The 49,716-nt window shown below is 71.9% G+C and carries 36 protein-coding genes, 2 tRNA genes and 3 pseudogenes; 27 read left to right on the top strand and 14 right to left on the bottom strand.

Features of this window, described 5'->3' with window-relative positions; translation table 11 throughout:
- Positions 1 to 141 precede the first annotated feature (141 nt).
- From ACFWBD_RS27715 to moeZ, 5 genes are all read left to right on the top strand, one after another.
- A complete protein-coding gene (locus ACFWBD_RS27715) occupies positions 142 to 1,914 on the top strand; it encodes a DUF3492 domain-containing protein (RefSeq protein ID WP_385672226.1) in 1,773 nt (590 codons plus the stop codon).
- On the top strand, positions 1,911 to 3,155 hold the full coding sequence (locus ACFWBD_RS27720) for a hypothetical protein (protein ID WP_385672229.1): 1,245 nt from the start codon (positions 1,911 to 1,913) through the stop codon (positions 3,153 to 3,155). Before ACFWBD_RS27715 ends, ACFWBD_RS27720 begins: the two co-directional genes overlap by 4 nt.
- Before the next feature lie 582 nt (positions 3,156 to 3,737).
- The gene (locus tag ACFWBD_RS27725; protein ID WP_385672233.1) at positions 3,738 to 4,700 is read left to right on the top strand and encodes an NAD-dependent epimerase/dehydratase family protein; all 963 of its coding nucleotides are present in this window, start codon (positions 3,738 to 3,740) and stop codon (positions 4,698 to 4,700) included.
- The gene (locus ACFWBD_RS27730) at positions 4,688 to 5,446 is read left to right on the top strand and encodes a spherulation-specific family 4 protein (RefSeq protein WP_385672236.1); all 759 of its coding nucleotides are present in this window, start codon (positions 4,688 to 4,690) and stop codon (positions 5,444 to 5,446) included. Before ACFWBD_RS27725 ends, ACFWBD_RS27730 begins: the two co-directional genes overlap by 13 nt.
- A gap of 63 nt (positions 5,447 to 5,509) precedes the next feature.
- Entirely contained in the window at positions 5,510 to 6,688 is a 1,179-nt protein-coding gene (gene moeZ / locus ACFWBD_RS27735) for an adenylyltransferase/sulfurtransferase MoeZ (RefSeq protein ID WP_385672239.1), read from the top strand.
- Positions 6,689 to 6,774: 86 nt separating this feature from the next.
- Here the strand turns inward: moeZ and ACFWBD_RS27740 are convergent, their stop codons facing one another.
- The 3 genes from ACFWBD_RS27740 to ACFWBD_RS27750 all read right to left on the bottom strand — a co-directional run bounded on the left by ACFWBD_RS27740 (position 6,775) and on the right by ACFWBD_RS27750 (position 12,776).
- Positions 6,775 to 8,331 carry an alpha/beta hydrolase gene (locus tag ACFWBD_RS27740; protein ID WP_385672242.1) on the bottom strand — a complete coding sequence of 519 codons (1,557 nt, stop codon included), beginning with the start codon at positions 8,329 to 8,331 and terminating at the stop codon, positions 6,775 to 6,777.
- Between the two features lie 137 nt (positions 8,332 to 8,468).
- The gene (locus ACFWBD_RS27745; RefSeq protein ID WP_385672245.1) at positions 8,469 to 10,013 is read right to left on the bottom strand and encodes an alpha/beta hydrolase; all 1,545 of its coding nucleotides are present in this window, start codon (positions 10,011 to 10,013) and stop codon (positions 8,469 to 8,471) included.
- A gap of 75 nt (positions 10,014 to 10,088) precedes the next feature.
- Positions 10,089 to 12,776 carry a lysylphosphatidylglycerol synthase domain-containing protein gene (locus ACFWBD_RS27750; RefSeq protein WP_385672248.1) on the bottom strand — a complete coding sequence of 896 codons (2,688 nt, stop codon included), beginning with the start codon at positions 12,774 to 12,776 and terminating at the stop codon, positions 10,089 to 10,091.
- Positions 12,777 to 12,964: 188 nt separating this feature from the next.
- Between ACFWBD_RS27750 and ACFWBD_RS27755 the strand changes: the two genes are divergently transcribed.
- The 5 genes from ACFWBD_RS27755 (at position 12,965) to nudC (ending at position 23,193) form a co-directional block, all read left to right on the top strand.
- Complete coding sequence (locus ACFWBD_RS27755; protein WP_385672251.1) at positions 12,965 to 13,351, top strand: MGMT family protein; 387 nt, start codon at positions 12,965 to 12,967, stop codon at positions 13,349 to 13,351.
- A 293-nt stretch (positions 13,352 to 13,644) separates the two neighbouring features.
- Entirely contained in the window at positions 13,645 to 16,974 is a 3,330-nt protein-coding gene (locus tag ACFWBD_RS27760) for an ATP-dependent helicase (RefSeq protein ID WP_385672254.1), read from the top strand.
- Between the two features lie 117 nt (positions 16,975 to 17,091).
- Entirely contained in the window at positions 17,092 to 20,670 is a 3,579-nt protein-coding gene (locus ACFWBD_RS27765; protein ID WP_385672257.1) for a UvrD-helicase domain-containing protein, read from the top strand.
- Between the two features lie 10 nt (positions 20,671 to 20,680).
- The gene (locus ACFWBD_RS27770; RefSeq protein ID WP_385672260.1) at positions 20,681 to 22,093 is read left to right on the top strand and encodes a dipeptidase; all 1,413 of its coding nucleotides are present in this window, start codon (positions 20,681 to 20,683) and stop codon (positions 22,091 to 22,093) included.
- A 155-nt stretch (positions 22,094 to 22,248) separates the two neighbouring features.
- Positions 22,249 to 23,193, top strand: coding sequence for an NAD(+) diphosphatase (nudC, locus tag ACFWBD_RS27775; protein WP_385672263.1), 945 nt, complete (start codon positions 22,249 to 22,251; stop codon positions 23,191 to 23,193).
- A gap of 76 nt (positions 23,194 to 23,269) precedes the next feature.
- Here the strand turns inward: nudC and ACFWBD_RS27780 are convergent, their stop codons facing one another.
- Complete coding sequence (locus ACFWBD_RS27780; RefSeq protein WP_057603310.1) at positions 23,270 to 23,512, bottom strand: mycoredoxin; 243 nt, start codon at positions 23,510 to 23,512, stop codon at positions 23,270 to 23,272.
- Between the two features lie 245 nt (positions 23,513 to 23,757).
- Here ACFWBD_RS27780 and ACFWBD_RS27785 point away from each other — a divergent pair, with 245 nt between their 5' ends.
- The 5 genes from ACFWBD_RS27785 (at position 23,758) to ACFWBD_RS27805 (ending at position 27,705) form a co-directional block, all read left to right on the top strand.
- Complete coding sequence (locus ACFWBD_RS27785) at positions 23,758 to 25,971, top strand: ATP-dependent DNA helicase UvrD2 (protein ID WP_385672267.1); 2,214 nt, start codon at positions 23,758 to 23,760, stop codon at positions 25,969 to 25,971.
- A gap of 189 nt (positions 25,972 to 26,160) precedes the next feature.
- Positions 26,161 to 26,478 carry a hypothetical protein gene (locus ACFWBD_RS27790; protein ID WP_385672269.1) on the top strand — a complete coding sequence of 106 codons (318 nt, stop codon included), beginning with the start codon at positions 26,161 to 26,163 and terminating at the stop codon, positions 26,476 to 26,478.
- Between the two features lie 177 nt (positions 26,479 to 26,655).
- Positions 26,656 to 27,024: a WhiB family transcriptional regulator gene (locus ACFWBD_RS27795; protein WP_356258167.1), complete on the top strand. Its 369-nt coding sequence runs from the start codon at positions 26,656 to 26,658 to the stop codon at positions 27,022 to 27,024.
- Positions 27,021 to 27,344: a hypothetical protein gene (locus tag ACFWBD_RS27800; protein ID WP_385672272.1), complete on the top strand. Its 324-nt coding sequence runs from the start codon at positions 27,021 to 27,023 to the stop codon at positions 27,342 to 27,344. The genes ACFWBD_RS27795 and ACFWBD_RS27800 overlap by 4 nt, the downstream gene beginning before the upstream one ends.
- A 136-nt stretch (positions 27,345 to 27,480) precedes the next feature.
- Positions 27,481 to 27,705 carry a hypothetical protein gene (locus ACFWBD_RS27805; protein ID WP_385672275.1) on the top strand — a complete coding sequence of 75 codons (225 nt, stop codon included), beginning with the start codon at positions 27,481 to 27,483 and terminating at the stop codon, positions 27,703 to 27,705.
- A gap of 34 nt (positions 27,706 to 27,739) precedes the next feature.
- Here the strand turns inward: ACFWBD_RS27805 and ACFWBD_RS27810 are convergent, their stop codons facing one another.
- Positions 27,740 to 29,119, bottom strand: a complete 1,380-nt coding sequence (locus tag ACFWBD_RS27810; RefSeq protein ID WP_385672278.1) for an ABC1 kinase family protein — start codon at positions 29,117 to 29,119, stop codon at positions 27,740 to 27,742.
- Complete coding sequence (locus ACFWBD_RS27815) at positions 29,112 to 30,323, bottom strand: TOMM precursor leader peptide-binding protein (protein WP_385672281.1); 1,212 nt, start codon at positions 30,321 to 30,323, stop codon at positions 29,112 to 29,114. Before ACFWBD_RS27815 ends, ACFWBD_RS27810 begins: the two co-directional genes overlap by 8 nt.
- 241 nt (positions 30,324 to 30,564) lie before the next feature.
- On the opposite strand from ACFWBD_RS27815, the gene ACFWBD_RS27820 reads away from it, so the two are divergent.
- The 4 genes from ACFWBD_RS27820 to ACFWBD_RS27835 all read left to right on the top strand — a co-directional run bounded on the left by ACFWBD_RS27820 (position 30,565) and on the right by ACFWBD_RS27835 (position 34,498).
- Positions 30,565 to 31,161: a M48 family metallopeptidase gene (locus ACFWBD_RS27820; protein ID WP_385672284.1), complete on the top strand. Its 597-nt coding sequence runs from the start codon at positions 30,565 to 30,567 to the stop codon at positions 31,159 to 31,161.
- 149 nt (positions 31,162 to 31,310) lie between these two features.
- The gene (locus tag ACFWBD_RS27825) at positions 31,311 to 33,032 is read left to right on the top strand and encodes a TerD family protein (RefSeq protein WP_385672287.1); all 1,722 of its coding nucleotides are present in this window, start codon (positions 31,311 to 31,313) and stop codon (positions 33,030 to 33,032) included.
- A gap of 11 nt (positions 33,033 to 33,043) precedes the next feature.
- Entirely contained in the window at positions 33,044 to 33,724 is a 681-nt protein-coding gene (locus ACFWBD_RS27830) for an AIM24 family protein (protein WP_020130800.1), read from the top strand.
- An 18-nt stretch (positions 33,725 to 33,742) separates the two neighbouring features.
- Positions 33,743 to 34,498 (top strand): AIM24 family protein, encoded by a 756-nt coding sequence (locus tag ACFWBD_RS27835; protein ID WP_385672290.1) that lies wholly within the window; start codon positions 33,743 to 33,745, stop codon positions 34,496 to 34,498.
- 93 nt (positions 34,499 to 34,591) lie between these two features.
- Here ACFWBD_RS27835 and ACFWBD_RS27840 read toward each other — a convergent pair whose 3' ends face one another.
- The gene (locus ACFWBD_RS27840; RefSeq protein ID WP_385672293.1) at positions 34,592 to 35,107 is read right to left on the bottom strand and encodes an NUDIX hydrolase; all 516 of its coding nucleotides are present in this window, start codon (positions 35,105 to 35,107) and stop codon (positions 34,592 to 34,594) included.
- On the bottom strand, positions 35,104 to 36,555 hold the full coding sequence (locus tag ACFWBD_RS27845; protein WP_385672296.1) for a zinc-dependent metalloprotease: 1,452 nt from the start codon (positions 36,553 to 36,555) through the stop codon (positions 35,104 to 35,106). The genes ACFWBD_RS27840 and ACFWBD_RS27845 overlap by 4 nt, the downstream gene beginning before the upstream one ends.
- A 192-nt stretch (positions 36,556 to 36,747) precedes the next feature.
- Here ACFWBD_RS27845 and ACFWBD_RS27850 point away from each other — a divergent pair, with 192 nt between their 5' ends.
- The 3 genes from ACFWBD_RS27850 to ACFWBD_RS27860 all read left to right on the top strand — a co-directional run bounded on the left by ACFWBD_RS27850 (position 36,748) and on the right by ACFWBD_RS27860 (position 39,972).
- The gene (locus tag ACFWBD_RS27850; RefSeq protein ID WP_385672299.1) at positions 36,748 to 37,857 is read left to right on the top strand and encodes an SDR family oxidoreductase; all 1,110 of its coding nucleotides are present in this window, start codon (positions 36,748 to 36,750) and stop codon (positions 37,855 to 37,857) included.
- Between the two features lie 235 nt (positions 37,858 to 38,092).
- Complete coding sequence (locus tag ACFWBD_RS27855) at positions 38,093 to 38,554, top strand: molybdenum cofactor biosynthesis protein MoaE (protein ID WP_351761107.1); 462 nt, start codon at positions 38,093 to 38,095, stop codon at positions 38,552 to 38,554.
- Positions 38,555 to 38,880: 326 nt separating this feature from the next.
- Complete coding sequence (locus tag ACFWBD_RS27860) at positions 38,881 to 39,972, top strand: PDZ domain-containing protein (protein WP_385672303.1); 1,092 nt, start codon at positions 38,881 to 38,883, stop codon at positions 39,970 to 39,972.
- A gap of 9 nt (positions 39,973 to 39,981) precedes the next feature.
- Here the strand turns inward: ACFWBD_RS27860 and ACFWBD_RS27865 are convergent, their stop codons facing one another.
- Positions 39,982 to 40,524 carry a PPA1309 family protein gene (locus ACFWBD_RS27865; protein WP_385672306.1) on the bottom strand — a complete coding sequence of 181 codons (543 nt, stop codon included), beginning with the start codon at positions 40,522 to 40,524 and terminating at the stop codon, positions 39,982 to 39,984.
- Positions 40,525 to 40,689: 165 nt separating this feature from the next.
- Here ACFWBD_RS27865 and ACFWBD_RS27870 point away from each other — a divergent pair, with 165 nt between their 5' ends.
- The 4 genes from ACFWBD_RS27870 (at position 40,690) to ACFWBD_RS27885 (ending at position 46,202) form a co-directional block, all read left to right on the top strand.
- A complete protein-coding gene (locus ACFWBD_RS27870) occupies positions 40,690 to 43,665 on the top strand; it encodes a UPF0182 family protein (protein WP_385672387.1) in 2,976 nt (991 codons plus the stop codon).
- 40 nt (positions 43,666 to 43,705) lie between these two features.
- Positions 43,706 to 43,779: transfer RNA gene (locus ACFWBD_RS27875), tRNA-Met, on the top strand.
- A gap of 206 nt (positions 43,780 to 43,985) precedes the next feature.
- Entirely contained in the window at positions 43,986 to 45,848 is a 1,863-nt protein-coding gene (locus ACFWBD_RS27880) for a tetratricopeptide repeat protein (RefSeq protein ID WP_385672309.1), read from the top strand.
- Positions 45,849 to 46,128: 280 nt separating this feature from the next.
- Positions 46,129 to 46,202, top strand: a tRNA-Met gene (locus tag ACFWBD_RS27885).
- 80 nt (positions 46,203 to 46,282) lie between these two features.
- On the opposite strand, the pseudogene ACFWBD_RS27890 reads toward ACFWBD_RS27885, so the two are convergent.
- The 5 genes and pseudogenes from ACFWBD_RS27890 to hisN form a co-directional block, all read right to left on the bottom strand.
- Positions 46,283 to 46,551, bottom strand: a pseudogene (locus ACFWBD_RS27890) (hypothetical protein); the annotation flags it as partial.
- Positions 46,543 to 46,757, bottom strand: a pseudogene (locus ACFWBD_RS27895) (ATP-binding cassette domain-containing protein); the annotation flags it as partial. The pseudogenes ACFWBD_RS27890 and ACFWBD_RS27895, both read right to left, overlap by 9 nt.
- A 102-nt stretch (positions 46,758 to 46,859) precedes the next feature.
- Positions 46,860 to 47,276 carry a Fur family transcriptional regulator gene (locus ACFWBD_RS27900; protein ID WP_385672312.1) on the bottom strand — a complete coding sequence of 139 codons (417 nt, stop codon included), beginning with the start codon at positions 47,274 to 47,276 and terminating at the stop codon, positions 46,860 to 46,862.
- Between the two features lie 216 nt (positions 47,277 to 47,492).
- Positions 47,493 to 47,885 (bottom strand): cyclic nucleotide-binding/CBS domain-containing protein, encoded by a 393-nt coding sequence (locus tag ACFWBD_RS27905; protein ID WP_385672315.1) that lies wholly within the window; start codon positions 47,883 to 47,885, stop codon positions 47,493 to 47,495.
- A 159-nt stretch (positions 47,886 to 48,044) separates the two neighbouring features.
- Complete coding sequence (gene hisN / locus ACFWBD_RS27910; protein ID WP_384118636.1) at positions 48,045 to 48,845, bottom strand: histidinol-phosphatase; 801 nt, start codon at positions 48,843 to 48,845, stop codon at positions 48,045 to 48,047.
- A gap of 165 nt (positions 48,846 to 49,010) precedes the next feature.
- On the opposite strand from hisN, the pseudogene ACFWBD_RS27915 reads away from it, so the two are divergent.
- Positions 49,011 to 49,613, top strand: a pseudogene (locus ACFWBD_RS27915) (TetR/AcrR family transcriptional regulator); the annotation flags it as partial.
- Positions 49,614 to 49,716 lie beyond the last annotated feature (103 nt).

Below are 49,716 nucleotides of genomic sequence, written 5' to 3' on the forward strand. Positions count from 1 at the left end.
GACTCCATCCACCTCCCCCACCCTTCGGTGGGCCCCACCCCAACCCCCCCCCCCCCCGCCACCACCTTGTCCGCATACGTTCGTCCCGCTGCGAGCCGCCGGGTCAACGGCGGCTCCCCAAACGGGAGATCGGGAGTGGGCGTGCGCATCGGACTGCTGACGGAGGGCGGCTATCCGTATCTGAGCGGTGACGCCGGGCTCTGGTGCGACCGGCTCGTGCGCGGGCTCGGGCAGCACGAGTTCGACGTCTACGCGCTCAGTCGTGCCGAACACCAGGAGGAAGCGGGCTGGGTCGAGCTTCCGCCGCAGGTCAGCCGGGTGTGTACGGCGCCGCTGTGGAAGGCCGAGGACGACGGGGTCGCCTACGGCAGGCGCGCGCGCCGGCGCTTCGCGGAGTCCTACGGCGAATTGGTGACCGCGCTGTGCGAGGGGGACCCCCCGGACGCTGCGGGTCCCCCGGGGGCCGCTCCGGCCGTTCAGGCGGACCGTTTCGCCAACGCGCTGTACGGCCTCGCCGAACTCGCCAGGGACGAGGGCGGCCTGGTGGGGGCACTCCGCTCGGAAAGCGCCGTGCGCACCCTGGAACGTGCCTGTCGCGCGCCCGGCGCGCTGCGTACGGCGCGCGAGGCGCGCGTACCCGAGCTGCTCGCCGTCGCCGCGCACCTCGAACGCGCCCTGCGCCCCCTCTCGCTCGACTGGTACGGGGAGGACGGCGGAGGCGACGGGGGTGAGGGCCTCGGCGCGGTCGACCTGTGCCACGCCACGTCCGGCGGCGCGGCGGCCCTGCCCGGGCTGCTCGCACGGCACTTCTTCGACGTGCCGCTGCTGGTGACCGAGTACGGGGTCCGGCTGCGGACGCACTACCTGAGCTCGGGGACGGGTCCCTCGCCCGCAGGCTCCGGGGGCGTGCCGTCCGCCGAGGCGGCTCCCGCCGTACGCGCTCTGGTCGCCGCCTTCCACGGTCGGCTCGCCGCCGAGGTGTACCGGCAGGCGGCATGCGTCACCCCCGGCAACAGACACGCCCGCCGCTGGCAGGAGCGCTGCGGTGCCGACCGCGCCAAACTGCGCACCGTCTACCCGGGCATGGAGGCGTCCCGCTTCGCCGAGGTGGGCGACTCCCGCGACACCGCCGATCCGCACACCCTCGTCTGGGTCGGCCGGGTGGAACCGGCGAAGGACCTGGTCTCCCTGCTGCACGCCTTCGCGGAACTCCGCAAGGAGGAACCGCGCACGCGCCTGCGGATCATCGGCGCTCCGGCCGGGGCGGAGGGGCAGGCCTACCTCGGCCACTGCAAGGTGCTGGCCGCGCAGCTCTTCCCCGACGAGGCGGACGGGCCGCACGCCGTCGGCGACAACCCGGTGTCCTTCGAGGAGATCGGCGGCCCGGAGGCGCCCACCCTCGCCGAGGCGTACGCGGCCGGCGCGGTGGCCGTCCTGTCCAGCGTCGTCGAGGGGTTCCCGGTCGGTCTGGTCGAGGCGATGTTCTGCGGTCGCGCGACCGTGTCGACCGACGTCGGCGCGGTGGTGGAGGTCATCGGCGGCACGGGACTGGTGGTTCCGCCGCGCAATCCACGGGCGCTCGCGGAGGCATGCGTGGCGCTGCTGCGCGACCCCGACCGCCGTGCGCGCCTGGGCGCGGCCGCCCGCGCCCGAGCCCTGGAACTCTTCACGGTCGAGCAGAACATCACGGCATTTCACGGCATTTACCTGGAGCTCGTCGCCCAGGCCCCGGTACGGCGATTCCTCTTCGACGACGGTGATCCCCGTCCGTTCGCCGTCCCGGCCGAGGCGTGTCTGCCGGGCCACTGGACCGGCCCGGACGCGCGCGTCACCGCCCGGCGCGGTCCGGGCTGGGCGGCGGGGCCACCGCCCCGGGGCACCTCGCCGATTTCTGCGACCGAGGGGGCACGATGAGCGGGCTCGACGAGCTGGACCGACCGGGAACGCCGGGAGTACCGGGAGTACCGGGAGCACAGGGAACGCGGGGGGCTGCGGAGGCGCCGGGGAGTTTCGGAGCGCGCGTCGACGCCGCCGCCGACGGGCGCAGCCCGGCCGCTGCCCGCCGTGGCGCCGCGGACCCGGTGAAAGCCCTGATGCACCGTCACCGCGAGCTGTGCGAACGCGCCGTCGACCCGCTGGAGATCGCGGCGGGCCTGGAGGCCCACGGGGTCACCGACCGCACCGCGGCACGCTTCCGGCACCGGGACGTCTTCTCCCTCGCGGAGGAGATGTACGCCCGCGTCCCCCGCGACGGTGACGCGCCCCCGCTCCTCCCGGCCACGGCGACCCCGCGGCCCCGCCTGGACCGGGCACTGCTCACCCTCCTGCCCGGAGTCCTGTGCGCCGCGGGCGTGACCGGTGTGCGCCTCACGCATGGGCGCACATGTCTGCTCGTCGCCGCCGCGGGCGTCCTCGCCGTCGCCCTCGCCGTGCGTGCGGTGCTGCGCCGGGGCCCGTTGAGCCCGCACCGTGGCGTCCACCCGGGCCCGCACCGGACGGGTGCCTGGACCTGCTGGCTCCTCGGCTACGCGGCCCTCGGCGACAGCCTTCTGCGCGCCGCCGTCGCCGGGGGCCCCGACCGCCTGCCCGACGGGACGGCGGGCGGCCCCTGGCCCCTCGCCGCGGCCCCGCTGCTCACCCTCACCCTGGCCTGCGCGCCGGCCGCCTGGAGCGCGCACCTCCTTGCCGTACGCGCCCGGCGCCGACTGGACACCAGCCGTGGCCTGGAGGAGTTCGCCGCCTCCGTACAGCCGCTGCTGCTCGGCACCTTCGCCCTGTTCCTGTGCGCGCTGGCCGCGCTGACCCCGCTGTGCGCCGCGGTCCTGGGCGAGCCGGCCGACTACGGCCACACCCTCACCCTGGGCGCGCTCCTCTTCCTCGCTCGTCTCCTCACCGCGCACGGCTTCACCCACGTCCCGGCGGTCGCCCTCGGAGTCGTCGGCACGGCGGAGGCGCTGGCCCCGGCCACGCTCTTCACGGGCCGGCTCCCGGGCTGCGACTTCCTGGCCACCCCCGTCGAGAGCCTCGTCGCCGCCTGGGGTCCGGCCGGTGTCCCGTCCCTCGTCTGCGGAGCCGCGGCGCTGGCCCTGCTGTTCCACGCGACCCGCACGCTGACCAGGGCCTCGGCCCACGCGCGAACGGACCAGCCGTGCTGAACGGTCCAGCCGTGCTGAGCGGTCCAGTGGTGCTGAGCGGTCCAGTGGTGCCGAGCGGTCCAGTGGTGCCGAGCGGTCCAGCCGTGCTGAACGGTCCAGTGGTGCTGAGCGGTCCAGTGGTGCCGAGCGGTCCAGTGGTGCCGAGCGGTCCAGCCGTGCTGAGCGGTCCAGTGGTGCTGAACGGTCCAGTGGTGCTGAGCGGTCCAGCCGTGCTGAGCGGTCCAGTGGTGCCGAGCGGGCCAGCCGCGCTGACCCGAGCCCGCCGCCGCACCCGCCCCCGCCGGCCCCTCCGACGACCGCCCCTCCGACGCCTGCCGTCGGCGTCTCGGCCGCCGGGCGCGGCGCAGTCCCCACCGCGCCCGGACCATGCGGCGCACACGTTCCTCCACCCAGCCGCAGCCCACCGCAACACGCTTGAAGGAGAGACCAGATGACCACCTCCCGATCCGGAGCGACCGGAGATACCGGGGCCCCCGGGGTCCCAGGCGCCCCCGCGGTCACAGGAGCAGCCGCAGGACACGCGGCGACCGGAGCCCCCGTGGCCCCGTCGACAGCCGCGGCGCACATCCCGGGAGCCGCACGATGAGGGTCCTGCTGATCGGAGCCAACGGCTACCTCGGTCGTTTCGTCGCCGACCGTCTGCTCGCCGACCCGGCCGTCCAGCTCACCGCGCTCGGCCGCGGCGACGATGCCGACGTCCGCTTCGACCTCGCGTCCGGCAGCCCCGGCGCGCTCACCCGCTTCCTCGACGCGGTCCACCCCCAGGTCGTCGTCAACTGCGCGGGCACCACCCGGGGCGGCGCCCGCGAGCTCACCCGGCACAACACCGTCGCCGTCGCCACCGTCTGCGAGGCTCTGCGCCGCAGCGGCTGCGGCGCACGTCTGGTGCAGATCGGCTGCGGCGCCGAGTACGGCCCGAGCCAGCCCGGCTCCTCGACGGCCGAGGACGCCGTGCCCCGCCCCGGCGGCCCGTACGGCGTCAGCAAGCTCGCCGCCACGGAACTCGTCCTCGGCTCCGGTCTGGACGCCGTCGTGCTCCGGGTCTTCTCGCCCGCCGGTCCGGGCACGCCCGCCGGCTCCCCGCTGGGCCGGCTCGCCGAGGCCATGCGCCGCGCCATGCAGTCCGGCGACGGCGAGCTCAAACTCGGCGGCCTCGGCGTGCAACGCGACTTCATCGACGTCCGGGACGTCGCCCGTGCCGTGCACGCGGCCTCGCTCTCCGCCGCGCAGGGCGTCATCAACATCGGCTCGGGCCGCGCCGTCCGCCTGCGCGACGCCGCCGCGACCCTCGCGCGGGTGGCCGGGTACGGCGGCGCTCTGCACGAACTCGACGGGCCGTCCGGCGGCCACCTCAGGGCCGCCATCGGCCACCCCCGCCCCGAGTCGGACCACGCGGGACCCGTCGCGTACCCGTATCCGGACGGCTGCGGCAGCTGGCAGCAGGCCGATGTGCGCACCGCCCGGGACCGGCTCGGGTGGCGGCCCCGCATCAACCTGGAGGAGTCCCTCGCCGACATCTGGATGGAGGCGGCATGTCGTATCTGACCGGAACTCCGGCGGGCACCGCGAGCGCCGGCATCACCGACGTCCGCACCGGCTTCGGCGTCCCCGGCCTCGCGCACCCCCTGCTCGCGTCGACCGAGTGGCGCGGACTCGCCCACCCAGGCAGGCCTCTGCACTGGGTCGTCCTCGACGTCGCCGACGGTCCCGGCGACCGCCCCGACCCGCACTGCCTGGAAGCCGCGGGCCGGCTGCGCAACGCCGGTGTCCGGGTCCTCGGGCACCTCGACACCCGCTACGGCGCCCGTCCCTTCACCGAGGTGATCTCCGACGCACAGCGCCACCTCGACTGGTACCAGGTCGACGGCTTCCTCCTCGACCGGTGCCCGGCCGGGCGCACCGCCCTCCCCGAACTGCGCCGCACGGTCGGGACACTCCGCGCCCTCAACGACGCGCCCCACATCGTCCTCGGCCACGGCACCCACCCTCACCCCGGCTACGCCGAACTCGCCGATCAGGTGGTCACCTTCTCGGGCTCCTGGAGCGACTACCGCTGGTCGCAGGTGGCCGAGTGGACCGCGGAGCACCCGCCCGAGCGCTTCTGCCACCTCGTGCACGGCGTGCCACGTGGTCACCTCGACGAGGCGCTGCGCATCGCGCGCTGGCAGGGCGCCGCGACGATCTGGTTCACCGACGGCACCGGCCGCGGCGGCCTCGCCGGCCCCTGGGAGACCCTGCCCGGCTACTGGGACGAACTCGTCTCGCGGATCGGAACGGGTGTCTCGGAATGAAGAAGGCCATGGCAGTGTTACGGGGAGAACAACTGTAGTGATCGACCGACCAACGGAGTCCCCGTGTCGCTGCCACCCCTGGTCGAGCCAGCCTCTGAGCTCACCGTAGACGAGGTCCGCAGGTACTCCCGCCACCTGATCATCCCCGATGTCGGGATGGACGGGCAGAAGCGGCTGAAGAACGCCAAGGTGCTCTGTGTGGGCGCCGGCGGCCTGGGCTCGCCGGCGCTGATGTACCTGGCCGCGGCGGGCGTGGGCACGCTCGGCATCGTGGAGTTCGACGAGGTCGACGAGTCGAACCTCCAGCGGCAGATCATCCACAGCCAGGCCGACATCGGCCGCTCCAAGGCCGAGTCCGCCCGCGACTCCGTCCTCGGCATCAATCCGTACGTGAATGTGGTCCTGCACGAAGAACGGCTCGAGGCCGAGAACGTGTTGGACATCTTCAGCCAGTACGACCTGATCGTCGACGGCACGGACAACTTCGCGACCCGCTACCTGGTCAACGACGCGTGCGTGCTGCTGAACAAGCCGTACGTGTGGGGCTCGATCTACCGCTTCGACGGCCAGGCGTCCGTCTTCTGGTCCGAGCACGGTCCGTGCTACCGCTGCCTCTACCCGGAGCCCCCGCCGCCGGGCATGGTCCCCTCCTGCGCCGAGGGCGGCGTGCTGGGCGTGCTGTGCGCGTCGATCGGCTCCATCCAGGTCAACGAGGCGATCAAGCTCCTCGCGGGCATCGGCGAGCCGCTGCTCGGTCGCCTGATGATCTACGACGCCCTGGAGATGCAGTACCGCCAGGTCAAGGTCCGCAAGGACCCCGACTGCGCGGTCTGCGGCGAGAACCCGACCGTCACCGAGCTCATCGACTACGAGGCCTTCTGCGGCGTCGTCTCCGAGGAGGCCCAGGCGGCGGCGGCCGGCTCGACGATCACTCCCAAGCAGCTCAAGGAGTGGATCGACGACGGCGAGAACATCGAGATCATCGACGTCCGTGAGCAGAACGAGTACGAGATCGTCTCCATCCCGGGCGCCAGGCTGATCCCGAAGAACGAGTTCCTGCTGGGCACCGCCCTGGAGGGCCTGCCGCAGGACAAGAAGATCGTCCTGCACTGCAAGACGGGTGTCCGCAGTGCGGAAGTCCTCGCGGTCCTGAAGTCCGCGGGCTTCTCGGACGCCGTGCATGTCGGCGGCGGCGTGATCGGCTGGGTCAATCAGATCGAGCCGAGCAAGCCGATCTACTGACCCGGCCGTTCCCCTGGCGCACCGGGGTGACCGGTCCGATCGGCGGGGGCTTGGCGTACCACGAGTGCGCGAAGCCCCCGCCGTCGTCATGAGCAGACCTTGCCGTCCTTCGGCACCGTTCCCTTCAACAGGTACGCGTCCACCGCCGAGTCGACGCAGTCGCTCCCGCTGCCGTACGCACCGTGCCCCTCGCCCTTCCAGGTGAGCAGCACACCTACGCCCTTGCCGAGCTCGTCCGCCATTTTCCGGGCGCCCTCGTACGGCGTCGCCGGGTCCCCGGTGTTGCCGACCAGCAGGATCGGTGCCGCACCCGCCGCGCTCACCTCCGGGGTGTCGTACTGCCCGGCCACCGGCCAGTCGTGGCACCAGCCGGCGGTGTCCCAGCCCAGGAAGTCCCCGAACACGGGCGAGATCTTCTCGAACTCCGGCAGCAGCTTCTTCGTCCCCTCGGCGGTCGCCCGCTGCTTGTCGTCCAGGCACGATATGACCCGTTGCGAGTGGGTCGTCGTGCCGTAGTGCCCCGAGGTGTCCCGCTCGTTGTAGCCGTCGGCGAGCGTCAGCAGTTCGGAGCCGTCCCCGTCCTCGGCCGACTCCAGGGCGCTGGTCAGGCTCGGCCAGCTCTGCTTGCTGTACAGCGGCAGCACGATGCCGGTGACCGCGAGCGTCTGCGTCAGCTTCCGCCCGTCCGACGTGGGCAGCGGGTCGGTGTCGATCCGGTCCAGCAGATCCGCGATCTTCTTGCTGCCCTTCGCGGGGTCCTGGCCCGTCGACTCGAGGTAGTCGTCGAGTGCCCGCTGGAAGCCGCGTGCCTGGTTCTGCGCGTGGCCCACCGAGTCGGCGCTCGGGTCCACGACCGCGTCGAGGATCAGCCGCCCCACGTTCTTGGGGAACAGGTGGGCGTACACGCCGCCCAGTTCGGTGCCGTAGGAGATGCCGAAGTAGTGCATCTTCGAGTCGCCGAGGACCTGGCGCATCAGGTCCATGTCGCGGGCGGTGTCGGTCGTCGACACATGCGCCAGCAGCTCTCCGGCAGCCTTCTCGCAGCCCTTGCCGAAGTCGGTGGCGTCCTCGAAGTACGCCTGTTCCTCGGCGGGGGTGTCCGGGGTGGAGTCGAGGGACTCGGCGGCCTGGATGGCCTTGTCGGCGCGGCAGCGGACGCCCTCGCTGGCGCCGACCCCGCGCGGGTCCCAGCTCACCAGGTCGTAGCGCTCGCGGAGCGAAGAGAAGGCGGAGCCGTAGGCGGGGAGCGTGGACACTCCCGAGCCGCCGGGTCCGCCGAAGTTGAACAACAGCGAGCCGGTCCGCTTGCTCCCCTCGGCGCGGGACTTGGTACGCACCAGGGCGAGGCCGATCGTTTTGCCGTCCGGCTTCGACCAGTCCAGTGGCACCTTCAGCGTCGCGCACTGCCAGTCGCTGCCCGGCGCGGCGGAGTCCGCCGTGGCCCTGCAGCGTCCCCAGTCGAGCTTCTGCCCGGTCAGCGAAGCGGGCAGCGCGGACGTCGTAGCGGTCGCACTGGCCGCCGCGGAGGAGGCGGCCGTACCGCCCTTGCCGTCCCCGCCCCCGTCCGACGCGCCGCTGCTGCAACCCGTCACCAGCAGTGCGGCGGCGGCCCCCAGCGCCGTCCACCGTACGAATCGCGCCATGTGCACTTCCCCCCTCGCAGGCCGTCCGCGCTCGGCGGCGAACGGCTGTCAGGCCATATTAGGCGGCGCACGGCGCACCCGTCCGGGCCTGTGGATAACCTTTTGACCTGCGGCTTTCTCGGGAATTTGCGGCGGCGTCAGGAACAGACGGTCCCTGCGGCCGGCACCTTGCCGTTCAGCAGGTAGCCGTTCACCGCCGTCTGTACGCACTTGTTCTTGCTGTCGTACGCACCGTGCCCCTGCCCCTTGTACGTCAGCTCCACCCCGACCCCGGGGCCCAGCGCGTCCACCATCTTCCGGGCCCCCTCGTACGGGGTCGCCGGGTCGCCGGTGTTGCCCACGACGAGGATCGGCGCCGACCCGGGCGCGCTCACGTCGGGGTGGTCGGCGGCGCCGGCGACGGGCCAGTCGGTGCAACTGACCATGCCCCAGGCCAGGAAGTCCCCGAACACGCTGGAGGCGGCCCGGAACTCCGGCAGCTTCTGCTGCACCTGGGCGGTGGAGTAGCGCGGCTTGTCGTCGGCGCAGTTGATGGAGATGTTGGCGGCCGTGATGTTGCTGTACTCGCCGTTCTCGTTGCGGCCGTTCATCAGGTCGGACAGCAGCATGAGGACCTTGCCGTTCCCGGCGTAGGCCTGCTCCAGGCCCTCGGTGAGGTACTCCCAGAAGTCCTTCGAGTACAGCGCCTGCGCGATGCCGTTGGTCGCGGCGCTCTGGGTCAGTTCGCGCGGGAAGATGCCCGGGATCGGCTTGCCGTCGAGGTTTTTGAGGAGCCCCGCGATCCGGTCCTTCACGTCCTGCGCGGTGTCCCCGACGGGGCAGTCCTCCGTCTTGGACGTGCAGTCCTCGGCGAAGTTGTCGAGTGCGAGCTGGAAGCCCTCGGCCTGCCCGAGTGAGCCCTGTTCGGACGTCTGCGTAGGGTCGACGACCGCGTCGAAGACGGCGCGTCCCACGTGCTTGGGGAACAAGTGGGCGTACACGCCGCCCAGTTCGGTGCCGTAGGAGATGCCGAAGTAGTACAGCCGGTCGTCGCCGAGGACCTGGCGCATCAGGTCCATGTCGCGGGCCGCGTCCGTGGTCCGCACGTTCGGCAGCATCTTCGCGGAGTTCTCCTCGCAGGCCGCGTTGAAGTCCTTGGTGTTCTCCAGCAGCGCGGTGCGCTCGGCGGCGTCGTCGGGCGTGCTGTCCTGCTGGAAGTACGCGTCGAGCTGCTGGTCGTTCTTGCATTGCACCTTGGCGCTGCGGCCGACCCCGCGCGGGTCGAAGCTGACCAGGTCGTAGCGGGTACGCAAGGCCGCGTACTCCTCGCCGAAGGCGGGCAGGGTGGAGACGCCCGAGCCGCCGGGGCCGCCGAAGTTGAAGATCAGGGAGCCGATCCTGCGGCTCTCGTCGCCGCTCGTCGGGGCCCTGATCAGCGCGATGTCGATCGTGGCACCCTTGGGGTCGTCCCAGTCGCGGGGCGCCTTCATGGTGGCGCACTGCCACTGGTCGCCGTCCGGCAGCGGAGTCGGCGCGCTGCCGCCGCCCTCCGCCTGGGAGGGTGCCGGGCAGTCCTTCCAGCTCAGCTTCTGCGCCGTCAGATCCTCGTCCTGCGCATCGTCGCCGCAGCCCGCCACCATGGAGGACAGCAGCAGGGCGGTGGCGGTCACGGCGGCGGCGCGCAGGCGGGAGGGGTTCGGCATGATCCCATCCTGCGGTCGTGCCCGGGCACGCGCGCGGGGCGCCGGGCCGTACGAGGTACGGGCGCCGGAGCGCTCCTACAGGGCGCCCTTGCGGGTGAGGTGGTTGAAGGCCAGCCAGCCGGGCAGTACCGGCAGCCACAGCGTCAGCAGGCGGAAGAGCAGCACCGCGGGAGCGGCGACCTCCTTGGGCAGGCCCACGGCGATCAGACCGACCGTCAGGGTCGCCTCGACGGCGCCGACTCCGCCCGGTGTCGGGGCGGCGGAGCCGAGGGCGTTGCCGGCGAGGAAGACGACGGCGACGCTGGCGATGCTGAGCGAGGTCGACTCGTCGCCGAACGCGCGGATCGACGCGTCCAGGCACATCACGAAGCAGGCGGTGAGGAGGAGCATGCCGCCGATCCCGGTGACCAGCTTCTGCGGCCGCTGCAGTACGTCCAGCATGCGCGGCACGACCCCGGCGAACAGGGACCGCACGCGCGTGCTGACGAACTTGCGCAGGAACGGCACCGAGGTCACCACGAGCACGAGCACCGCCACCGTGAGCAGACCCGCGATGACGGTGCGGGACGGCGACAGCGACGGCGTCTTCTCGGTGCCGGTCAGATAGCCGAACGACAGCAGCATCAGGATGTGGCAGCCCAGGCCGAACAGCTGCGAGGCGCCGACGCTGGCCACCGCGAGGCCGGGCCGCACCCCCGCGCGCTGGAGGAAGCGGGTGTTGAGGGCGACCCCGCCGACCGCGGCCGGGGCCACGATCTTCACGAACGACCCGGCGACCTGCGCGGCCACGGTCCGCGGGAACGGCACCCGCTCCGGTACGAACCCCAGCAGGCTCATCGCCGCGGCGACGTAGCTCACCGCGGAGAACAGCACGGCCGCGGCCACCCAGCCCCATTCGGCGTTGGCGATGAGCGGACCGAACTCGATGTGGGTGAGCTGCGTCAGCAGGAAGTAGGCGCCGATGGCACCGGCGATGAAACTCATCAGGGTGCGCGGCCGCACCCGCTCCAGCCGGGCCGGCTCGACCGGCGCCTGGGGCCGGATCAGCAGCACCTCGTGCCGGATCTGCGTCAGCAGATCCTCCTCGCGGGCCTCCTCGAGCGCGTCGTCGATGGCCCGCTTCTCGGCCCGCGCCTCCGCGCGTACGGCCTTCTTGTCCGGCTTCTCGAGGGCGACGGGTGCGGTGTCGTGCCCTGCCGCCTCCAGGCGGGCCTGCTTGGCCTGCCGCGAGGATTCCAGGACCGCCTCGCGCTCCCGCTGCGCACGCTCGCGTGCCAGTCGGCGCAGCGTCGCGCGCGTGGAGCGGGTCAGCGCGATGGGCTGGAGCATCGGCAGACAGTCCGCGACCGTGTCCGGTCCGAGCACGCCCACCGCGGAGGCCACCGCCCGTTCGGCGCCCACCAGCAGGCCGAGCGTCGTCACCAGCTGGGCGACGTCCATGCGCAGCAGCAGGTCGCCGGCCGCGATCTCGCCGCCGCGCAGATCGGTGAGGATCACCCTGCCGGAACGATCCACCAGAATCGCGTCACCCGCGAGCCGGCGGTGCGCGATGCGCCGCGACTGGAGTGCCTGCACCTGGTGCCAGGTGTTGCGCAGCAGGTCGTCGGTGATCTCGTCGTCCGCCAGTGAGTCGAGGGTGCGGCCGCCGGTGTGCTCGTAGACGAGTATGACCGCGTCGGGACCGAGCTCGGAGGTCGCGATCAGCTTCGGCGCGTTGGCGCCGGCCGCGATGGCCGCGTAGGCGAGCAGCGCCTCCTGTTCGAGGGCCTGGCGCAGCGACTGGAGGCTGCTGCGGGTGGCGAAGCCGCGCAGGGTCAGATTGCGCCACGCGCGGTAGAAGAATCCCTGGGCCTGCTGTTCCCGGTCGACGACCGTGACGTCGAGCGGTGGACCGTCCTCCAGGGTGACGAAGTAGCGTCTGCCCCGGTCGCCCTCCGCCGCGTCCGGGCCCTCCTCGCGGGCCGCGTTCACCGGGCGGAAGCCGACGTGCCGCAGGCCCGCCATCAGCGTCCGCCCTGTCGGGCGCACGTTCGGGGAGCCGACCGCGTACAGCGTCCCGTAGGCCACCGTCCAGCCGATCAGCACCGTGAGGATGATCGAGAACGGTGTCGTGTAGCCGGTGACGAGCATCGAGAAGGCGTCGAGGAGCAGCACGATCCACAGCACCGAGCGCCAGCGCGGCCGACGCGACATCCCGACGGCGGTCATATAGGCGATGACGGGCGCGAGGTAGCCGTGCACGGGGTCGGTGAGGGCGTGGATGTCACCGGGGGAGGGCTGGGTGAGCGCCTCCTGGATCGAGCTCGGGGCGGCCTTGGCGACCCACAGGTCGGTGGCGAGGGTCACACCGTGCGCGAGGACCGCGGCGAGGACGCCGTCGGCGATGCGCAGCCCGTCGCGCTTGATCAGCCGCTCGATGGCGAACGCGACCGGCACCAGCAGGATCGCGATGCTGGACGCCAGCCCCGCGATCTTGATGAGGAGATCGGGGGCCTGTCCGGTGCCCTTGTTGATGTCCTGTTCGAGGCCGGAGGTCGTCCCGTGTGCGAAGGCGGCGATGCCCAGGAGGAGGACCACGGCGAGCACGCCCACCAGCAGCCGCATCAGGTCGGAAGGGCGGTGCACGCGCGCGGGGAGGAGCGGTTCGTCGCCCTCGACCTCGTCGATGTGCACCTCTTCCCGTGCCTCTTCGGTGATGTCCGGGCGCGGCGCAGCGTCAGAGGTGCTTTCCGCGCCCTCAGGATGCACGCCCTGCTGCTTCATCGTCTCTTCTTGATCTCGTATCACCGGTGTCACCGCCCGCACGATGGTGGCATGCCCCACTGACACACGGGGGCATCAGGGTGCAAACGCGGGGGCGCACAGTCTGCCTGAAGCGCCGCCCGGGGGCGAGGGGCACACAGGGTCGCCGGCCCGTCCCATTGTCGGTGCCGTGGGGCAGGATGGGCCGGATGAGCGAGCAGAGCCTTCCGGACGACGCCCGCCCGGAGTACACGGACGCGCTGCCGGAGTACGCCGAGCGGGTCCTCGAGGTCGCGGAGCTGATTCCGCCCGGGCGGGTCATGACGTACGGGGACGTGGCGGAGTGGCTGGAGGAGGGCGGGCCGAGGCAGGTGGGCCGGGTGATGGCCCTCTACGGCGGCGCCGTCCCGTGGTGGCGTGTGGTCCGCGCGGACGGGACGCTGCTCCCGGGCCACGAGCTGCGGGCGCTGGACCACTACCGCGCCGAGGGCACGCCGCTGAAGCAGGCGAGCAGGGCCGCCCAGGGGCACCTGCCGCGCCTCGACATGAAGCGGGCTCGGTGGGACGGCGGCGGGCGCGCGGAAGGTCACACCTGACAGCTTCCGCCATCGGACGGCGCCGAGGGGATCTTGTGGCCCGTACGGGGGAAACAGCGCAAAGAGGGCACGTCCGCGGCATGGCGTACGTTCGAGGGGCGAGGGACGTGCACGGCAGCAGGGCCGGGAGGGGCGTGAGGGCTGCGAGGGCCTCGAGAGAAGAACCGGAAGCCATCCTTCCGGACCGCTTGTCGGCGTAGCGTCGGCCGCACGCGTCCCCCTCATCCCGTGATCACCGCTCTCCCCGAGCGGTGCTCCGTCAACCAGTACACCCACCAGGACCGGCGAACCACGTGAGCTCCTCTTTCTCCACCAGGCGCCTGTCGCACCCCCAGGGGCGACAGGGGGACCGTGGCGCTTACCGACTGGTGCGTACCCCGCCGGCCCGCGTGGGTCCCCCTCGTCTGGACGCCACACAGCGCTCCGTGGTTGACCACGGGGCCGGTCCGCTGCTCGTCCTCGCAGGTCCGGGCACCGGGAAAACCACCACCCTCGTCGAGTCCGTGGCGGCCCGGATCGCCCGCGGGGGCGACCCCGAACGCATCCTGGTGCTCACGTTCAGCCGCAAGGCGGCCGTGGAGCTGCGGGACCGGATGGCGCATCGCATGGGCGCCGCCCGCGCGCCCCAGGCGACCACCTTCCACTCGTACTGCTATGCCCTGATCCGCGCCCACCAGGACGCCGACCTGTTCGTGGAACCCCTGCGGCTGCTGTCAGGACCCGAGCAGGACGTGGCCGTCCGCGAACTGCTCGCCGGCCAGCTCGACCTGCAACGGCTCGGTCTCGCGCATGTGCGCTGGCCGGACGAACTGCGCGCCTGCCTCACCACGCGCGGCTTCGCCGACGAGGTCCGCGCGGTGCTCGCCCGCAGCCGCGAACTGGGCCTCGACCCCGCGGCCCTGGACGCCTTCGCGCACCGCATCGGCCGCCCCGACTGGCGTGCCGCCGCCGCCTTCCTCGCCGAGTACCTCGACGTGCTCGATCTGCACGGCGTGATCGACTACGCGGAACTCGTCCACCGCGCGGTCCTTCTCGCCCATCGCCCCGAGGTGGCCGAGCGACTCGCCGCACGGTACGACGCCGTGTTCGTCGACGAGTACCAGGACACCGACCCGGCCCAGGTGCGGCTGCTGCACGCCCTCGCCGGCGGCGGCCGCGGCCTGGTCGCCTTCGGTGACCCCGACCAGTCGATCTACACCTTCCGGGGCGCCGACGTGAACGGCATCCTGGACTTCCCCCGGGACTTCCCCCGCCCCGACGGCCGTCCGGCCCCCGTCGAGGTCCTGCGCACCTCCCGCCGCTCCGGTGCCGCCCTCCTGGACGCCACCCGGCGGCTCACCCGGCGGATGCCCCTGACGCGCCTCCCGGCCGAGAAGGTCCGCGCCCACCGCGAGCTGGCCTCCGCGCGCGACGGCGGCCACGTCGAGGTCTACACGTATCCGACCCCCGGCACCGAGCTGGACAACGTCGCCGACATCCTGCGCCGCGCGCACCTGGAGGACGGGGTGCCCTGGAGCGAGATGGCCGTACTGGTACGCGCCGGCTCCCGCACGATCCCGACGGTCCGCCGCGCCCTCACCGCCGCCGGCGTCCCCCTCGACATCGACGGCGACGATCTCCCCCTGCGCCACGAACCCGCCGTGGCACCCCTGCTGACGGCCCTGCGCGCGGTGGCGACGGCGGAGGCCTCCGCGGCGGCGCCGGCGGGGGACGAGGACCCCGAGGCGGACGCGGACGCCTGCTGGCTCGACACCGAGACCGCCCTCACCCTCCTCGCCTCCCCGCTCGCCGGCATGGACGCCGCCGATCTGCGCCGCCTCGGCCGGGCCCTGCGCGACGAGGAGCGCGCCGCGGGCAACGCGCTGCCGCCGCCGTCCGACGAACTGCTCACGCGCGCCCTGGCCGAGCCGGTGCGGCTCGTCGCCCACGACCCGACGTACGCGCGCGGTGCCCAGCGCCTCGGCGCGCTGCTGGCGACGGCCCGGGAGGGCCTCGCGCGGGGCGGCACGGCCGAGGAGGCGCTGTGGGGCCTGTGGGACGGCACACCCTGGCCCGCGCGTCTGGAGCGGTCCGCCCGGCGCGGCGGCGCGGCCGGCCGTAACGCCGACCGGGACCTGGACGCCGTGTGCGCGCTCTTCGCCACCGCCGCGCGCGCGGAGGAGCGCACCGGTGGCCGGGGCGCCCTGAACTTCCTGGCCGAGATCGAGGCCGAGGACATCGCCGCCGACACCCTCACCCGGCGTGCCGTGCGCCCCGACGCCGTGCGCCTGATGACCGCCCACCGCGCCAAGGGCCTGGAGTGGAGCCTGGTGGTCGTGGCCGGCGTCCAGGAAGGCCTGTGGCCGGACCTGCGCCGCCGGGGCTCCCTCCTGGAGGCGGACCGCATCGGCCGCGACGGACTCGCCGAGCCGCTCACCCCGGGCGCGCTGCTCGCCGAGGAGCGCCGCCTGTTCTATGTCGCCGCCACACGCGCGCGGGAGCGACTCGTCGTCACCGCCGTGAAGGCGCCCGCCGACGACGGCGACCAGCCCTCCCGCTTCCTGACCGAACTCGGCGTCGAGCCCAAGGACGTCACCGGCCGCCCGCGCCGCCCCCTGGCGGTCGCCGCGCTGGTCGCCGAACTGCGCGCCACGACGGTCGACCCGCGCGCCTCCGCCACCCTCCGGGAGGCCGCCGCCCGCCGTCTGGCCCGGCTGGCCGCGCTCGCCGACGAGGACGGCAGGCCCCTGGTGCCGTCCGCCCACCCGTACCGCTGGTGGGGCATGTTCGAGCCGACCGAGAGCAAGGTGCCGCTGCGCGACCGCGACCAGCCCGTCGTGCTCTCCGGCAGTGCCCTCGACCAGCTTGCCAACACCTGCGCCCTCCAGTGGTTCCTGGGCCGCGAGGTGAAGGCCGACGCCCCCGCCACCGTCGCCCAGGGGTTCGGCAACGTGGTGCACGTCCTCGCCGACGAGGTCGCCTCCGGGCACACCCCGGCCGACCTCGACGTCCTCATGGAGCGCCTCGACTCCGTGTGGAACGCCCTCGCCTTCGACGCCCCGTGGAAGTCCGCGCAGGAGAAGACACACGCGCGCGTGGCGCTCGAACGCTTCCTGAAGTGGCATGTGATGGACCGCACGGGCCGCACACCGGTCGCCAGCGAGCACGACTTCGACGTCACCCTCGAAGCGGGCGAGTACGAGGTGCGCATCCGCGGCCAGATGGACCGTGTCGAGGTCGACACCGAAGGCCGTGCCTACGTCGTCGACTTCAAGACCGGCAAACAGGCGCCGACCGCCCGCGAGGTGGAGCGCCACCCCCAGCTCGCCGTGTACCAGCTCGCCGTCCGCGAGGGCGCCGTCGACGAGGCCTTCGACGGCGTACGACCCACACCGGGCGGCGCCGAACTCGTCCAGCTGCGGCAGAGCGCCGCCAAGCGGGACGGCGGCGAGAGCCTGCCCAAGGTGCAGGCGCAGGAAGCCCTCGAGGGCGAGGCGGGGGAGTGGGTCGGCGACCTGCTCGCCACGGCGGCCGGCAAGGTCCTCGACGAGCGCTTCACCCCGACCGCCGGCCAGCAGTGCACCCACTGCGCGTTCCGCGCCTCGTGCAGCGCCCGGCCCGAGGGACGGCACGTGGTCGAGTGACGGACCCGTGTGACAGACCCGTGTGACGGACCGCACCACGCTTGCTGACCTGGGCTTCTCTCGTTCCGGCAGGGCGATTTGTCATCGACTGTCAGTGCTCGCCGCTAGCCTCTCCCCATGCCCGCCCGTATCAGCGATCCCGAGCAGCTCAAGGAGCTCCTCGGGATCCCCTTCACCCCGGAGCAGACGGCCTGCATCACCGCGCCGCCCGCCCCGCAGGTGATCGTGGCCGGAGCCGGGTCGGGCAAGACGACGGTGATGGCCGCGCGCGTGCTGTGGCTGGTCGGCACCGGCCAGGTCGCCCCCGACCAGGTCCTCGGCCTGACCTTCACCAACAAGGCCGCCGGAGAACTCGCCGAGCGCGTCCGCAAGGCACTGGTCAGGGCGGGCGTCACCGACCCCGACGTCATCGACCCGGACAACCCGCCGGGCGAGCCGGTGATCTCCACCTACCACTCCTTCGCGGGCCGCCTGCTGACCGACCACGGCCTGCGCATCGGCCTGGAGCCGACGTCCCGCCTGCTCGCCGACGCCACCCGCTACCAGCTCGCCGCGCGTGTGCTGCGCGAGGCCCCCGGCCCCTACCCGTCGCTCACCCGCTCCTTCGCCGACCTGATCAGCGACCTCCTCGCGCTCGACGCCGAACTCGCCGAACACCTCGTGCGGCCCGAGGACCTGCGCGCGTGGGACGCCGGACTGCTGAGCGGCCTGGAAGGCGCCAGACTCACCAACGCCGACCTGCGCAAGGTGCCCGAGGCGGCCGCCGCCCGGCGCGAACTGGCCGACCTGGTGCTGCGCTACCGGACCGCCAAGCGCGAGCGCGACCTGCTCGACTTCGGCGACCAGATCGCCCTGGCGGCCCGGCTCGCCCAGGTTCCCGCAGTGGGCCCGATCCTGCGTGAGGAGTTCCGCGTGGTCCTCCTCGACGAGTACCAGGACACCTCGGTGGCCCAGCGCATCCTCCTGGCCGGCCTGTTCGGCGGCGGCACCGGGCACCCCGTGACCGCCGTCGGCGACCCCTGCCAGGCCATCTACGGCTGGCGCGGCGCCTCCGTGGCGAACCTCGACGACTTCCCCGAGCACTTCGCGCACAGCGACGGAAGCAGGGCGCGACGCCAGTCGCTCAGCGAGAACCGCCGCAGCGGCGGCCGTCTCCTGGACCTCGCCAACGGCCTCGCCGAGCCACTGCGCGCCATGCACGCGGGCGTGGAGGCCCTGCGCCCGGCCCCCGGCGCGGAGCGCGACGGAGTGGTGCGCTGCGCTCTCCTGAACACGCACGCCGAGGAGATGGACTGGCTCGCCGACTCCGTCGCCCACCTCGTGCGCACCGGCACGGCACCAGGTGAGATCGCCGTGCTGTGCCGCACGGCCACCGACTTCGCGGAGATCCAGGGCGCCCTGGTCGCCCGGGACGTCCCCGTCGAGGTGGTGGGTCTCTCCGGTCTGCTGCACCTGCCCGAGGTCGCCGACCTGGTCGCCGTCTGCGAGGTCCTCCAGGACCCCGGCGCCAACGCCTCCCTGGTCCGCCTGCTCACCGGCCCGCGCTGGCGCATCGGCCCCCGTGACCTCGCGCTCCTGGGCCGCAGGGCACGGCTGCTCGTCACCCGCGCGCGCGGGGACGGCGACGACGACCCGGACCGCCGTCTCGCCGAGGCCGTCGAGGGGGTGGACCCGTCCGAGGTGATATCGCTGGCGGACGCCCTCGACACCTTCCTGGAGACGCCCCTGTACGGCGACGGCGGTGCCAGGCCCGGGTACGACGACGGGCTGCCCTTCTCGCCGGACGCGCGCGTGCGGTTCGCGCGACTCGCCACCGAACTGCGCGACCTGCGCCGTTCCCTGGCCGACCCCCTGATGGACGTACTGCACCGCGTCCTCGCCGTCACCGGCCTCGAGGTCGAACTGTCCGCGTCCCCGCAGGCCCTGGCCGCCCGGCGCCGCGAGACCCTGTCCAACTTCCTCGACATCGCCGCATCCTTCGCCGCGAGCGAGAGCCAGGCGAGCCTGCTGGCCTTCCTCGGCTTCCTGCGCACCGCCGCCCAGTACGAGAAGGGCCTCGACAACGCCCTCCCCGGCGGCGAGAACACCGTCAAAGTGCTCACCGCGCACAAGTCCAAGGGCCTGGAGTGGGACGTCGTCGCCGTCCCCGGCCTGGTCACCGGAACGTTCCCCAGTGGCCAGGGCCGCGAGAAGTGGACCGCCCAGGCCAAGGTGCTGCCGCACGAACTGCGCGGCGACGCCGACACCCTCCCCGGCCTCGACTCCTGGGACGCGCGGGGCATGAAGGCCTTCCACGAGGCCATGAAGGACCACCAGCACACCGAGGAACTCCGCCTCGGCTACGTCACCTTCACCCGCCCCCGTTCCCTGCTCCTCGGGTCCGGCCACTGGTGGGGTCCCACCCAGAAGAAGCCCCGCGGCCCGTCCGACTTCCTCCAGGAGCTGTACCGACACTGCGCGGCCGGGCACGGCGAGATCGAGGCCTGGGCGGACGAACCGGCGGAGGACGAGGAGAACCCCGTCCTGCACCGGGCGACGGCCGACCAGGTCTGGCCGCTCCCATTGGACGACGACTCCCTCGCCCGCCGCCGCGCCGCCGCGGAGACCGTCCTCGCCCATCTGGACGACCTCGCCTCGCACCAGGACGGCCACCCCGGCGCCACCCACGACCCGGACACCTACGACGACCCGGACTGGCCCCCGCCGCCGGACGAGGACGAGCTCGCCTACGAGCCCGAGTACGAGGAGCCTCGGCACGACGAGCCCGAGTACGGCGATCCCGGGTACGGGGATGTCGAGCACGACGAGTCGTCCTACGGGGAGTCCGACCCGTTCGGGGACGCGCCCTTCGAGGGCACCCGCCTCGCCGTGCCCCACCAGGCGACGGCCCCCGAGCTTCCCCCGACCCGCCCGCGCCGGCCCTCCCTCACCCCTGAGGAGTCCCGCGCCGTCGCCTCCTGGGACCGTGACCTCGACGCGCTCGCCGGAGAGCTGCTCCGCGCCCGCCGCAGCGTCACGGACGTAACCCTGCCCACGACCCTGACCGCCTCGCAGGTACTGCGACTGGCCGCCGACCCGGACGGCCTCGCGCAGGAACTCGCGCGCCCCATGCCGCGCCCCCCGCAACCGGCCGCGCGCCGGGGCACCAGGTTCCACGCGTGGGTGGAGGCCCGCTTCGAGGAGTTGACGCTCCCCCTGCTGGAACCGCACGAGCTGCCCGGCGACGACGCCGAGATCGCCGACGAACGCGACCTGGAAGCGCTCAAGGAAGCCTTCGAGAGCACCGAGTACGCCCACCGCACGCCGTACCGCGTCGAGGCCCCCTTCCAGCTCGCCCTCGCCGGCCGCGTCGTGCGGGGCCGTATCGACGCGGTCTACAAGGAGGGCGACGGAGACACGGCCACCTACGACATCGTCGACTGGAAGACCCACCGAGCTCGCACCGCCGACCCCCTCCAGCTCGCCCTCTACCGGCTCGCGTGGGCCGAGCAGCAGGGTGTGCCCGTGGAATCCGTCACAGCGGCGTTCCTCTATGTTCGCAGCGGCGACGTCGTACGACCGGAGGGCCTGCCCGATCGTGCCGCCCTGGAGCGCCTGTTGACCGGGGAGGACGGTGCCGGGGACGACCGCGGCGGACCGGCCGCGCAAGTAAACCCTGCGCAAGGGCCCGGCGAGGATGTCGGTGCGGGCCGATAGGCTCCTGACCATGAGCCATACCGTTGACAGTGCCGTCAGCGCCGTCCGCACGTACATCCAGCAGCACCGCGCCGCCTTCCTCGACGACCTCGCCGAATGGCTGCGCATCCCGTCGGTGTCGGCGCAGCCCGACCACGCACCCGACGTACGGCGCAGCGCGGACTGGCTCGCGGCCAAGCTCAAGGAGACCGGCTTCCCGACCGTCGAGGTCTGGCAGACGCCGGGCGCGCCGGCCGTCTACGCGGAGTGGCCCTCGGGCGATCCACAGGCCCCCACCGTCCTGGTCTACGGACATCACGACGTGCAGCCCGCCGCTCGCGAGGACGGCTGGGACACCGACCCCTTCGAGCCCGTCGTCCGCGGAAACCGCCTGCACGCGCGGGGAGCGGCCGACGACAAGGGCCAGGTCTTCTTCCACACCCTCGGTGTCCGCGCCCATCTCGCCGCCACCGGCCGCCGGGCCCCGGCCGTCGGCCTCAAGCTGCTGATCGAGGGCGAGGAGGAGTCCAGCTCCCCGAACTTCCGCGCCCTGGTCGAGGAGCGGGCGGAACGGCTCGCCGCGGACGCCGTGATCGTCTCCGACACCGGCATGTGGTCCGAGGACACCCCCACGGTGTGCACCGGCATGCGCGGCCTCGCCGAGTGCGAGATCCGGCTGTTCGGCCCCGACCAGGACATCCACTCCGGCTCCTTCGGCGGTGCCGTGCCCAACCCGGCCACCGCGGCCGCCCGTCTTGTCGCGGCCCTGCACGACGAGCACGCGCGCGTGGCCGTTCCCGGCTTCTACGACGGCATCGTCGAGCTCACCGACCGCGAGCGCGACCTCTTCGCCGAGCTGCCGTTCGACGAGGACCGGTGGCTGCGCACCGCCGGGTCGCACGCCACCCACGGCGAGGCCGGACACACCACCCTGGAGCGCGTCTGGGCCCGCCCCACCGCCGAGGTCAACGGCATCGGCGGCGGCTACCAGGGCCCGGGCAGCAAGACGATCATCCCGTCCTCGGCCTTTGTGAAGCTGTCGTTCCGGCTGGTCGCAGGACAGGACCCCGATCAGGTGGAGAAGGCCGTCCGCGACTGGGCATCCGCGCAGCTGCCCGCCGGGATCCGGCACGAGATCACGTTCAGCCCGGCCACGCGCCCGTGTCTGACCCCGCTGGACCACCCGGCCCTCCAGTCCGTGGTCCGCGCCATGGGCCGCGCCTTCGAAGGGCCCGTCCGCTTCACCCGGGAGGGCGGCTCGGGACCGGCCGCCGACCTCCAGGAGGTCCTCGGCGCCCCCGTGCTCTTCCTGGGCATCTCCGTCCCCTCGGACGGCTGGCACGCGCCGAACGAGAAGGTCGAGCTGGACCTCCTCCTCAAGGGCGTCGAGGCCACCGCGTACCTCTGGGGCGACCTCGCCGAGAGCTGGCTTCATGAGCCCTGACGCCCCCGCACGGTCCGGAGGGGACCCGCGCGCGGGGCACACTGGAAAGGCCGCCCCGCACCGCGACACCACACCGAGACCGGTCGTCCTCTGCCGTACGTCCCGCTGAACCGCCCGCCGAAACAACCGTTCCACCGGGGGAGTTGGAAGTACCCGTGACCACCTGGACCGACCAGAACGCCGATCGACCCATCTCGCTCACCGCGCCGAGCGGTGTCGACCGTGCCGCCCACCACCGGCTCGACGAGGCCTGGCTCGCCGCGGCGTGGAGCCACCCCACGACGCGCTGCTTCGTCGTGTCCGGCGGCCAGGTGCTCATCGACGAGACGTCCGAAGGCCACACCGAGCTCGTCATGACCCCGTCGTTCGAGGCGCCCCTCACCGAGGCGCACCGCTACTTCCTGGGGACCGACGAGGACGGTGTCAGCTACTTCGCCCTCCAGAAGGACGCGCTGCCCGGCCGTATCGACCAGTCCGCGCGCCCGGCCGGTCTGCGCGAGGCGGGCCTGCTGCTGTCGCCGCGCGAGACGGGACTGATGGTCCACGCGGTGGCCCTGGAGAACTGGCAGCGCCTGCACCGCTTCTGCTCCCGCTGCGGCGAGCGCACGGTGATCGCCGCGGCCGGCCACATCCGCCGCTGCCCCGCCTGCGGTGCCGAGCACTACCCGCGCACCGACCCCGCGGTGATCATGGCCGTCACGGACGAGGAGGACCGCATCCTCCTCGGTCGCCAGGTCCACTGGCCCGAGGGCCGCTTCTCGACCCTCGCCGGCTTCGTCGAGCCCGGCGAGTCCATCGAGCAGTCCGTGCGCCGCGAGGTCTTCGAGGAGGTCGGTGTCACCGTCGGCCAGGTCGACTACATCGCCAGCCAGCCCTGGCCCTTCCCCTCCAGCCTCATGCTGGGCTTCATGGCCCGTGCCACGTCCACCGACATCGACGTCGACGGCGACGAGATCCACGAGGCCCGCTGGTTCTCCCGCGACGAACTCGACGCCTCCTTCGAGTCCGGCGAGGTGCTGCCCCCCTACGGCATCTCCATCGCGGCCCGTCTGATCGAGCTCTGGTACGGCAAGCCGCTGCCGACCCGCAGCTTCGTCTGACCCACGACGCGAGAAGGGCGGCCCCCCATGCCTCGGGGGGCCGCCCTGCTCGCGTACGGCCTGGCGCCGAACGCGGTTACGCGCCGATCTTCTGCTTCACCTGCGCCAGCGACGGGTTCGTCAGCGTGGAGCCGTCGGGGAACAGCACGGTCGGAACCGTCTGGTTTCCGCCATTGGCCTTCTCCACGAACGCCGCGGACTCCGGGTCCTGCTCGATGTTGATCTCGGTGTATCCGATGCCCTCGCGGTCGAGCTGCTTCTTCAGCCGCTGGCAGTAGCCGCACCATGTGGTGCTGTACATCGTCACAGTGCCCAGCATGTCTCTTGTGCTCCTTAGGCGGGTCGGGGGCAGGTGGTCGCAGTGGGAGAACGTACTTGAAAGGGCCACCATTCCCGCAGGCCGCCATTTCCGCCGGGTGCCGTTCCGCCGAGGCGCGGACCTGACAGGCGCGGACCTCCGAGGCAGGGACCTCCGAGCGTGACACTCGCCGCATTAATACGACTGCGGGGCCCACCTGTGGACAACCGGCTCGTCCGTCTCCGCCGACCTGGCAGCATGGCCATGTGACAGCAGCAACGCACTCCACCCTCTTCCCGCGGGTACCGGACTCGGCCGACGCGGTGCTCGAAGGGCTCGACCCCGAGCAGCGCGAGGTGGCCACCGCCCTGCACGGTCCGGTGTGCGTGCTCGCAGGAGCGGGCACCGGCAAGACCCGGGCGATCACCCACCGCATCGCCTACGGGGTGCGCGCCGGCATCGTGCACCCGTCCAGTGTGCTGGCCGTCACCTTCACCAACCGTGCCGCCGGGGAGATGCGGGGCCGGCTGCGCCAGCTCGGCGCCCAGGGCGTCCAGGCCCGCACCTTCCACTCCGCGGCCCTGCGTCAGCTTCAGTACTTCTGGCCGAAAGCGATCGGTGGCTCCCTGCCCCGCCTCGTCGACCGCAAGATCCAGCTCGTCGTCGACGCGGCGGCCGCGTGCCGCATCCGTCTCGACCGGGGTGAGCTGCGGGACGCCACCGCGGAGATCGAGTGGTCCAAGGTCACCCAGACCGTGCCTTCCGACTACGCCCTGGCCGCCGCGAAGGCGGGCCGCGAGATCCCCCGCGACCCCGCCGAGATCGCCCAGCTCTACGCGGCCTACGAGGACCTCAAGCGGCAGCGCGGTGTCATCGACTTCGAGGACGTCCTGCTGCTGACCGTCGCCGTCCTCCAGGACCGGCACGACATCGCCGAACAGGTCCGCGCCCAGTACCAGCACTTCGTGGTCGACGAGTACCAGGACGTCAGCCCGCTCCAGCAGCGCCTGCTCGAGCTGTGGCTCGGCGAGCGGGACAACCTGTGCGTGGTCGGGGACGCCAGCCAGACGATCTACTCCTTCACCGGAGCCACCCCCGACCATCTCCTCGACTTCCGCACCCGGCACCCCGGCGCCACCGTCGTCAAGCTGGTCCGCGACTACCGCTCCACCCCCCAGGTCGTCCACCTCGCCAACGGTCTGCTCTCCCAGGCCCGCGGCCGCGCCGCGGACCACCGCCTGGAGCTCGTCTCCCAACGCGGCCCGGGACCCGAGCCCGGCTACGGCGAGTACTCCGACGAGCCCGCCGAGGCCGAGGGCGCGGCCCGCCGGATCCGCGAGCTCCTCGACGCAGGCGTCCCGGCCGCGGAGATCGCCGTCCTGTTCCGCACCAACGCGCAGTCGGAGACGTACGAGCAGGCCCTCGCCGACCGCGGCATCCCGTACCAGCTGCGCGGCGCGGAGCGCTTCTTCGACCGCCCCGAGGTCCGCAAGGCGGGCGTCGCCCTGCGTGGCGCGGCCCGCTTCGGCGGCAACGACACCCTCCTCGAGGACACCGTCGATCTGCCATCCCAGGTGCGTGCCGTCCTCTCGGGCGAGGGCTGGACCTCGCAGCCGCCGGCCGGCTCCGGAGCCGTCAGAGAACGCTGGGAGTCGCTGGCGGCGCTGGTCAACCTCGCTCAGGACTTCGCCGCCGCGCAGTCCGGCGCCACCCTCGCCGACCTGGTCGCCGAGCTCGACGAACGGGCGAACGCCCAGCACGCCCCGACCGTCCAGGGCGTCACCCTGGCCTCCCTGCACTCGGCCAAGGGCCTGGAGTGGGACGTCGTCTTCCTGGTCGGCGTCGCCGAGGGCATGATGCCGATCACCTACGCCAAGACCGACGAGCAGATCGAGGAGGAGCGCCGCCTCCTCTACGTCGGAGTAACCCGGGCCCGTGAGCGCCTGCACGTTTCCTGGGCGCTCTCCCGCTCGCCCGGCGGCCGTCCGAGCCGCCGTCCCAGCCGCTTCCTCGACGGCCTGCGGCCCGGTTCGGGTGCCACCGCCGCCGGCCGCGGCGGCGGTGGCGGAGGCGGCGGAGGGATCGAGCGCGGCTTCACCGGTGCCGCGGTGGCCGGTGCCCCCGTCGAGCGGCGCCGGACCCAGCGGAGCCCGGCCCGCTGCCGGGTCTGCGGGCGCACTCTGACCGACGCCGGCGAGATGAAACTGATGCGCTGCGAGGAGTGCCCCTCCGACATGGACGAGGGGCTGTACGAACGGCTGCGCGACTGGCGAGCGGTCCAGGCGCGGCAGGCGGGGCAGCCCGCGTTCTGTGTCTTCACCGACAAGACCCTGATGGCGATCGCCGAGACCGTCCCCGAGGAGGAGGGCGAGCTCGCCCGGATCCCGGGGGTCGGCGTACGCAAGTTCAACCGTTACGGAGCCGATGTCCTGGCCATCTGCGCAGGCCAAGACGTCGGAGGAGACGGCGAGGGGGACTGAGGACGAGCGGCTGGGCAACTGATCCGAACTCTTCGGAAAAATAGTTTGCGCATGCCCCGGCAATCCCCATAGGTTCTTAGGCACGGGAACGGCGGCCTTCTCGAAGGCCCTGATTCCGTGCTGTACTTGCATACCCGCCGGACCGGATTCACCCCTGGTCCCCCGAGACGCCGAGAGGAGGCGATTCCAGTGATCATCATCAACAGCAGCTCAGCCGCCAAACTGACCGATCCCTCGGTCGTCTCCACGTGCATCCTCGACGTCTCGATCCTGGGCACCGGTCTGTCCGGCATTCGTGCCGACCGGTCGGCGTCCTCCTCCGTTGCCCCCGCGGGTCTTCTCAGCCGCGAGCGCAATGAGCGACCGACCGAGGCACTGGAAGCAGTAGGGGCGCAGGCGCATGCCTATGCCTTTACGGCAGCCGGTGCCGGAGCCCGGAAGCAGACGACGCAGCACCACCTGATGTGGGCCTTCCGTGGGCCAGAACCCTGGAGTGATCCAGCCTGATCGTCGATCAGGCCGGCGCCTTCAGGGCCGCGGAACCCACCCGGGATCCGCGGCCCTTCTGTTTGCCCCGAACAACGGGGACAGCGGAGCGAAGGGGCCTCGGGACAAGAAAAGAACCCGGTACCCAGCCGACACCCGGTCCTACAGGACCGGACCGACAGACGAGGAAGACGAACCGTGCAACTCGAAGCGCACGCCCCGTCAGTACCGCCTTCCGAAACGATCCCCCCGCCCGGCCTCACGGAGGACTCCACCTTGACCCCGCTCACGGCGCTCACCGCGCTCGACGACGCCATCGAGAACCTCGGCGTACCCGTCCCCTGCCGGTCCTACGACCCTGAGGTCTTCTTCGCCGAGTCGCCCGCCGACGTCGAGTACGCCAAGTCCCTCTGCCGCACCTGCCCGCTGATGGAGGCCTGCCTCGCCGGCGCCAAGGAGCGGCGCGAGCCCTGGGGCGTCTGGGGCGGCGAGCTTTTCGTCCAGGGAGTCGTCGTCGCCCGGAAGCGGCCGCGTGGCCGCCCGCGCAAGAACCCGGTCACGGTATGAGCACCGCAGGAACGATCGACCGCCCCCTCACGCAAGACCCCAAGAAGCAGGCCCCGATGAAGCCGTTCCCCAGCGAGCCCGAAGGCTCCGCGACCGAAGACATCACCACCACCGGCGCGTACGACTCGCGTCAGAACAGGACACGCGAGATGCAACTCATCCCAGAAGCCCTGGCTCGTGCGCATATGCACGACCGGCTGCACGAGGCCGAGCGGGAACGCCGGGCGCTGCGCCTGGCGACCGCTCGCCGGATGCAGCGCCGGGCCGAGCGCGCTTCGCTGCGCGCTCGGCGGGCGCTCGCCATGGCCGTGATGCAGTAACCACGCACACCTGAAGCGGTGGCCTCCCGAAAAGGGAGGCGGAGCTCTTCCACGCGGGGGCCGGTCCGTCCGAACGGACCGGCCCCCGCGGTGCGTTGTGCGGGCGATCCACCGCCGCGGCGTTATCGTCCCGAAGGTGACGAGTCCTCCCCGAGACGGTGACCGAGACGGTGACAGGGGCGGTTCCCCGACGGAGCCCCGCCCCCTCGTGTGTGGCCGCTGCGGCGCCCGGGCCGAGGAGCTCCCACCCGTCACCTGGACCTGCTCGGTGGAGAACGGCGTCCGGCGCTACTTCTGCGAGGCCTGCGCCCGCGAGAACCTCAGGGCGATCGAGGGACGACTGGACTCGGAGTGGTGGTGATTCGCGTCACAGGCCGGGGAGGAGGTCCAGTGGCTCACGCCTCCGCGACCGACTCCTCCGCCTCGAAGTCCTCCAGGACGTCCGCCGCGAGGAACCCGGGCAGCCACTCCTCCAGTTCCTCACGCAGCCGCACCGTCGCGCCGAGCTGGCAGAGCACGCCGATCGTGCTGAGCGTCACCCGGTGTATCAGCAGATAGGCCGGCGGCAGGTTGAGCTGCTTGCCCAGCTGATGGGCGGGGGAGCGGGGGTCGGCGATCCGGGCCGCCTGGCTGCGCATCCAGCCGCGGCTGAACGTGAACTCCTCCACCAGGGCCGGCTCGATGATCGGCCGGAGGTAGTCGAGGACCGCGTCGGGATCCAGCTCGATCGAGTCCTTGACGAAGCCCTCCGTGCGCAGGAGTTCGTAGACCGCCTCCGCCTCACCGTCGAGAGTCATGCGCAGGGACTCGCCGATCGGGTCCGGCAGACCGCCCGGGAGCCGGTCCACCGTGCCGAAGTCCAGGACGCCCAGGCGCCAGTCGTCCTCGCCGTCCGGTCCGCCGGGCAGGAGGCGGAAGTTGCCGGGGTGCGGGTCGGCGTGGAGCAGGCCGGTGCGGGCCGGGCCGGAGAAGAGGAACAGCGACAGCAGCTGGCCTGCCCGGTCGCGCTGCTCCTGGGTGCCGTCCGTGATCACCTCGGACAGGGGCACACCGTCGATCCACTCGGTGACCAGGATCTGTTCGCACTGGTGGACCACCGCCGGGATCACCACGTCGGGATCGCCGGCGAACTCTTCCGCGTGGGCCCGCTGGGCCTGTGCCTCCAAGCCGTAGTCGAGCTCCTCCGAGACACGGTCCCTGAGCTCGGTGATCAGCGGCTTGATGTCCATGCCCGGGATGAGGGGGCCCAGCAGGCGGGCGAAGCGGCTGAGTTGGTTCAGGTCGGACAGCAGGGCCTCACCGGCCCCGGGGTACTGGACCTTGACCGCGACCTCCCGGCCGTCGTGCCACACCGCTCGGTGCACCTGGCCGATCGAGGCCGCCGCGGCCGGCTTGTCGTCGAACTCCAGGAACAGCTCGGGCCAGTCCTCGCCGAGCCGCTCCGTGAGCACCGAGTGCATCGTGCGGGTCGGCATCGGCGGCGCCGCCTCCTGGAGCTTGGTGAGGGCCGCGCGGTAGGGACCGGCGACCTCCTCGGGCAGGGCGGACTCGAAGACGGACATGGCCTGTCCGAACTTCATCGCGCCCCCCTTCAACTCGCCCAGCACCTTGAAGAGCTGCTCGGCGGTGCGCTGCTGCAGCTCGCGGCTGACGATCTCCGCGGACTCGCCCACGATCCGCTTGCCCAGACCCCAGGTCGCCCGCCCGGCGAAGCCGAGCGGGAGCGCGGCGAGTTTGGCGGTCCGGGTGACCGCCTTCCGGGGAAGATCAGACATGCGCCCTCCAAGTACCGGCCAGCCGCGCCGCGTCTGTCGTACGGCGGAACTCCTTCGAATGCTGCCCTGTCATTGTCGCGTGCGTTACCCCGTCCTCGGAGATGTGTTCCTGCTTACCTTTCTCCGCGGCTCCGCACGGGCACGCGGAATGGGGCCACACCGGTCGGGTGTGCCACTGAAGGGCGGGGACGGAGACCTCCCAGCGAGCGCCGGCGCTCGAGGGAGTCCGGCCGTCGAGGAAGGTGAGCGCGTGGGCGGCCGCCAGTCCGGCGACGGTCGTGGCCAGCGTCAGGTCGCAGGCCCGCGCCGCGCGCCGTCTCCCGGAGTGCCACTGGGCGACCAGCCGTGGCCAGGCCGGGTCCCGGTCGGTGCGCGCCTGATGCAGACAGCCCGCGCAGCCCGTCTCACCCGGCAGCACGAGCGGGCCGACGACGCCCGTCCCCTCCACGACCCCGGCGTAGAGGTGCGGCGTGCCCGAGGCGATCAGAGGCTCCGCCGCCGAGGGAGCGGGCGCGTGCACGGACACGTCGTCCCGTGGGGCGATGATCACCAGGGAGAAGCCGGGGATGTCCGCCTCGGCCGGTGACCGCGGTCCCCTGCGAGGCGCGGAGCCCGGGGCGGCCCGGCGTACGGCGCGGCGGGCCGACTCGTCGCGACGCTCGCCGACCGCCTCGGCGGGCAGACCGCCCGGCGCGATGTCCCCCGGCTCGACCCGGCCGCCGTCCCGCACGTCCACCTCGCCGACCCCCGCGCCCGAGAGCAGCGCCGCCAGCGCCGCCCCGACCCGGCCCGCGCCCCGCACCTGGACCCGCAGCCGACGACGGACGGTCAGCTGCTCGATCGCGTCGCCCGGTTCCGACGTGAGGAGGGACAGCGCGGCGAGGTCGGGGCGCAGCCGGTCCAGGACCTCTTTCCGCTCTCGCAGATCGGCGGCTCCCGGCCCGCCGCCGCGGGCGTCGTCGAGCAGTCCCGCCCGCGCCAGCCGCTCCACCAGTCGGTCGACATGGCCGTCGGGCAGCTCCATTCGGCGGCCCTCCTCGCGCAGCAGCGCCAGCCCGCGGGTGCCGTCCAGCAGGTCGAGAAAACTGCCCGTCGCCGTGTCCACCGGGCCGAGTGTCAGCGCGTGCGCCGGTGTCATCCCGAACTGCACCGTGTTGAGGTCACGCCAGCCGCGCCGCAGCGCGGGCTTCACCATCGGATGCATCAAAGGCCCCCGTATGCCTGGAAACTCCCGGTCACATCGGCGGAGCGGGGGCGTGGGGGTGTCCTCGCTCCGCCGACGAGTGCCAGCATGCCCGGACCCGCTCGAGCGTGCCGAAAGTTGTCCACAGGCAGTGGCGTTCATCATACAAATCGGTCGTACGAGGCAAATACGGCAGGGCGGATCGGAACCGAACCGTCCCGGAGTCGGGACTTCCCCCGTGTGCAGCGGGTAACGTCGGGGCGTGTCCGCCGACCCATTGCACCGCGCCGGAACACCACAGCGCAGCACGCCGAGCCAGCCGCCGAGCGGCTCACGGGCGAGCGCCATCGAGGTCCGCAGGAGCGCCCGTCGACGTCGGACGGTCTCCGCGTACCGCGAGGGCGATCGCACCATCGTGCTCATCCCTGCCCGGATGTCCGAGGCCGAGGAGCAACGCTGGGTGAGCGTCATGCTCGACAAGCTCGCCGCCCAGGAGAGCCGGCGCGTCCCGGGCGACGCGGAGTTGGCCGAGCGCGCCGAGCGGCTGTCGGCCCAGTGCTTCGGCGGCCGGGCCCGGCCCGCCTCGGTCCGCTGGGTGACCAACCAGAACACCCGGTGGGGCTCGTGCACACCGGCCGAGGGCAGCATCCGCCTGTCGCACCGTCTGAAGGGCATGCCCGAGTACGTCATCGACTACGTCCTCGCCCACGAGCTCGCGCATCTGCTCGTGCCCGGTCACGGCCCCGACTTCTGGCGGCTGCTGGAGGCGTACCCGCGCACCGAGCGCGCCCGGGGCTACCTCGAGGGCGTCGTCGCGGCCGAACGGCTGCCCCACCTGCCCGCCGCGGGCGAGGAGTGACCTGCGGCGTACGCGGTGAGCCCGTCCCCCGTCCCCCGTCGCGTGACGCCGGTTGTGTACCGGGTCTGTACCGACATCGTGCGCTGTCCGACTTTGCCGTTAGCCTGACGCGACGCATTCACAATCGGGATGGGGGACGGTCGTTACGCATGCCCAGGGAATTCCAGCGCGGCCACAAGGCCAAGATCAGCGACCTCACCGCGGGCACCGATCTGTACGTAGGCGTGCAGATCACCGCCCCCGGCCTGACCTTCGACATCAGCTGCTTCGGCCTCGACGCCGACGAGCGGCTCTCGGACGACCGTTACTTCATCTTCTTCAACCAGCCGAAGTCCCCCGAGGAGTCCGTCCAGCTCCTGGGCGCCCAGGCGGGCGACACGGAGTCCTTCCGCATCACCCTCGACCGGATTCCGCCGCAGATCCAGAAGCTGTCCTTCACGGCGACCCTCGACGGCGCCGGGCAGATGTCGCAGATCAACCCCGGCTATCTCCGTATCGTCGCGGGCGGCGAGGAAGTGGCCCGCTACGCGTTCAACGGCTCCGAGTTCTCCAGCGAGCGGGCCGTGATGCTGGGTGACTTCTACCTGAAGGACGTATGGCGGTTCGCGGCCGTCGGACAGGGCTTCGACGGCGGTCTGGACGCGCTGCTGAAGAACTTCGGCGGCGAGGTCGCGGAGGAGGAGGCGCCCGCCGCGCCGCAGCAGGCGCAGGCCGGTGCCGCCGCTCCCGGCTTCTCCCCGCCCGCGTTCGGCGCACCTTCCGTGCCCGCTCCGGCACAGCCGCAGCCCGCCGTGCAGGGCTTCGCGCCCCCGCCCGGCGCGACCCCGCCGCCCCCCGCGCCGGCGCCCGCGCCCTCGGTGCACGCCGCGCCGACCATCATCGCGCCCCTGACCCCGCCCGGCGGCGGCCAGGTGCCGCCTCCCGCCCCGGCCCCTGCGCCCTACGGTCAGCCGCCCCAGCAGCAGCCGTACGGCCAGGGCCCCGCGCCGACCGCGCCCATGCCCCCCGGCTACGGCCAGCAGCCCCAGGCGCCGCAGGCCCCGCCCGGCTACGGCCAGCAGCCCCAGGCACCCCAGGCGCCCCAGGCGCCCCAGGCCCCGCCCGGCTACGGTCAGCCGCCTCAGCCGCCCGGCTACGGTCAGCAGCCCCCGTTCGGGCAGGTCCCGGGCCAGCAGACCTACGGCGTACCGCAGGGCGCGCCCCAGGGCGGTGCCGGAGTGGCCGCGGCGCTCCAGCAGTTCAAGGAGACGCCCACCGGACAGCGCTGGACGCAGCAGAACCGGAAGCTGGTCCGCGTCGACCTCGGGATGGGCGGCCAGCCCGTGCTCGCCCGCCAGGGCAGCATGGTCCTCTACCAGGGCAAGGTCGACTTCAGCTACAAGGGCGCCGGGTTCGCCGGCCGGATCGTCGGCAACGCCACCGGTCAGGAGATGCAGCTGATGCGCTGCACCGGCCAGGGACAGGTGTTCCTCGCCGACAACTCCACGATGCTGCACCCCATCGAGCTCCAGGGTGACGGCATCTGCGTCTCCGCGGAGAACGTCCTCGCCTTCGACGAGAGCCTCCAGTACGAGGTCCGCCGTATCGAGGGGCACGGCATCCCCGGCGGCGCCCTTTTCACCATGCAGTTCACGGGCACCGGCACGATCGTCGTCAAGACGCACGGCACGCCCGTCGTCCTGCCGGTCACGCCCACCACGTTCGCCGACTGCAACGCCGTCGTCGCCTGGTCGTCCGCCGCCCAGGTGGTCGTCTCCAGCCAGGTCCGCATGCGCCGCAACGCCTACCCCGGCGACACCGGGGAGAGCGTCAACCTCCAGTTCCGGGGCGCTCCCGGCAACTTCATCGTCGTCCAGCCGTACGAGGTCTGAGGGAGCCCGTCATGAACCAGCCACTCGCGGGCTATGCCCCCGCACCCGTCACCGCCCGTATGGAGAACCACGGCAACCACATGCTGAAGGTCGCCCTCCAGACCGGGAACGACCTTCTCGCGCGCGTGGGCTCGATGGTCGCCTACGAGGGCTTCGTGCAGTACGAGCCCAACCCGCCGGCCGTGCGCCAGATCGCGCGCGACTGGATGACCGGCGAGGGCGCGCCCCTGATGAAGTGCTCGGGCGACGGCCTGCTCTACCTCGCCGACTACGGCGCGAACGTCGTCGTGATCAACCTCAACGGTGACGGCATCTCCGTCAACGCCACCAACCTGCTCGCCTTCGACGCGCACCTCACCTGGGGCGTCGAGCGCGTCAAGGGGCTCGCGAAGTTCGCCGGTCAGGGCCTGTGGAACACCAAGATCTCCGGGCAGGGCTGGGTCGCGCTGACCTCCCGGGGCAAGCCGATCGTCGTCGACTGCGGCGGTGGCGAGGACGAGACGTACGTCGACCCCGACGCGCTCGTCGCCTGGTCGCCGAACCTCAAGGTGAAGGGCAAGCGCAGCTTCAAGGCGCAGTCGCTCATCGGCCGGGGCAGCGGCGAGGCCTACCAGATGGCCTTCTCCGGCCAGGGCATCGTCGTCGTCCAGCCCAGTGAGGACAGCACCGACCGCCTCCGGGTCCGGGGCTGAGGGGGAGCCAGAAACGCCATGCAGAGCTCACTTTTCGCGCACAACGACTCGCAGACCCAGGAGCGCTGGAGTCTCCAGAACAAGCAGATGCTCCGGGTCAGCCTCGAGGGCCACGACGACATCCTCGCCCGCAAGGGCACGATGGTCGCCTACCAGGGCCTGATGGAGTTCGACGCCGAGTACCAGAACAACCAGCAGGGACGCGCGCGTGCGCACACGGGCGAGGGCCTGGACCTGATGCGCTGCCACGGGCAGGGCACGGTGTACCTCGCCAACCTCGCCCAGCACGTCCACGTCATGGACGTGGACCAGGACGGCCTGACCGTGGACAGCAGCTACGTACTGGCCATGGACTCCGCGCTGCACCACGAGGTCATCGCCGTCGACAGCCTCTACGGCATCTCCGGCTCCGGGAAGTACCAGCTCAACATCACCGGCCGCGGCAAGGTCGCCCTGATGACCTCGGGCGCGCCGCTGATGATGCAGGTCACGCCCGACAAGTACGTCAACTGCGACGCCGACGCCATCGTCGCCTGGTCCACCGGGCTGCGGGTGCAGATGCAGGCACAGACGCACTCCTCCGGCGTGTGGCGCCGACGCGGGAACACCGGTGAGGGCTGGGAGCTCAGCTTCATGGGCACCGGCTACGCGCTCGTCCAGCCCAGCGAGCTGCTGCCGCCGCAGAACGGCCAGATCGGCTCCGGCCTGGCCGCCCAGTACGGCATGGGGCAGCAGGGCGTACGGGCACAGAACCAGGGCAACGCCTGGAGCTGACCGTCCGGAAAGCAGACGTAAGGGGCGGCCATCTGGAGGTCGCCCCTTACCCGTTCCGGCTCGCCGCCGCCGCCGGCGCACCCGCCTTCCGCCTCACAGCCGCGCGCGAGTCGCTTCCAGCAGTCGTACGACCGACTCGTCGGCCACGCCCCCGACCTCGTCATAGGTGAACCAGCGCAGGTCGAGGGACTCGTCGCTGATGGCCTCCACGGCCCCGGCCGGAGCGAGCGCCGCGTACTGCACGTCGTAGTGCCACGCGCACGGCGTGTGATGCCGGTCCAGGCGCACCGGGCCGCCCGGGAGCAGAGTCAGCCCTCCGATGCCCGACTCCTCGGTCGCCTCGCGCAGTGCGGCGACCCGCAGGGTCTCGTCGGCCGGCTCGCAGTGGCCTCCCATCTGGAGCCACATCCGCATCTTCTTGTGGAGGGTCAGCAGCACCCGGCCCCGGTCCGGGTCGATGACCAGCGCGCTCGCCGTGATGTGCCCGTCCCCACAGGCCTTCCACAGGCCGTCCGGGTGCGCCCCGAGATGGTCCAGGTAGGCATGACGCAGCTCTTCCTGGCCCTCGTACCCCTTCAGGACGAGGACCGCGTCGTCGTACAGGCTCACTCGGTGTCGTCGTCCTTGGAGTCGGTCCCGTCGTCGTCCTTCTTCAGGTTCGGCTTGTCGCCGGAGCCGCCGCTCGCCGCCTCGCCGAGCATCTTGTCCAGCTCGGAGAAGTCCAGCTGCTCGCGGTGCACGAAGCCGTCCGGGTCGTCCAGGTCGGACGCCGTGGGCAGCATGTCCGGGTGGGCCCACAGGGCGTCCCGGCCGTCGACCCCGCGCGCGTCCGTGAGGGACGCCCACAGGCGGGAGGCGTCCCGCAGACGGCGCGGACGCAGCTCCAGGCCGATCAGCGTCGCGAACGTCTGCTCCGCGGGACCGCCCGTGGCGCGACGGCGGCGCAGCGTCTCGCGCAGGGCGTCCGCGGACGTCAGACGCGGTTTCGCGGCCGCGTGCACCACCGCGTCCACCCAGCCCTCCACGAGCGCCAGGGCCGTCTCCAGACGGGCCAGGGCCGCCTTCTGCGCCGGGGTGTCCTCCGGCTGGAACATGCCCTGCTGGAGCGCGTCCTGCAACTGCTCCGGGTTCTGCGGGTCGAACTGACCGACCACGTCCTCCAGCTTGGCCGTGTCGACCTTGATCCCGCGCGCGTAGCCCTCCACCGCGCCGAACAGGTGCGAGCGCAGCCAGGGCACATGCGCGAACAGACGCTGGTGGGCGGCCTCGCGCAGCGCGAGGTAGAGCCGCACCTCGTCCTTCGTCACGCCCAGGTCCTTGCCGAACGCCTCGATGTTGACCGGCAGCAGCGCGGCGCGCCCGGCCGGGCCGAGCGGCAGGCCGATGTCGGTCGAGCCGACGACCTCGCCCGCGAGCACGCCCACGGCCTGGCCGATCTGCGAGCCGAACATCGCGCCGCCCATCGAGCGCATCATGCCGATCAGCGGGCCGGCCATGGCCTGCATCTCCTCCGGCAGGACATCGCCCATGGCCGCGCCGACGCGCTCGGCGACGGGGTCGACGAGCTCCTTCCACGCGGGCAGGGTCGCCTCGACCCACTCCGCGCGGGACCACGCCACCGCCGAGGCCGCGCCGGACGGCAGGGACGTCGCGTCGTCCAGCCACAGGTCGGCCAGGCGTACGGCCTCCTGGACCGCGGTGCGCTCGGACGGGCCGACGCTGGCGTCCTTCACACCGTCGGCGGTGCCCTGGGCGACCGTCTGGCGGGCGATCTGCTTGGCCATGTCCCAGTTCACCGGGCCGCCCTCGTAGGAGAGCATCTGGCCGAGCTGCTGGAAGGCGGCTCCCAGGTCGTTGGGGTTCAGGGAACCGAACATCGCGGCGAGCGGGTTGTCCGCACCGGGGGCGCCAAAGCCTCCGGCGCCGGGCAGCCCGCCGAAACCGAACGGGTTGGCCGGTCCCTGACCACCGCCGCTCTGCGGGTCCTGCTTCTTGCCCTCGTCGCCGTCTTCCGGCTCCTCCGGCGGAAGGCCGAATCCGAATGGGGTGTCACTCACGGGGTTCCTCGGCTGGTAAGGCCACCGGTTCTCGGCCGGCGGCGACTGCCCTGCAACACCACCCAGCGTAGACACCCCGGCTCGATCGGGCCTCGGTGCTTCGCCGACTCCTGGCCTGCGGCAGGATGGATGCCACCTGGTACGTACGCTTCACTCGCGCCCGTATGCCAAGACAACCGCTGGAGACACCTGGTGAGTTCCCCAGATCCGCAGGTTCGCGCAGCGCGAAACCATTCAACCCCGGGCGGCGCGCGCGGGCCCGTCGTCGCCGTGACCGGCGCCGCGACCGGGATCGGCGCGCTGCTCACCGAGCGGCTCGCCGCGTCGGAGGAGGTCAAGCAGGTCGTCGCCGTCGACGAGCGGCGGGGCGAGTGCGACGCGGCGCAGTGGCACATCCTCGACGTCCGAGATCCGGCGATCGCCGACAAGCTGCGTGGGGCGGACGTCGTGGTCCACCTCGCGCTCGACCTCGACCTGGGGAGTGAAGCCGCCGCCCGGACGGCCTACAACGTGCGCGGTACGCAGACCGTGCTGACGGCCGCCGCGGCGGCCGGGGTGCACCGGGTGGTGCTGTGCACCTCCGCGATGGTCTACGGCGCGCTCGAGGACAACGAGCTGCCGCTCTCGGAGGACGCCGAGCTGCGGGCCACGGCGGAGGCGACCGGTGTGGGGGACCTCCTGGAGATCGAACGGCTGGCCCGGCGCGCGCCCCGGGCGCATCCGGGGCTCAACGTCACCGTGGTGCGGCCCGCGGTGCTGGTCGGCGGAACGGACACCGCGCTGACGCGGTACTTCGAGTCGCCGCGGCTGCTGGTCGTCGCCGGGTCACGGCCGGCCTGGCAGTTCTGCCATGTCGAGGACTTGGTCAGCGCCCTGGAGTACGCCGTCCTGGAGAAGGTCGACGGCGAGCTGGCCGTCGGCTGCGACGGATGGCTGGAGCAGGAGGAGGTCGAGGAGCTCAGCGGGATCCGGCGCATGGAGCTGCCGTCGGCGGTCGCGCTGGGCGCCGCCGCCCGGCTGCACCGGATCGGGCTGACGCCGTCGCCGGCCGGGGACCTGGCCTACACGATGTACCCCTGGGTGGTGAGCGGGAGCCGGCTGCACGACGCGGGGTGGCGGCCGCGGTGGACCAACGAGGAGGTCCTCGCGGAGCTGCTGGAGGAGGTGGCCGGGCGGCACACCGTCGTCGGCCGGCGGCTCGGGCGCAAGGACGCCACGGCCGCGGGGGCGGCTGGGGCGACGGTCGCTCTGCTGGGTGCGGCGGCCGTGGTGCGGCGGGCGCGGAAGGCCCGGCGGCGGTGAGCGTGGGGGCGGCCGGCCTGTTCACCCCGCCCCCGCCGCCCCTTCCCTTCCCGACCCTGGGGGCTGCCGCCCTCAGACCCCCGCTTCGGCCCTGAAGGGGCCTTGTCCTCAAACTCCCCCAGAGGGGGTACCCCCGGACGGGCTGTTCGCTGGAGGTCGCTCCAAAGCGGTACGCGTGTGTGACGGGTGATCACGCTATTTCGCCTGCTTCCCGGGGTGCGGCACGATGGGGGGTATGGCAGCCATCGACGACCATCCCGGCGAGCGGGCAGCGCAGGATCCCATCAAGCTGATCGCCGTCCGTGACACCGCGCTCTCCCTGGACGAGGTCTTCAAGGCCGTCGGGGACGACGCGGCCGGCGGGACCGCGCTGTTCGTCGGCACGGTCCGCAACCACGACGGGGGAGCCGACGTCGACGCCCTCGGGTACTCCTGCCATCCCGGCGCGGAGGCTGAGATGCGGCGGATCGCGGAGAAGGTCGTCGCCGAGTACCCGGTGCGGGCGCTGGCCGCGGTGCACCGGATCGGGGACCTCGCGGTCGGCGATCTCGCCGTCGTGGTCGCCGTCTCCTGCCCGCACCGCGGGGAGGCCTTCGAGGCCTGTCGGAAGCTGATCGACGATCTCAAGCACGAAGTGCCCATCTGGAAGCACCAGAAGTTCTCCGACGGCACCGACGAATGGGTCGGCGCCTGCTGAATCCCTTCCGGTTGCGTAACCCGACCCCTGCCGTGAGCGTTGTCAGTGCGGATGGTTAATCTGCTGATCAGTCAGTTGTGGTGGCTCATCGGGGTTGGGAGGTCGGCATGGGGGCGCTCGCCTGGTTGCTGATTCCGCTTGTCGCCGCTATCGGCGCCGGTCTGTGGGGGACTTGGGCCAACCGGACCCGGAAGTCCCGCAGCGACGGCCCTGAGCTGGACGGATACGCCCGCTTCCGGGCGGCCATGGAGAAGCCCCACTCGCATACGTGACCCGGGTGGCAGCCCTGACGGTGCGCCGACAGAAGCGTCCCGTAGTGTCGAGTCATGCCACGCCGCACCGCGACGATGCTCGCCTCCACCCTGATGCTGATCGCGCTCCTGTGTGCGGGCGTACTCATCCCCGTGCCGTACGCGGAGATGTCCCCGGGGCCGACGGTGAACACCCTCGGCGATCACGCCGGCGAGCCGGTGCTTCAGATCTCCGGGCGCAAGACCTACACGACCAGCGGTCACCTGAACATGACCACCGTGCGGGTCACCAGCGCCGACTACCGGATGAACCTGGTCGAGGCCGTCTACGGATGGCTCGCGCACGACAACAAGGTCGTGCCGCACGACACGCTGTACCCGGACGGCAAGACCGAGGAACAGTCCACCCAGGAGAACGCCGAGGAGTTCAGCCAGTCCCAGGAGAGCGCCAAGGTCGCCGCCCTGAAGGAGCTGGACATCCCGGTGACGTCCTGGGTGATCGTCTCGACGGTGGTGAAGGGGTCCCCGGCGGAGGGCCGGCTGCACGCCGGTGACGTGATCAAGGCCGTGGACGGCACCGCGGTCAAGGAGCCGGGCGACGTCGCGAAGCTGGTGACCAAGCACAAGGCGGGGGAGAAGGTCGTCTTCCGCATCGTCCCGGCGAAGGAGCAGGCGGCCGCCGAGAAGGCGAACAAGACGGCGACCAAGACCCAGGACGTCACCATCACGACCGCCACCTCCGACGACAGCGGCGAGAAGCGGGCCATCGTCGGGATCTCGGCCGGGACCGACCACACCTTCCCGTTCACCATCGACATCAAGCTCGCCGACGTCGGCGGACCGAGCGCCGGTCTGATGTTCGCGCTCGGCATCTACGACAAGCTCACCCCGGGCAGCCTGACCGGCGGCAAGTTCGTCGCCGGCACCGGGACCATCGACGACGCCGGCAAGGTCGGGCCGATCGGCGGCATCGACATGAAGACGGTCGGTGCGCGCAGTCAGGGCGCCCAGTACTTCCTGACCCCCGCGGAGAACTGCGCGGCCGCCGCCACGGACACCCCCTCGGGTCTCAGGCTCGTCAAGGTGAACACCATCGACGACGCCCTCGACGCCCTCAAGGACATCCGCAGCGGCGACACCGCGGACCTGGCGAAGTGCACGAAGTAGCCGGGAGGGCTACTCCGCGAACGTCACCGACAACGCCTCGGCGAGGCCCGGCACCAGGCCCGCGCCGGTGAGGACCTCCGTCGGGGCGTCCTTCTGACGCAGCCGGAGGGCCGAGTCGCGGGTGCCGTCACGCAGGACGCCGACCGTCATCCGGACCTCCTGACGGTCGGGGTGCTCGGCGACCCACTTCGCGAGCTTCTTGTCGCTCAGGCCCTGCGGGACCTGGGCTTCGGCGGACGGGGGCAGCATCAGACGCTCCACGGTGAGGGCGCAGCCGACCACCGAGTCGGGCCAGGCGATCGTGGCGAGGAACTCGTCGAGCGGTTTGTCCGTTGGCACTTCGTCCTGCTCGATCGGGGTGAGACCGGTGGTCTCGGACTCGTCCTGAAGGCCGAGCTGGGCGGCGAGCGACGGTTCCCGGGTTCGCAGCCGAGCGGTGTCTACGAGGGCGAAAAGGCGGGCGGGCTGGTCCCAGCCGAGGCCGGAGGCGTACTCGTCGATCTCGAGTACGGCCCGGGTGAGCGGGCTCGCCGCCATGGGAGTGTTGGACATGGTCACAATCCTGCCTCGTTCAGGGGTGGAATCGGGAACCGAGTAAACGGTGAGTAAGTTGCATAGGTGTGGGCCCACGATCACGGGGGGCCACGAACGGTCCACGAACACGCGGGCCTGACGAAATCAACTGCGACTTTCGAGGTGCGCACCTTGGCTTTCCAGATGCCGGACCGCGGCGGAGGCCCCACGGGGCCGCGGATCAGAGTGGGCCGCCCGTCCCGGCGCGTCCGGACCCTGCTCATGACACTGGGCGTCCTAGCCGTACTCGGCATGGCGTTCACGATGTTCGCGGGGTTCTGGACGGACTGGCTCTGGTACCGGTCGGTGAACTACTCGTCGGTCTTCACGACCACGCTGTGGACCAAGATCGGGCTGTTCTTCGTGTTCGGCCTGCTGATGGCCCTCGCGGTCGGTTTCAACATCTGGCTGGCGCACCGGCTGCGGCCGCCGCTCAGCGCGATGTCGGTGGAGCAGCAGAGCCTCGACCGCTACCGCATGGGCATCGCGCCGTACAAGACATGGCTGCTGCTCGGCATCACCTCCCTCGTCGGCCTGATCGCGGGCGCCTCGGCGGCGGGTCAGTGGCGGACCTGGCTGATGTGGGTCAACGGCGTGCCCTTCCACCAGAAGGACCCGCAGTTCCACCTCGACGTGTCCTTCTTCGCGTTCGACCTGCCCTGGTACCGGTTCCTGCTCGGCTTCGGCTTCGCCGCCACGATCCTCTCGCTGATCGCCGCCGCGCTCACCCACTACCTGTACGGCGGGCTGCGCGTCACCAGCCCGGGCGCGCGCGCCACCGCCGCGGCCACCGGCCATCTGTCGGTGCTGCTGGGCATCTTCGTCACGCTGAAGGCGGTCGCCTACTGGCTCGACCGTTACGGCCTGGCCGTGAAGTCCAGCGACTTCAAGGCGACGGACAACTGGACGGGCCTGCGGTACGTCGACGCCAACGCCTATCTGCCGGCCAAGACGATCCTGTTCTGCATCGCCGTCATCTGCGCCCTGTTGTTCTTCGCCACCCTGTGGCGGCGCACCTGGCAGCTGCCGGTGATCGGCTTCGGCCTGATGGTGCTCTCGGCGATCCTCATCGGCGGGCTGTACCCGGCGATCGTCCAGAAGTTCCAGGTCCAGCCGAACGAGCAGGCCAAGGAAGCACCGTACGTCGAGAAGAACCTCAAGGCGACACGTGAGGCGTACGGCATCGACGGCGCGCAGGTCACCGAGTACTCGGGTACGAGCACCACCAAGGACAAGACGACGCTGCGCGACGACGTCGACGCCACGGCGAGCATCCGCGTCCTGGACCCGAACATCGTCTCCCCGACGTACCAGCAGCTCCAGCAGATGCGGAAGTACTACGCGTTCCCGACCAACCTGGACGTGGACCGCTACAACGTGAACGGGGCCGACCAGGACACCGTCATCGGTCTGCGTGAGCTGAACCTCGCGGGCGTCGACAAGCAGAACTGGATCAACAACCACTTCCGCTACACCCACGGATACGGGGTGGTCGCCGCCAGGGGCACCACCTCCGACGCCGAGGGCCGGCCGCTCTTCACCGAGTCCAACCTGCCCTCCGAGGGCGACCTGGGCACGTACCAGCAGCGGATCTACTACGGCGAGAAGACGACCGCGTACTCGATCGTCGGCGGTCCCCAGAAGGAGATCGACTACTCCGACGACGCCGGTGAGAAGACCACCAGCTATACCGGCAAGAGCGGGGTCAACCTCTCCAACCCGGTCAACCGGGCCGCGTACGCGGTGGCGTTCGGCGAACCGCAGATCCTGTACTCCGGCGCCATCGGCGAGGGTTCGCGGATCCTGTACAACCGCACGCCCAAGGAGCGCGTCGAGGCGGTCGCCCCCTGGCTGACCATCGACGGCGACGCCTACCCGGCCGTGGTCAACCACAAGATCCAGTGGATCGTCGACGCCTACACGACGACGAACGGCTACCCGTACGCCTCCCGTACGACCCTCGGCGACACCACGGCCGACTCGCTGACCGCGACCAACGACAACCGAGCGGTGGTGGCCCAGCAGAACCAGGTCAACTACATCCGCAACTCGGTCAAGGCGACCGTCGACGCGTACACCGGCGAGGTCAAGCTCTACCAGTGGGACACCGAGGACCCGGTCCTGAAGACCTGGATGAAGGCGTTCCCCGGCACGGTGAAGTCCAAGTCGTCCATCTCGGCCGACCTGATGGCCCATCTCCGGTACCCGCAGGACCTGTTCAAGGTCCAGCGCGAGCTGCTCACCCGCTACCACGTGAAGGACGCGACGACGTTCCTCAGCGGCAGCGAGGTGTGGCAGGTGCCGGACGACCCGTCCAACAAGTCGGGTGACGCGGTACCGCCGTACTACCTGAGCATGAAGATGCCCGACCAGAAGGCGCAGGCGTTCTCGCTGACGACGACGTTCACGCCCAACGGCCGGGACAACCTCAGCGCGTTCATGGCGGTCGACTCCGAGGCGGGCACTCCCGACTACGGCAAGATCAGAGTGCTGAAACTGCCGACCAGTACGACCGTCGACGGACCCAAACAGGTGCAGAGCCAGTTCAACTCCGAACAGGACATCGCCGAGTCCATCAGGCTCCTGAAGGGCGGCGACTCCGACATCGAGTACGGCAACCTGCTGACGGTGCCACTCGACGGCGGTCTGCTGTACGTGGAGCCCGTCTATGTGCGCGGTGGCGGACTCAAGTACCCGCTCCTGAAGAAGGTGTTGGTGACCTACGGCGGCAACACCGCCTTCGAGGACACCCTGGACGAGGCTCTCAACAAGGTCTTCGGCGCGGAGGGTACGACGCCACCGCCGGCGGACGAGGGCGACGGCACGACACCACCGCCGACGTCCACCAACCCGACGGTCCGGGAGGCGTTGGCCGACGCCCAGGAGGCTTTCACGGCCGGCCAGGAGGCTCTGAAGAAGCCCGACTGGGACGCGTACGCCAAGGCGCAGAAGGACCTCGAAGCCGCGCTGAAGCGGGCCGAGGAGGCGCAGGCCGAGGCCGACAAGGGCGCCAAGGCGAGCAGCAGTCCGAGCCCGACGAGTTCGGCGAGCCCGAGCGGTGGCTCCGGAGGCAGTGCCAGTAGCAGTCCGAGTCCGAGTCCCAGCCCCAGCAGCGGCTGATCTTGCCCACCCCGCGTCGTGATACGGTTGTGGAACACGACGCGGGGTGGAGCAGCTCGGTAGCTCGCTGGGCTCATAACCCAGAGGTCGCAGGTTCAAATCCTGTCCCCGCTACTGAATACGAAGGCCCGGATCCTGAAAAGGATCCGGGCCTTCGTGGTGTGCGAACGCATGTGCCGGGGGGACTGGTGGCCGCGCCGCCGTGGGGAGTTGGGCGATTTGTGTTTGACTTGTCTCTCTGTGGGCATGTCGACAAAACGCTGAAGTGACCTTACGGGCCGCGGTATACCAGGTGTACCCGGGTTGCGGGTGGTGCGACGATGGACGTTATGGGGGACAAGGCAACTCTGTTCGAGACAGGGCGGTTTGTGCAGCCTTCCGGTGAGGAAGCGACCCCGGACGAGAGCCGGGACGAGACGGCGGACGCCGTCGAGACTGGGGAGGCCGTCGAGGAGATGAGCCTGCGGCTCGCGGCGGAAGCCGGCGACGTCGAGGCCGTCAGCGTCCTCGGGGCCATGTTGTTGCGCCGCGGTGACCTCGACGGAGCCGAGCCCCATCTGCGTGCCGCCACCGCGGAGGGCGACCGGGCCGCCGCCAACAACCTGGGCGTCCTCCTCCACCAGCGCGGCTACCCCGACGAGGCCGCCAGCTGGTGGCGGGTCGCCGCCGTCGCCGGCTCCGCCGCCGCCGCGCACGCCCTGGGCCGCCACCGCCGCGAGTGCGGCGACGAGCCCGCCGCCGAGTACTGGCTGCGCCAGTCCGCCGAGCAGGGGCACGCGCTGGGCGCGTACGCCCTCGCCGACCTGCTGGAACACCGCGGGGACCCCGGGGCCGAGCAGTGGATGCGGGCCGCCGCCGAGCGGGGGCACCGGGAGGCCGCCTACCGGCTGGCCCGTGCCCTCGATCACCAGGAGTGCAGGGGCTCCCGCACGGACTGCGACGCGGACGGATGCGGGCATGACAACGGTGTCATCGTGCGGGCGGAGGCCGAACAGTGGTACCGCCAGGCCGCCGCGCGCGGACACCGGCGGGCCGCCCTGCACCTCGGGACGATCCTGGAGCGGCGCGGCGCCCTGAAGGAGGCCGGGCGCTGGTACCTGACGTCCGCCAAGGACGGCGAGGCGCGGGCCGCCTGCGCGCTGGGGTTCCTGCTGCGTGACGCCGGCGACACCGAGAACGCGGCCATCTGGTGGCTGCGGGCCGCACAGGAGGGCGACGGCAACGCGGCGAACGCGCTGGGCGCGCTGCACGCGGAGCGGGGCCAGACCCAGACCGCCGAGCGGTGGTACCGGGCCGCGATGGACGCCGGCGACGACAACGGCGCCTACAACCTCGCCCTGCTCTGCGCCGAGCAGGGCCGCACCGTGCAGGCCGAGCAGTGGTACCGGCGCGCCGCCTACGCGGGGCACCGGGAGGCGGCCAACGCGCTCGCCATCCTGTTGCTCCAGGGCGGCGACACGGCCGGGGCCGAGCCCTGGTTCTCCAAGGCGGCGGAGGCCGGCAGCGTCGACGCCGCGTTCAACCTGGGGATCCTGTTCGCGGGGCGGGGCGAGCAGGCCGTCGCGCTGCGCTGGTACGAGCGGGCGGCGGCTGCCGGGCACACCGAGGCGGCGCTCCAGGTCGGTATCGCGCGCCTGCGCGACGGGGACGAGCGGGAGGCCGAACGGCATCTGCGGTGTGCGGCCGGCGGCGGGAGCGCGGAAGCGGCCTACCGGCTGGCGGCCGTGCTGGACGCGCGGCGGCCGCCGCAGCCCGCGCACGAGCTCGGGGAGACCGTGCACGAGAAGACCGAGTGCGAGGAGTGGTACGAGCGGGCGGCGACCCAGGGGCACCGGCGGGCGCAGGTCCGGGTCGGGATGCTGGCCGCCGCGCGCGGGGACGTGGTGGAGGCGGCCCGGTGGTACCGGACGGCCGCGGAGGCCGGGTCGCGCAACGGCGCCTTCAACCTCGGACTGCTGCTCGCGCGGGAGGGCAGCGAGCCCGAGGCGGCTGTGTGGTGGACCCGGGCGGCCGACGCCGGGCACGGGCGGGCGGCGTTGCGGCTCGCCCTGGTCTACGCGCGTCGCGGTGAGCTGGCCGAGGGGCAGCGGTGGGCCGACCGGGCCGTGTCGCTGGGGCCGGGGGAGGTGGCTGAGCGGGCGGCTCGGCTGCGGGACGCGCTGCGGGAAGAGCTTTCTGCCTGACGCCGCCTGCCTGGAAGGGCTTCTGCCTGACGGCGCCTGTGCTTGGCGGCGAGCGGGGTACGCGGGGTGGCCGGGTTGCGGTGCCGGACGGCGGGATCTCGCCCCCGCCGCCCTACCCGTCCCATCCCTGGCGGCCGCCCCCTCCAGACCCCCGCTGTCGGCCCCGACCGGACCTCGTCCTCTGACACCGGACGGCTGAACTGCTCTGACCTGCGTCAACGGGGGTCGTCCAATGGATTTGCCTTTGTCCTTCGCCTTCACGTAACGTTGCATTCAACGGCGCGGGGTGGAGCAGCTCGGTAGCTCGCTGGGCTCATAACCCAGAGGTCGCAGGTTCAAATCCTGTCCCCGCTACTAAAGGCCGAGGGCCGGAATCCGAAAGGGTTCCGGCCCTCGGTCGTTTGTCGTCAGGGGTATAAGGGGTACCGGGGCCATCAGGGCTCATGGCCCACGGCCTCCTCGTACGGGCGCCGGTTCACCGTTCTCGACTCGGGGAGCGGGGAGGTCGATTCCGAGGTGACCCCCTGGGCCTCGTAGGCGGCCTGGAGGCGATCGGTCGTGCCCGCGCGGATCTCCCAGTCCATCCGGAGCGAGGGCGTGGACTCCAGGATCGCCTCGTCGATCTTCAGGAGCTTCGCGAGGTACGTGACGAACTTGGCGTCCTTCTTGTGTCCGAGACGAAGTACGTGTTCACGGTGCGGATCTCCTGCGTGCCGGTGCTCGGGCGCAGCAGGCCGGCGGCGATCCGCGGCAGGGTGGACTTGCCGCAGCCCGAGGGGCCGACGACGCAGGTGAACTCGCCTGGGGCGACGGTCGGTTCGAGGGGCCGAGGGCAGCCACCGCGCCCGGGCCCCGGCCGAAGGGTCGGGGCAGATCACGTGCGCTGAGTTTCGGATACGGAACTCCCACAGCCCCTGGACCATGTGACGACCCGTCAGGTTCGGGGACCCCACGTGCGGAGGGAGGGGAGGGAACGCGGGGGAGTGCGAGGGGGGAGGTCGGCGGCGGGAGTTATGCCGCCGCGCAGTCCGGGCAGACCCCGCGGTACGTCACCTCGACGTCCGAGACCGCGAAGCCGAAGCGCTCCGAGTCGGGGAGGTCGGCCAGCGGGTTGCCGCCCGGGTGGACGTCCTTGATCGCCCCGCACCGGGCGCACACCAGGTGGTGGTGCGGGCGGTGCGCGTTCGGGTCGTACCGCTTGGCGCGCTTGTCGGTGGCGACCTCGAGCACCTCGCCGAGGGAGACCAGTTCGCCGAGCGTGTTGTAGACGGTCGCCCGGGAGATCTCGGGCAGTCGGACGACGGCCCTGGAGTGCACTTCGTCGGCGGTCAGGTGGACGTGGTCGCCGTCGAGCACCTCGGCGACGACGCGCCGCTGCGCGGTCATTCGCCATCCGCGTCCGCGCAGCCGTTCCAGAAGGTCACTCATGGAATCAGCCTAGCAGCTAGTGGGACCAGGTCCCGAACAGGTGTGACTTTAGATTCTGGATTGAATTGGATTCTGTCCACTGTAGGATCAAGTGGACAGAATCCGCGGCGAGCGGCTGGAGGTCGCGGTCCAGGCCCTGCGCGGCTGACAGCACTGGACCGCTCGTCGTGGGGCGAACGGGCCGGGTTTCCCTTCGGGGCCGGCCCGTTCGCGCACTCAGGCGGGTACCTGCTGCCGGGCCGGCGCCCAGCAGCGGATGATGTCGCGGACCGAGACGATGCCGGCCGGTTCGTCGCGGTCGAGGACGATCAGGTGCCGGAAGCCGCCGTGGGCCATCGCCCGGGCCGCCTCCTCCAGGGTCCAGCCCGGGGTGGCGAAGACGACGTCGTTGGTGGTGTGGGCGTGGGTGCGTTCCGTGTCCGGATCCTGTCCCAGGCCCACGGAGTTGAGGATGTCCCGCTCGGTGAGGATGCCGATGCCGCCGGCGTCCGGGTCGTGGACGATGGCCGCGCCGACGCGGCGGGCGGACATCAGGGCGGCGGCCTGACGGAGGGTGTGTGCGGGGCCGATGGTGAGGACCACCGTGCTCATGGCGTCGCGGACGAGCATGGCTGGAGCCACCTCCTAAGAATCCACGGTCGTTCATGGATTCACAAGTTCACAAGTGGGGGGTGCTGTCAGCGTGGCAGGTAAAGCGGGGGTCAACAAGAGGGCGCGCGCAGCCAATTGAGGGCGCGCGCGCTCATCTGTGAGTCCCGGGCGGGCCTTTCAGTGGCGCTCGTTGAGATAGCCCAGCAGCTCCTCGTGGAGCAGCCCGTTCGACGCGGCCGCGTTCCCGCTGTGCGGACCCGGGCGGCCGTCGAGACCCGTGAAGGTGCCGCCGGCCTCCGTCACGACGATCGCCGTGGCCGCCATGTCCCAGAGGGAGAGCTCGGGTTCGGCGCACAGGTCGACCGAGCCCTCGGCGACCATCATGTACGGCCAGAAGTCGCCGTACGCGCGCGTGCGCCACACCTCGCGGGTCAGGTCGAGGAAGCCGTTCAGGTGTCCGCGCTCCTCCCAGCCGGTCAGCGAGGAGTACGCGAAGGAGGCGTCCGAGAGCTCCGAGACCCGGGAGACGCGCAGGCGGGAGGCGGAGGTCAGGCTGCGCCCGGTGAAGGCGCCGTGCCCCTTCGCGGCCCACCAGCGCCGGCCCAGCGCCGGGGCGGAGACGACGCCGACCACGGGCTGGTAGCCCCCCTCGGCCGCCTCCGTCAGCGAGATGAGGGTGGCCCAGACGGGAACGCCCCGTACGTAGTTCTTCGTGCCGTCGATCGGGTCGATCACCCAGCGGCGGGGGCCGGTGCCCTGGACGCCGTACTCCTCACCGAGGATCGCGTCGCGCGGACGGGCCCGCTGGAGCTGACCGCGGATGAGCTCCTCGGCGGCCTTGTCGGCCTCGCTCACCGGGGTCATGTCCGGTTTGGTCTCGACCTTGAGGTCGAGGGCCTTGAAACGGTCCATGGTCACGGCGTCGGCGGCGTCCGCGAGGACGTGCGCGAGTCGGAGGTCGTCGTGGTAGTCCGGCATGGGACGAACCGTATCCGCCGAAGGTGAGCGGGGGCCACAGGGGACCGCGAGGTGGACGTGGAGGAGCCGTGGACGCGGCCGGTGAACCGTCGGTGCCCCGCGAACCCTTGACAGTGCTCCCGTCCGCGTCAAACCTGGGCGCAGAGCCGCTCGCCCAGGGAGGCGATGATGCCTGCAGCGCGGGAATCCCTACTGGACGCCGCCTTCAAGGCGCTCGCACTACGGCCGTGGGCCGCGGTGCGGATGGTGGACGTCGCCGCGGCGGCCGGGCTGTCCCGGCAGACGCTGTACAACGAGTTCGGCAGCAAGGAAGGCCTGGCCCGGGCGCTGGTGAGGCGCGAGGCCGACGGTTACCTCGCCGGGGTCGAGCGGGCACTGGCCGTGCACGGCGACGTTCGGGAGAGACTCACCGCCACCGCCGAGTGGACCACCGCCGCCGCCCGCGACAACGTCCTCGTACGGGCCGTCCTCACCGGCTTCTGGAGCGAGCGCCTGCCCTCGCCGACGCTCTCGGCGGTGCCGTCCTCCTCCGCCGTGCCGGCCCAGCGGCGGGCGGACGGGCCGCTGCCCTCGCCCGGTGACCTGGTGGGAGCCGTCCGCGACCGGGCCGTGGCCGTGCTCTCCGGTCCCGGCGCCGTCCGGGCCGACGCCGCCGACCTGGCCCGCTCCTGCGAACTCGCCGTCCGGCTCGCCCTGTCCTGCGTGGCCGCGCCGCCGGCGGGGGAGGGCGGCGTCACGGAGCTGGTGCGCGGGGCGCTCCAGCGGCAGTCGGGGGGCGCTACCCCCCCCGCGCGGGTGGGTTGGGCCACCCCCCCCCGCCGACCCCCAACAAACAAAAAAAAAACACCAAAAGAAAAAAAACATAGAGACA

Source organism: Streptomyces sp. NPDC060002, assembly GCF_042737245.1.
In the GTDB taxonomy this organism is placed as follows: Bacteria; Actinomycetota; Actinomycetes; order Streptomycetales; family Streptomycetaceae; genus Streptomyces.

What these genes read in the sequence shown, in the direction of transcription:
- ACFWBD_RS27740 (WP_385672242.1), bottom strand. Translation starts at nt 8,331, where the DNA reads ATGGCGCGATTCGTACGGTGGACGGCGCTGGGGGCCGCCGCCGCACTG.
- ACFWBD_RS27865 (WP_385672306.1), bottom strand. Translation starts at nt 40,524, where the DNA reads ATGTCCAACACTCCCATGGCGGCGAGCCCGCTCACCCGGGCCGTACTC.
- ACFWBD_RS27860 (WP_385672303.1), top strand. Translation starts at nt 38,881, where the DNA reads ATGCCACGCCGCACCGCGACGATGCTCGCCTCCACCCTGATGCTGATC.
- ACFWBD_RS27880 (WP_385672309.1), top strand. Translation starts at nt 43,986, where the DNA reads ATGGACGTTATGGGGGACAAGGCAACTCTGTTCGAGACAGGGCGGTTT.
- ACFWBD_RS27900 (WP_385672312.1), bottom strand. Translation starts at nt 47,276, where the DNA reads ATGAGTGACCTTCTGGAACGGCTGCGCGGACGCGGATGGCGAATGACC.
- ACFWBD_RS27800 (WP_385672272.1), top strand. Translation starts at nt 27,021, where the DNA reads ATGAGCACCGCAGGAACGATCGACCGCCCCCTCACGCAAGACCCCAAG.
- ACFWBD_RS27765 (WP_385672257.1), top strand. Translation starts at nt 17,092, where the DNA reads ATGCCCGCCCGTATCAGCGATCCCGAGCAGCTCAAGGAGCTCCTCGGG.
- ACFWBD_RS27835 (WP_385672290.1), top strand. Translation starts at nt 33,743, where the DNA reads ATGCAGAGCTCACTTTTCGCGCACAACGACTCGCAGACCCAGGAGCGC.
- ACFWBD_RS27730 (WP_385672236.1), top strand. Translation starts at nt 4,688, where the DNA reads ATGTCGTATCTGACCGGAACTCCGGCGGGCACCGCGAGCGCCGGCATC.
- ACFWBD_RS27825 (WP_385672287.1), top strand. Translation starts at nt 31,311, where the DNA reads ATGCCCAGGGAATTCCAGCGCGGCCACAAGGCCAAGATCAGCGACCTC.
- ACFWBD_RS27755 (WP_385672251.1), top strand. Translation starts at nt 12,965, where the DNA reads ATGAGCGAGCAGAGCCTTCCGGACGACGCCCGCCCGGAGTACACGGAC.
- ACFWBD_RS27770 (WP_385672260.1), top strand. Translation starts at nt 20,681, where the DNA reads ATGAGCCATACCGTTGACAGTGCCGTCAGCGCCGTCCGCACGTACATC.
- ACFWBD_RS27905 (WP_385672315.1), bottom strand. Translation starts at nt 47,885, where the DNA reads ATGCTCGTCCGCGACGCCATGAGCACGGTGGTCCTCACCATCGGCCCC.
- ACFWBD_RS27750 (WP_385672248.1), bottom strand. Translation starts at nt 12,776, where the DNA reads ATGAAGCAGCAGGGCGTGCATCCTGAGGGCGCGGAAAGCACCTCTGAC.
- ACFWBD_RS27810 (WP_385672278.1), bottom strand. Translation starts at nt 29,119, where the DNA reads ATGTCTGATCTTCCCCGGAAGGCGGTCACCCGGACCGCCAAACTCGCC.
- hisN (WP_384118636.1), bottom strand. Translation starts at nt 48,845, where the DNA reads ATGCCGGACTACCACGACGACCTCCGACTCGCGCACGTCCTCGCGGAC.
- ACFWBD_RS27725 (WP_385672233.1), top strand. Translation starts at nt 3,738, where the DNA reads ATGAGGGTCCTGCTGATCGGAGCCAACGGCTACCTCGGTCGTTTCGTC.
- ACFWBD_RS27780 (WP_057603310.1), bottom strand. Translation starts at nt 23,512, where the DNA reads ATGCTGGGCACTGTGACGATGTACAGCACCACATGGTGCGGCTACTGC.
- ACFWBD_RS27745 (WP_385672245.1), bottom strand. Translation starts at nt 10,013, where the DNA reads ATGCCGAACCCCTCCCGCCTGCGCGCCGCCGCCGTGACCGCCACCGCC.
- ACFWBD_RS27855 (WP_351761107.1), top strand. Translation starts at nt 38,093, where the DNA reads ATGGCAGCCATCGACGACCATCCCGGCGAGCGGGCAGCGCAGGATCCC.
- ACFWBD_RS27815 (WP_385672281.1), bottom strand. Translation starts at nt 30,323, where the DNA reads ATGCATCCGATGGTGAAGCCCGCGCTGCGGCGCGGCTGGCGTGACCTC.
- ACFWBD_RS27830 (WP_020130800.1), top strand. Translation starts at nt 33,044, where the DNA reads ATGAACCAGCCACTCGCGGGCTATGCCCCCGCACCCGTCACCGCCCGT.
- ACFWBD_RS27870 (WP_385672387.1), top strand. Translation starts at nt 40,690, where the DNA reads ATGCCGGACCGCGGCGGAGGCCCCACGGGGCCGCGGATCAGAGTGGGC.
- ACFWBD_RS27720 (WP_385672229.1), top strand. Translation starts at nt 1,911, where the DNA reads ATGAGCGGGCTCGACGAGCTGGACCGACCGGGAACGCCGGGAGTACCG.